Here is a 56,768-nt window from a genome sequence, read left to right on the forward strand (position 1 = left end):
TGGACGCCCTCGGCGGCTGACCCGGGTCAGTCCGCGTGGAAACGGGCCGGCGCCTCGGTCGGGTTGCCGCCCGTGGGCAGTTTCTGGCCCGGGCAGGTCTCCAGCACCTTCTCCATGGCGGACTTCTCGGCGGCGGTCACCCACAGCCCGTACTTCTTCTTCACCGCGACCTGTCCGGCGACGTAGGTGCACCGGTAGGACTTGTTGGGCGGGAGCCAGGTCGCCGCGTCGCCGTCGCCCTTGGAGCGGTTGGTGCTCGCGTCGACGGCTATCAGGTTGAGCGGGTCGTTGGCGAGGGCTATGCGCTTGCGGGCGTCCCAGTACTTGGCGCCCTTCTGCCAGGCGTCGGAGAGCGCGACGATGTGGTCGATGTCTACGAGGCTGCGGCCGCGCCGGTAGGTCACCTCTTTGCCGGAGTAGGGGTCCGACGGGAGCAGGCCGTACGACACCTTGCAGCTGCCGCTGGTGAACCTGACCTCCTTGAGGTCCCGTTTGAGGATGTCGTCGCGGGTGTCGCAGTCGTTGGAGTCGGTGTCCGCCCAGGCGGTGCCGAAGCGCTCACGGGCGTAACCGGTCTTCGGCGCCCGCCCCTTCACGGTCAGCGACTCGGCGGCCTGGAGCGCGGCCCCTCCGGCGCCGGTCTCCTGCGGTCCGCTCGAGCCCGTCCGCGTCTCCGCCTTGCACCCGGCAACGGCACACACCAGCACGACGGCGACCGCGGCCCCGCCCCTCAGACGCATCACGATGCGCCCCTCCCCTTGCTCCTCCGGTCGGCCCCCGCAGGGTGCGCCTTCCCTGGTACGGCGCCGCGCACACCGTAGCCGCAGGGCGCGCGGGGGCACTCATGAGGTCCAGACCACCGGGGACTCCGGTGGGCATACCACGCATATGGGTCGTATCGTCGTTGCTGAGTCACCTCCCAAAGGAGCTCTGTATGGGCATCTTCGACAGGTTCAAGAGCAACCGTCAGCTGCAGGACAAGGCCAAGGACATGTCCGACGCCGCCGAACGGAAGGCCAACGAGAGGACCGGCAACAAGTACGAGAGCCAGGTCGACGACGCGCAGCAGCGGATCGAGGGCCAGCTCGGCATGGACCGCGACCGGCCGGACCAGCCGTAGCACTACCGGGCCGTCCGCGAACCACCCTCCCCGCGGACGGCCGGCGCCGCGTCAATCGGACGCGGCGGCAAGCGGGTTGAGCGCCCGCGCACGGGCTGACAGGCTCCCGCCATGGATCTGGGACTTGCGGGGAAGACGGCCTTCATCACCGGGGGAAGCGCCGGTATCGGGCTGGCGATCGGCAGGGCGCTGCGGGAGGAGGGGGCTGAGGTCACCGTCTGCGGACGGGATCCGCAGCGGCTGAAGGAGTCGGGACTGCCCGGCGTCCAGGCGGACGTCGGTGATCCGGAGGCGCTCGCCCGGGCGGTGGACGAGGCGGCCGAGCGGATGGGCGGGCTCGATCTGCTGGTGGCCAACGCCGGCGGGGTGTACGGGGGCGGGCTGCTGGACTCGACGCCCGAGGACTGGCTGCGCACCTACGAGTTGAACGTGCTGCACGCCGCCCACGCCATCCGTAGCGCGGTACCGCACTTCGAGCGGCGCGGCGCCGGCAGCGCGCTGGTCGTCGCGTCGATCACAGGGTGGAAGCCGGGCCCGAAGTCGTCGTACGCCTCCGCGAAGGCGGCGGAGATCCATCTCGCCGCCACGCTCGGCCAGGAACTGGGGCCGCGCAACATCCGGGTGAACGCGCTCAGTCCGGGTTCGGTCATGTTCGAGGGCGGGGGCTGGGCCTGGTTCCGGGACAACCGGCCCGAGCGGTACGAGGCTTTCGCGCGCGAGGACTTCCCGCGCGGCCGGCTGGTGGAGTTGCGGGAGGTGGCCGACGTGGCGTGCTTCCTGCTGTCGGCCCGGGCCGGTGGGATCAACGGCGCCAACATATGCGTGGACGGCGCCCAGGATCACCCGAGCGCCGGCCGGTTCTTTCCGTAGAAGTGCTGCTGGTCCGGGGTTGGTTGGGATCGATGGTTGGTTGGGGTCGCGGTTGCTTGGGGTCCTGGTTGCTTGGGGTCCCGCTTACTTGGGGTCCCGGTCGAACGCCGACGTGGACCAGACGTAGCCGAGGGCCGCGAGGCCGACGCACCAGGCGACCGCGATCCACCCGTTGTTGCCGATGTGCGTGCCGAGGAGGAGTCCGCGCAGGGTCTCGATGGCGGGGGTGAAGGGCTGGTACCGGGCAATGGGCTGGAACCAGCCGGGCATGGAGTGCAACGGGACGAAGGCGCTGGACAGCAGGGGCAGCAGGATCAGCGGCATCGCGTTGTTGCTGGCGGCCTCGGCGTTCGGGCTGACCAGGCCCATGCCGACCGCGATCCAGGTGAGCGCCAGGGCGAAGAGCACGATCAGCCCGAACGCCGCCAGCCACTCCAGGACGCCCGCGCCGGTGGAGCGGAAGCCGATCGCCACGGCGACGGCGCCGACCAGGACCACGCTCATGACCGACTGCAGGACGCTGCCGACGACGTGTCCGACGAGGATCGAGCCGCGGTGGATGGCCATGGTGCGGAAGCGGGCGATGATGCCCTCGCTCATGTCGGTGGACACCGACACCGCGGTGCCGATCACGGTGGAGCCGATCGTCATCAGCAGGATGCCGGGCACGATGTAGGCCAGGTAGGCCGAGCGGCCCGCCCCCGCGCTCATCGCGCCGCCGAAGATGTACACGAACAGCAACAGCAGCATGACCGGAGTGAGCAGCAGGTTCAGGGTGAGCGAGGGGTAGCGCCGGGCGTGCAGGAGGTTGCGGCGCAGCATCGTGGAGGAGTCGCGGACGGCGAGGGAGAGGGAGCTGCTCATCGGGCGGCCTCCGTGGTCTTGTCGGTGCCGGCGTCCGTTCCGGCGCCGCGGGTGTCGGTCAGGGCGAAGAAGACGTCGTCCAGGTCCGGTGTGTGCACGGTCAGTTCGTCCGCCTCGACGTCGGCCGCGTCCAACCAGTCCAGGACGGCTCGCAGTTCGCGCTGGCTGCCGTCGCTGGGGATCTGCAGGGCGAGGGCCTCGTCGTGCCGGGTGGCCTCGCCCAGGGCCGCGGCGGCCGCCCGGTAGGCGGCCGGGTCGTTGAAGCGCAGCCGGATGTGCCCGCCGGGGATGAGCCGCTTCAGTTCCTCCGCAGTGCCCTCGGCGGCGATCCTCCCGTCGTGCAGGACGGCGATGCGGTCGGCGAGTTCGTCGGCCTCGTCGAGGTACTGGGTGGTGAGGAAGACGCTCACCCCGTCGGAGACGAGCTCGCGGATGATCTGCCACATGGTGTGCCGGGAGCGGGGGTCCAGGCCGGTGGTGGGTTCGTCGAGGAAGATGATCCGGGGGCTGCCGACCAGGGTCATGGCGATGTCCAGGCGGCGCTTCATGCCGCCGGAGTAGGTGGAGGCGGGCTTCTTCGCGGCCTCGACCAGGTCGAAGCGCTCCAGCAGGTCGGCGGCCACCCGCCGCCCCTCGCCGCGGGGCAGGTGGTGCAGGTCGGCCATGAGGAGCATGTTCTCCTCGCCGGTGATCAGTCCGTCCACGGCGGAGAACTGTCCCGTCACCCCGATCGCGGCGCGCACCGCCTGCGGGTCAGCGGCCGGGTCGTGGCCGCCGACGCGGATCTCGCCGCCGTCCGCGCCGATCAGCGTGGAGAGGATCTTGACGGCGGTGGTCTTGCCGGCGCCGTTCGGGCCGAGCAGGGAGAAGATCGTCCCCGCGGGTACGGCCAGGTCGACGCCGGCGAGCACGACCTTGTCTCCGTAGGACTTGCGCAGCCCCTTCGCCGCGATGGCCAGGTCGGTCATGAGAAGTGCCCCCTCTTTTTCTGCCGGCTGCGGATTACAGGCTGCGGGCGGTGATGTCGCCGTTGGCGGTGGTGGCGCGGATGTCGAGTCCGGTCGTGCCGTCGTTCATGAGGGCGTTGCTGACGCGGCCCTGGGAGGTGCCGGCGTCCAGGGAGGCGGAGACCCCGCGGGCCGCGGCGACGGAGATGTCGCCGGACCGCGTGCTCAGGACGACCGTGCCGCGGGCGGCCTCGGCGATGCGGATGTCGCCCCGTGCGGTGCTGATCTCGGCCGAGCCGCCGAGGCGGCCGATCTCGACGTCGCCGTCGACGGCGGTGAGGCGGACGCTCGCGGCCTCGTCGAGCTTGATCCGGCGGTAGGCGCCGTCGAAGGCGACGTCGCCGAGGCGGCCGACTCCGCGGAGTTCGGCGCTGCCGGTCCTGGCCTCGACCCGGGAGCCGGCGGGCAGCTGGACGGTCACCTCGACGGATCCGGAGGGGCCGAAGAGCTGGTTCCCGGCCTCCGGGGCCGCGATCCGCAGGACACCGTCGACGTAGGCGACCTCGACCTTCTCCGCCGCCTTCACGTCCCGGCTCCTGGAGGCGTCCACGGGCCGGACCTCGACCGTGGTGTCGGCCCGGTCGGAGGCGATGAACTGGACGCGGCCCGCGGGGAGGTCGAGGACGGCGGAGACGGGGGCGGGGCTGTCGAACTTCTGCATGATGCGCTCCTGTGTGGGTCACTGTTTCTGACACCAGAAACGCTACGTTGCATTCAAAGATACTTCAACGTAGTCATTGCGCACAGGATTCATTTATGCAGCTCAGAGGGCAGAATTCGTTGCACTGGCCGACACCTTAACGCAACAACAACTCCGCCACTCGTTGCAATGAGTGAGCGTTGAACGCTACGACCCCGGAATCGACGCTACGACCCCAGAATCGACGTCAGGAACTCCCCCACCCAGCCGAGCAGTTCGCGCCCGACCAGCGGCTTCCCGCCCACCTTCGCCGTCTTGGGACGCGGTACGAGGACCTGGCGCACCGCCGGCTTGATGACGGACCCGGGGTACAGACGCTTGACGCGCAGCTCCTGCGACTCGCGCAACTCCACCGGCGCGAAGCGGATGTTGTTGCCCTGCAGGACGATCTCGCCGACCTCGCACGCGCGGGCGAGCATGCGCAGCCCGGCCACCAGCAGCAGGTTCTCGACCGGCTCGGGCAACTTGCCGTAGCGGTCGACGAGTTCCTCGCGCACGGACTTGATGTCCTCCTCCGTGTTGGCGGAGGCGATGGCCCGGTAGGCCTGCAGGCGCAGCCGCTCGCCGGGGGCGTAGTCGTGCGGGACGTGGGCGTCGACGGGGAGCTCGATCTTGACCTCCAGCGGCGGCTCCTCCTCCACACCGCCCTCCAGGGAGGCCCGGTAGTCCGCGACCGCCTCGCCGACCATGCGGACGTACAGGTCGAAGCCGACGCCCGCGATGTGGCCGGACTGCTCACCGCCGAGCAGGTTGCCCGCGCCGCGGATCTCCAGGTCCTTCATCGCCACGTACATGCCCGCGCCCATCTCCGTGTGCTGGGCGATGGTCGCCAGGCGCTCGTGGGCGGTCTCCGTCAGCGGCTTCTCCGGCGGGTACAGGAAGTAGGCGTAACCGCGCTCGCGGCCACGGCCGACCCGGCCGCGCAGCTGGTGCAGCTGGGAGAGGCCGAAGTTGTCGCCGCGCTCCACGATCAGGGTGTTCGCGTTGGAGATGTCGATGCCGGACTCGACGATCGTGGTCGACACCAGGACGTCGTACTTCTTCTCCCAGAAGTCGACGACCACCTGCTCCAGCGTCTGCTCGGACATCTGGCCGTGGGCCGTGGCGATCCTCGCCTCGGGGACGATCTCGCGCAGCCGGGAGGCGGCCCGGTCGATCGACTCGACGCGGTTGTGGATGTAGAAGACCTGGCCCTCGCGCAGCAGTTCACGGCGGATGGCGGCGCCGATCTGCTTCTCCTCGTAGGGGCCGACGAAGGTGAGCACCGGGTGGCGCTCCTCCGGCGGGGTGGTGATCGTGGACATCTCGCGGATGCCGGTGACCGCCATCTCCAGGGTGCGCGGGATGGGCGTCGCGGACATGGTGAGCACGTCCACGTTGGCGCGCAGCTTCTTCAGCTGCTCCTTGTGCTCGACGCCGAAGCGCTGCTCCTCGTCCACGATGACCAGGCCCAGGTCCTTGAACTTGGTCTCGGAGGAGAACAGCCGGTGGGTGCCGATGACGACGTCCACCGAGCCCTCCCGCAGGCCCTCCAGCACCGCCTTCGCCTCGGTGTCGGTCTGGAAGCGGCTGAGCGCCCGGACGTTGACCGGGAACTGGGAGTAGCGCTCGCTGAACGTCCCGAAGTGCTGCTGCACCAGCAGGGTCGTCGGGACGAGGACCGCCACCTGCTTGCCGTCCTGGACCGCCTTGAAGGCGGCCCGCACCGCGATCTCGGTCTTGCCGTAGCCCACGTCGCCGCAGACCAGGCGGTCCATCGGGACCGACTTCTCCATGTCCTCCTTGACCTCGGCGATGGTGGTGAGCTGGTCGGGGGTCTCGGCGTAGGGGAAGGCGTCCTCCAGCTCGCGCTGCCAGGGGGTGTCCGAGCCGAAGGCGTGCCCGGGCGCCGCCATCCGCGCGCTGTAGAGCTTGATCAGGTCGGCCGCGATCTCCTTGACCGCCTTCTTGGCACGCGCCTTGGTCTTGGTCCAGTCGGCGCCGCCCAGGCGGTGCAGGGTGGGGGCCTCGCCGCCGACGTACTTGGTGATCTGCTCCAGCTGGTCGGTGGGGATGTAGAGGCGGTCGCCGGGCTGGCCGCGCTTGGCGGGGGCGTACTCGACGACCAGGTACTCGCGGGTGGCGCCCTGCACCGTGCGCTGCACCATCTCGATGTAGCGGCCCACGCCGTGCTGCTCGTGGACGATGTAGTCGCCCGCCTCCAGGGTGAGCGGGTCGATGGTCTTGCGGCGGCGGGCCGGCATCCGGGCGCCGTCCTTGCCGGCCGCCTTCTGCCCCGAGAGGTCGGTCTCGGTCAGGACGGCCAGCTTCAGCGCCGGGTCCACGAAGCCGTAGTCGATCGAGCCGCACGCCACGTGCACGACGGACGGCGCGATCGTGCCGAGCTCGATGTCGAGGCGCGCGGCGATGCCCTCGCCGCCCAGCACCTCGACCGTGCGGGCCGCCGGGCCGTGGCCCTCGGTGACGAACACCGTGCGCCAGCCGTCGGCGAGCCAGCCCTTGGTGTCGGCGAGTGCCTTGGCGGTGTCGCCCCGGTAGGTCTCGGGGGCGTGCATGCCGAGCTTCAGGGTGTCGGCGTCGAGCTCTTCGTCGGCCGCGAAGGGGGAGACCGACCACCACATCATGTCCAGCTCCCGGGCCCGGTCGCGGACGTCCGCGATGGACCACAGGGAGGCCGCGCCGACGTCGATGGGGGCCTCGCCGCCACCCGCGGTAGCCGCCCAGGACGCCTGCAGGAACTCCTGGGAGGTCGCGACCAGATCGGCGGCACGCGTGCGTACCCGCTCCGGATCGCATACGACGGCCATGGCGCCCTTGGGGAGCACGTCCAGGAGCAGCTCCATGTCGTCGACCAGGACGGGGGCCAGGGACTCCATGCCCTCGACCGCGATGCCCTCGGCGATCTTGTTCAGGAGTTCGCCCAGCTCCGGGTGCTCCTCGGCGAGGGCACGCGCGCGTGCGCGGACGTCCTCGGTGAGCAGCAGCTCGCGGCACGGCGGTGCCCACAGACCGTGCTCGGCGACCTCCAGGGACCGCTGGTCGGCGACCTTGAAGTAGCGGATCTCCTCGACGTCGTCGCCCCAGAACTCGACGCGGAGGGGGTGCTCCTCGGTGGGCGGGAAGACGTCGAGGATGCCGCCTCGTACGGCGAACTCGCCGCGCTTCTCGACGAGTTCCACGCGCGCGTACGCGGCGGCGGCGAGGGCTTCCACGACCTCGTTCAGATCGGCGGTCTGCCCGGTCCTGAGCGCGACCGGCTCCAGGTCGCCGAGCCCCTTGACCTGCGGTTGCAGCACGGACCGTACGGGCGCCACGACCACGGAGACCGGTCCGGTCTCGGGGTCGTCGGGGCGGGGGTGGGCGAGCCGGCGCAGGACGGCCAGCCGGCGCCCCACGGTGTCGCTGCGCGGGCTGAGCCGCTCGTGCGGGAGCGTCTCCCAGGACGGGTACTCCGCCACGCCCTCCGGCGGCAGCAGCGAGCGCAGGGCTGCCGCCAGGTCCTCCGCCTCCCGTCCCGTGGCCGTCACCGCCAGCACCGGGCGGCCGGTCTCGCGGGCCAGCGCGGCGACCGCGAAGGGGCGGGCCGCCTGGGGTCCGACCAGGTCGACGTGCATGCGGTTGCCGTCGGCCCCCGCTCTGATCGCTTCGGCGAGGGCGGGGTCCTTGACGACGGCGTCGAGCAGACCGTGCAGGCTCATTCGGGGCGGCTTTCGTCCGGGGCGGGCAACGCGAATCACCCGACACGCGTGGCGGGCCGGGGGTTCCCAGGGTACGTCGCGCTCCGCGGTCGCGCCGGGGGCTGTGGATACCGCAGTCGGCCTGTGGATACGGCTGGGGATACGAAAGACCCGGCGCCGGGACGTCCCCCCAAGGACTCCCCGGCGCCGGGCTCTCCCCCGCAACCCCCGTGTGCGGTGGTCGTACCCCCGGCTCCCCTACTCGGTGGCGATCGCGTTCAGGACGTTCATCCGGCCCGCCCGGAACGCCGGGATCAGGGCGGCGACCAGGCCCACGACCGCGGAGCCGAGGAAGACCGTGATCAGCGTGGACCAGGGGACCTCCAGAACCTTCAGGCCCTCCAGGGCGAGGAGCTTCTGGGCCGTCGCGCCCCAGCCCATGCCGAGGCCCAGGCCGAGCAGCGCCCCGAAGAGGGCGATGACCACGGACTCCATGCGGATCATCCGGCGCATCTGGCGGCGGGAGAGACCGATGGCCCGCATCAGGCCGATCTCCCGCGTCCGCTCGACCACCGAGAGGGCCAGCGTGTTCACCACACCCAGGATCGCGACGATGATCGCCAGCGCCAGCAGCCCGTAGATCATGTTGAGCAGCTGCCCGATCTGGTCCTTCAGCGCCTGCTTGTAGTCGGTCTGGTCGCGCACCTTGTACTGCGGGTAGTCGTGCAGCGCGGACTTCAGCGACTTGTACGCCGTGTCCTGCTGCCCGTCCTTGGCGGTGGCGAAGACCAGCTGGTCCAGCGGCATCTTCTCGGTCGGCACGTACTTGGCGAGCGTCGCGATGGAGGTGTACTTCGAGCCCGCGTCGATCAATCCGTCGTTGCTGGTGATGGCCCGGACCGTCAGGTCGGCGGTGGCACCGTCCTTGAACGCGATGCGGATCTTCGAGCCCAGGTGGACGTCGTGCGCCTTGGCGAACTTCTCGTGGACCGACATCGAGTCGGGCAGGTAGGCGTCCTTGAGGTTCCCGGCGACGGTCTTGACCCGCAGGTCCGTCGCGTACGTCGGGTCGGCCGCCGTGATGTCGGTGTCCTTGAGCGTCCTGCCGTCCGGGGTGGTGTAGTCGGCCTCGGTCGTCTTGTACTCGGTGACCCGCTTCAGGCCCGGCGTCGACTTCACGGCCCTGACCGCCTGCGGAGTGATCATCTGGCCGCCGTCGGACTGGATGATGAAGTCCGTGCCGACGGTCTTGTCGAGCTGGTCCGTCGCCGAGGCGACCATCGAGGAGCCGACCACCGACAGACAGGCGACCAGCGCGAGCCCGATCATCAGGGCGGCGCCCGTGGCGCCCGTACGGCGCGGGTTGCGCAGCGCGTTGCGCTCGGCCATCCGCCCGACCGGCCCGAAGGCCCGCAGCAGCACGGCGCCCAGGACCCGGACGACACCGCCCGCGAGCAGCGGGCCGATCACCACGAACCCGATCAGGGAGAGCACCACGCCCAGGCCCAGCCAGAGCGAGCCGCCGGTCGCCTTGTCGGCGGAGGCGGCCAGGTAGAGGGCGAAGCCGCCGCCGGCGGTCAGCAGCGTGCCCAGCACGGCCCGTACGGCACCGGCCTTGGCGTCGGCGGGGGCGCCGGCGTCGCGCAGCGCGGCCATCGGGGAGACCTTGCCGGCCCGGCGGGCGGGCAGGTAGGCGGCGAGGACGGTGACGACGACACCGAGGACGAGACCGACGACCGGGGTGGTCCAGGCGACCGTGAGGTCCGCGGTGGACAGGTGCATGCCCATCTGGCCCATGATCTTCATCAGGCCGACCGCGAGTCCGACGCCCGCGCCGACGCCGAGGACCGAGCCGGTCACGCCGAGCAGCAGCGCCTCGGCCAGCACCGACCGGTTGACCTGCTTGCGGCTGGAGCCGATGGCCCGCATCAGGCCGATCTCCCGGGTGCGCTGGGCGACCAGCATGGAGAAGGTGTTGATGATCAGGAAGATGCCGACGAGGAAGGCGATCCCGGCGAAGCCGAGCATCGCGTACTTCATGACGTTCATGAAGCTCTCGACGTCCTTCTGGTTGGCGTCGGCGGTCTCCTTGGCGGTCTGCACCTTGTAGTGGGTGCCGAGCGCCGAGACCACGTTCCGCTTCAGCTGGTCGTCGCTCACGCCGGAGGCGGCGGTGACGTTGACGTTGGTGAAGACACCGGTCTTCCCGACGAGCGTCTGCTGGGCGGTCTTGGTGTCCAGGTAGAAGATCGCCGCGCCGGGGTTGGTGACCTGGAAGGAGGCGATGCCGGAGATCCGCGCCTCGTGCGTGCCGACCGCGCTGATCACGGCCAGCGTGTCACCGAGCTCGAGGTGGTGCTTGTCGGCGGTGTCGGCGTCGACCATCACCTGGTCGGAGCCCTTGGGCGCCGAACCGGAGGTGATCTTCATGGTGCGGGCGTCGTTGCCGTTCCAGCTGCCGACGATGGTCGGGGCGCCGCTGGAGGGCGAGAGGTTGTCCTTCTTGGCGTCGACGACGGTCACCGAGGTCGAGAAGACGGTCCCCTCCGCCGCCTTCACCCCTTGCGCCGACTTCACCTCGCCGACCACGGAGGCCGGCATCACGGGCGGCCTGCCGTTGTCGGAGGTGGTCTCACCGCTGTCCGAGGCGCCCTTCGCGCTCACCGTCACATCGGAGGAGGTGGCCGCGAACAGCTTGTCGAAGGTGGTGTTCATGGTGTCGGTGAACACCAGCGTCCCGCAGACGAAGCCCACCGACAGCAGCACGGCGATCGCCGAGAGGGCCATGCGCCCCTTGTGCGCGAAGAAGTTGCGCATCGAGGTCTTCATGACGGTCATGACGTACGCCCCCGGGCGTCGAAGTCCTTCATGCGGTCCAGGACGGCCTCCGCGGTGGGCTTGTACATCTCGTCGACGATCCGGCCGTCGGCGAGGTACAGCACGCGGTCCGAGTAGGAGGCGGCGACCGGGTCGTGCGTGACGATGACGATGGTCTGCCCGAGCTCGTCCACGGACTGCCGCAGGAAGCCCAGCACTTCGGCACCCGCGCGCGAGTCGAGGTTTCCGGTGGGCTCGTCACCGAAGATGATCTCGGGCCGGGCGGCCAGCGCGCGGGCCACGGCGACGCGCTGCTGCTGTCCGCCGGAGAGCTGGGTGGGCCGGTGCTTGAGCCGGTCCGCGAGGCCGACGGTGTCCACCACGCGCGCGAGCCACTGCCGGTCCGGCTTGCGGCCCGCGATGTCCATCGGCAGCGTGATGTTCTCGATCGCGTTCAGCGTGGGCAGCAGGTTGAACGCCTGGAAGATGAACCCGATCCGGTCCCGCCGCAGCTGGGTGAGCTTCTTGTCCTTCAGCCCGGTGATCTCGGTCTCGTCCAGGTAGATCTGCCCGCTGGTGACGGTGTCGAGCCCGGCGAGGCAGTGCATCAGGGTGGACTTGCCGGACCCCGAGGGGCCCATGATCGCGGTGAACTGGCCGCGGGCGATGTCCACGTCGACATGGTCGAGGGCGACGACGCGGGTCTCCCCGGCCCCGTACGCCTTGACGACCTGCCGCGCCCGCGCGGCGACGGCCGTCCGTCCTCCAGTGCCCCCGTGCCTGGGAATGGTCACGGCCGAAGTCATGGTAAGTCTCCTATGTCGGGCAGCCGATGACACCGGGCTGCCTGCGGATGAGCTGTGCGAATCGGTACGTCGATGAGTCTGGCGTCGAAGAGGGGTCCCGCGCGCTGGTGCTCGGCACCCTCTTGTACGGGGGTAAACCCCACCCCCGCCGGTTCGGTGAACCGCCCCCCGGCCGCTCCCCAGCGGCGTAAAGCCAGGTTAAGGACCGGCCCGGGCCCCTCTCGTCCTCCAGGGGGACGAACCCTCCCCCAGCCGTAGTACGGAGGTGACCCCTAGGGGCCGTCCACCGACAGGTGGAGTCGATCTCGGGGTTCGCTCCACCCACCGGCCCACTCAGGCTCCACCCTCCCGCCGCGTCAGGGTCAAGTGGGAAGCTGTCGGACGGCGGATAGATGCAAGGGGAAAGGAATCACGTGGACCAGGGCGGCACAGAGACACGTGCCGGTGTGGCGCCCGGCCGGCCGGCGGACACGCACAGACGCGGAGCGGTCGTCGCCGCGCTCATGCTCGCGATGGCGCTCGCGGCGCTCGACGCCACCATCGTCTCCACCGCCGTCCCCCAGATCGTGGGCGACCTCGGCGGATTCTCGTACTTCTCCTGGCTCTTCTCCGGCTACCTGCTCGCGGTCACGGTCACGCTCCCGGTGTACGGCAAGCTGTCCGACACCTTCGGCCGCAAACCGGTGCTCGTCGCGGGCGCCGCGGTGTTCCTGCTCGGCTCGCTGCTGTGCGCCGCGGCCTGGAACATGGGCGCGCTGATCGCCTTCCGCATCGTCCAGGGGCTGGGCGGCGGCGCGTTGCAGGGCACGGTGCAGACGCTCGCGGCCGACCTGTACCCGCTGGAGGAACGGCCCAGGATCCAGTCGAAGTTGTCCACGGTCTGGGCGGTGTCGGCGGTGGCCGGCCCCGGAATCGGCGGCCTGCTCGCCGCGTACGCCGGCTGGCGCTGGATCTTCCTGGTCAACCTCCCCATAGGGGCGGTGGCGTTGTGGCTGGTCGTCCGCCATCTGCGCGAGCCGCGCCGGGAGTTGGAGCGCCGTCCGCGCATCGACTGGGCGGGCGCGCTGGCGGTGTTCGCGTGCGGGGGCGTGCTGCTGACGGCGCTGGTGCAGGGCGGGGTGGCCTGGCCGTGGCTGTCGGGGCCCTCGGTGGCGCTGTTCGGTACGGGACTCGCGCTCGCCGGTGCCGTGGTCGTGATCGAACGCCGGGCGGCAGAGCCGGTCATCCCCGGGTGGGTGTGGCGGCGGCGGACGATCGCGGCCGTCAACCTCGCCCTGGGCGCGCTGGGGTTGCTGATGGTGGCGCCGAGCGTGTTCCTGCCGACGTACGCGCAGTCGGTGCTGGGTCTCGCGCCCGTGGCGGCGGGCTTCGTGCTCTCGGTCTGGACGCTGACCTGGCCGGTGTCGGCGGCGCTGAGCCAGCACGTGTACCGGCGGATCGGCTTCCGCAACACGGCGATGCTGGGCATCGGCACGGCGGCGCTGATCCTGTTCGCGTTCCCGTTCCTGCCGTACCCCGGATCGGCCTGGCAACCGACGCTGCTGATGTTGCTGTTGGGCGCGGCGCTGGGGCTGTTCCAACTCCCGCTGATCGTGGGCGTGCAGTCGACGGTGGGCTGGGCGGAACGGGGCACCACGACCGCCTCGGTGCTCTTCTGCCGCCAGACCGGCCAGACGATCGGCGCCTCCGTCTTCGGCGCGGTCGCCAACGGGGTGATCGCCTCCCGCCTGGGCGGCGCCGGCGACCTGGACTCGGTGACCCGGGGCCTGGACTCGGGCACCGTACCGGAGGCGACGCGCCGGGCGATCGCGGACGCGGTGCACGCGGTGTACATCGGCGCGGGCTGCGCGGCCGCAGCGGCCTTCCTCGTCCTGCTGTTCCTGGCCCCACGACGCTTCCCGGTCCTCAAGGAGCAGTGAGAGGACGCGCAGCGCTGCCAAAAATCCGAGTTAACGCGGGTAACGTCACAGGTCAGCGAAGTAAGCGCATACCGACCAGCCAGTTTGTCGAAAGGGCTGTGCGTATCCGAACCGTCGAGTAACGTGCGGGACTCCGCCGCCCCCCACCTCCCTTGCGGTCCGCACCGGACCCGAGCCACGCAAGGAGTACCGGGATGTCCTACGACCCGTCCCCGTCGTACCCGTACCGACCCGCACAACAACCCCAGCAGTACCGGCAGTACGACTCGTCGCCGGCCTACGAGGCCACGTACCCCTGGCAGCCGCCCATCGCGGACCCGCCCGAGCCGCCCCGGCGCCGCCCGCCGCATCCCCCGCTCGGGCACCACAGCGACCTCCGGATCCTGCGCAGCGCCTACCGCTGGCAGCGCCGTACCGCAGCCCTGACCGCGCTCGGCTACTTCACCCTGTTCCTCGTCCTGTCCGCCTTCGCGCCGTCGGTCATGGCCGGCGACGTCACCGACGGGCTGCCGACCGGACTGCTGCTCGCGCTGATCCAGATCCCCGTCACCTGGCTGGCCATCGCGCTGTACGAGCACACCGCGCGCCGTTACGTCGACCCGATCGCCGACCGCATCCGCAAGCAGTCCGCGGTGGACGCCAAGCGGGAGGCGGCCCGATGACCGACGGCTTCAGCGGCAACGCCCAGGCCATGTCCCTCGTCGCCTTCTCCGCGATCGCCACCATCACCCTGCTGCTGTGCGTGATGACCGGCCCCGACCGCGACGACCTCGACGAGTTCTACACCGGCTACGGCTCCCTCTCGCCCATGCGCAACGGCCTCGCCATCGCCGGCGACTACATCTCCGCCGCGAGCGTCCTCGGCACCGGCGGGGTCATCGCCCTGTGCGGTTACGACGGCATCGTGCTCGCCCTCAGCACCGCCCTGTCGCTGATGCTGCTGATGTTCCTGCTGGCCGAACCCCTGCGCAACGCGGGCCGGTTCACCATGGGCGACGCGCTGGCGCGACGGATGCCGGGGCGCGCGGTGCGCATCACGGCGTGCGCGGTGACCATCGCCGCGCTGCTGCCGCTGATGCTGGTCCAGCTCGCCGGCACGGGACAGCTGCTGGCCTTCATCCTCGGCTTCTCCGGCGACTCCCTGAAGACCGGATGCATCATCGGCCTGGGCGCCCTGATGATCAGCTACGCCGCCATCGGCGGGATGAAGGGCACCGCCCTGATCCAGATCCTGAAGATCGTGATGCTGCTCGGGTCGGGCGCGGTCGCGGCCGTACTGATCCTGCGGCGCTTCGACTGGGACCCCGGGGCCCTGTTCCACGCGGCCGCATCGCAGAGCGGGGTCGGCACCGCCTTCCTCCGCTCGGGCGTGGAGTTCGCCGGCAGCCCCAACCCCCGCCTGGACATGATCAGTTCGGAACTGACGGTCGTCATCGGCGGCGCCTGCCTGCCACACGTCACGATGCGCATGTACACCGCCTCCAGCGCCCGGCAGGTGCGCCGCTCGATGTCCTGGGCGGTGTCGATGGTGGTCCTCTTCGTCCTCATCATGACGGTCGTCGGCTTCGGCGCGACGGCGCTGATCGGGCGGGCGGTCATCGCCCAGGCCGACCCGCGCGGCAACACGGCCTATCTGCTGGGCTCCCGCGCGGCGTTCGGCCCCGAGGTGTCCACCGCGGAGACCTTCCTCTTCACGACGATCACGACGGCGATCTTCCTCACCCTGCTCGCCTCCGTCGCCGGCATGATCCTCGCCTGCGCCAACTCCCTCGCCCACGACGTCTTCGCCGCCCGGGTACAGGAGATGTCGGCCCGCCGCGAGATGGGGCTCGCCCGGGTCTCCGCCCTCGCGGTCGGCGTTCCCGCGATCCTGCTGGCCACGCTGGTCCAGCACCACAGCCTGCAGCCCCTGGTGACCCTCTCCTTCTGTCTGGGTGCCTCCGCCATCGCGCCCGCCCTGGTCTACAGCCTCTTCTGGCGCCGCTACACCCGGGCCGGCCTGCTGTGCACCCTGATCGGCGGCAGCCTGGCCGTCCTGCTCCTGATGCCGGGCACCAACCTGGTCTCGGGCTCCCCCGTGGCCGCCTTCCCCGACGCCGACTTCAACTGGTTCCCGTTCACCACGACGGGCCTGGTGACGATCCCCCTGGGCTTCCTGTTCGGCTGGCTGGGCACGGTGCTCTCGGGACGGCGGGCGTCGGAGGAACAGCGGCATCAGTACGAGGCGGTGGAGGGGTGGATTCTGGCGGGGGCGGTGCGCAGGGGCGGGTGAGAAGGGCGGTGCGGAGGAGCGGGGGCGAAGTGGCGCGCGGTGCGTGCCGGGCGCCCTCATACGACACCCGGCGCCGGTCCCGCGCGCGTCACTCCCCCGACGCGGAACCCGTCAACGCCGTGAGGCTGCTGCGTACGTAGTCCATCTGCGCCTGCACGTCCTCCCACCGCTCCGCGTGCTCGCGCAGCAGCCGTTCGGTGTCCCGGGTGATCTGCTCCTCACCGGCCCGCGCCTCCGCGAGGATCTCCGCGGCCCGTACCCGCGCCTCCTCCTGACACCGCATCGCGGCCTCCTCGGCCTCACGGAACTCCCGTTCCGCCTCGGCCAGCGCTTCTTCCGCCCGCGCCACCCGTTCGGCCTCCCGGGCATCGACCGCGGCCACCCGTTCGGCCTCGGCCCGCTCCAGCTCGGCCAACCGCTCGGCGAACTCCTCGGCCTGATCGGCGAGCATCCCGGAGGTGCGCTCGCGCGCTTCCCGAAGCACCGCCAAGGCCTCACCCCGTCCCTCCTTCACCGCGCGCCGGGCGGAGATCCGGATCTCGTCGGCCTCGGCCTGCGCCACGAGCAACCGCTGCCGGGCGCGTTCCTCGGCCTCGGCGCGTACGGCGTCGGCGCGCGCCTGTGCCGCGTCGCGCACGCCGTCCGCGCGCGCCTGCGCCGTCTCCACGAGGCGCTGCGCTTCCTGCCGCGCGCGCTCCCGCACGGCGGCGGCCTCCTCCTCCACGAACTGGAACAGCCGCCGCGCGCCCTCGCCGAGCGTCTCGTACGTCTGCGGCGAGAGGTGCGCCACGGTCTCCCGCAGGTCCTGCGCCTCCTCCTCCATCTCCCTGGCGAGCACGGTGAGCCGGGCGGCCCGCTCCCACGCGGCGTCCCGGTCACCGGAGAGGGCGGCGGTGTACGCGTCGACCTGGTCGGGACGGTAACCGCGCCCCCGTACGGCCCCGAAGCCGTGGGCCGAGACCGATGCGCTGCTCATCCTGGAACCCCTCTCCGCCGAACGGACGCGAAATGATGATTTCGCGCACATCTTGATGTATCGGACGTAAGTGTTCATAACCCGACACTCCGCACAGGGGTCGCGGTCAGAACGCACACAAAAGGGCCGGGCCCGGTCACAGTGACCGGGCCCGGCCCGAGGGGTCCCTTGCTCCCCGAGGGGTCCCTTGCCCCCCTGAGGGGTCTCTTGCGTCAGGGGGACGTCGGCGTCACAGCAAGCCGTCCCACATCTGCTCGAGCAGCACCGACCACCAGCTCTCCGGCGACCCGAGCGCCGCCGGGTCGAGGGAGGCCAGCTGGGCCTGGAAGTCGACGGTCCAGCGGCCCGCCTGCTCCTGGTTGAGACCGAACCGCAGCCGCCACATCCGGCCGAGCAGCGCCAGGCAGCGCTGGAACTCGGGCAGCCCCGTGTTCACGAACTGCGGCGGCACCGGAGCACCGCCGGGCCCGGCCTCCACGGGGACGGCCACGATGTTCGCCGTGCCGTACTGCACGCACAGCGCCTTGCCGAAGTCGCTGCCCATCACGAGGTAGGAGGCCGCGTCCGGCGCCGGCTGCACACCGCGCTCCTGCGCCAGTTCGGCGAGCGTCGGCACCGGCCGGCCCGGCTGGGCCTGCGCCCAGAAGAACGGGCCCATGTCCAGCGGAAGTCCCGCCGTCACCAGCGACTGCGCCACGATCGGCGGCACGCCCTGCCGGGAGACCGCGGCCTGCTCGAACCGGAAAATGCCCGGCCCGAACGCCGCCGCGAGCTCCTGCGCCACGGCCTCCGGCGGAACCGGCGGCGCCGCCTGCACCGGCGGCAACGGCGCGCGCACCGGCGCGGGGCGCGCCGGCCCGTCCGCCACCTGGTGCAACTCCCCCTGATGCGCGAGCAGTTGCCGCATGCCCTGCTGCCGGCTCGCGTGATCGGCGCCGTAGGGCGCGATGCTGGTGATCCGCGCCTGCGGCCACTGCTCCCGGATCATCCGCGCGCAGTACGCACCCGGCAGCTCGCAGGACTCCAACTCCGTGTGCAGTTCCAGCACCTGGTCCGGCGGCACGTTCATCCCGCGCAGCTCGTGGAAGATCTGCCACTCCGGGTGCGGCGTCCCCGGCGCGGACCGCCGGATCACCTGCTGCTCGGAGCCGTCCTGCGCCCGGTACCGAAGAACGGCCTGATACCCGGGACCGACCGTCGGCTGCCCGGCGGGCTGCTGCGGATACCCGTACCCCGACGGCTGCCCCAGCACCGGCATCCCACCGGGCCCCGGCGGCATGGGCGGCTGAGGCGCTCCCGGGCCCAAGGGAGCCCCGGGAGCCACACCGGGGGCGCCCGGAGTACCGAGCGCGCCAGGGGGTTGCGGCGGTGGAGGCACACCGGGACCACCAACGCGCGGTGCACCGGGACCACCGACCGGCGGAGCACCGGGACCACCCACCGGAGGAGCGCCGGGACCACCGACCGGCGGCGCGGCCAACACGGTCTCGGCGTGGTGAACGGCCCCGGGCGCGCCCCCTGCAGAACCGTGCGCGCCGGGGGCGGCGGGGGCGGCGGGGGCGCCAGGAGGTTGAGGAGCGCCCGGCTCACTCGGCATGCCCGGGGCGCCTGGCGGTTGGAATGCGCCGGGCGCGGCGGGTACGCCCGGGGCGCCCGAAGGCTGAGGCGCGCCGAGCGCGCTCGGCATACCCGGGGCGCTCGGGACTCCTGACGCGCCGGGCGCGTTCGGCGTGCCCGGGGCGGCCGGAAACGCCTGCGCGCTGGGTGTGCCCGGGAAGCCTGGGGCGCCCGGAACACCCGGGGCGCCCGGCGATTGCGGCGCGCCCCCGCCCGGGCCCATCCGACCCGGGTCGGCGAGCACCGTGGCGGCGTGGTGGGCGCCGCCCGGCGGAGTACCGCCGGGCGAGTTCGGCGCACCGGGCGGTTGGGGGGCGCCCGGCGGGTTCGGCGCGCCGGGCGGATGCGGTGCGCCCGGGGTCTGCGGTCCGGTAGCCCCCTCAGGGCCGTCAGGACCGAGTGCTGAGACGAGTTGCGTGGGCACGTACCCGCCCGCACCGGGCCCCGGCGGCGGCGGAGATGCGTTGCCCGCCCGCGCCCCCGGTGCCCCCGGGGCGCTCGGCGGGGGCGGCGGAGTCGGCCCCCGACGCGACGGAGGCGCGGCCTTGCTGGTCGCGGCGTCGGCGATGTCCCCGGCGTTCGGCGCAAGCCCCGGTGCACCGGGAGGCTGCGGCATACCGGGCGCTCCACCAGAGCCCTGCGGATACCCGTAGGAGGACGCACCCGGCGGAGGGGGAGGCACGGAACCCGGAGCCGAAGCCCCCGGAGGCGTGCCAGGCACTCCCGCACCGCCCGGTCCCTGCGGATACCCATACGACGACGCACCCGGCGGAGGCGGAGGCATGGCACCCGGCGCGGGCGCTCCCGGCGAAGACGCACCCGGCGCCCCCGCACCACCCGCCCCCTGCGGGTAGCCGTACGCCGATCCACCCGGCCCGAGCGGAGGCGGCGGCGTACCCGGCGCACCAGCACCCGCGGGCGCCACCGGCGCACGACCTGGCCCGCCCGGCGCTCCATGCGTACCGGGCGCCCCCGGCACTCCGGACACGCCCGGCGCACTCTGTCCCGCGGGCGCCCCGGGCACACTTCCCGCGCCCGGCGCCCCCCGGTCGTCCAGCGCCGGCGCCACCGCCGTGGGCGGAATCTGGCTGCCGCCCGCGATCAGTGCCGTCTCGGCGTCGGGCAGGGTCGACGGCGCCGACGGAGGCGCGTCCTCGATGTCGCTCAGCGGCGGCGCGAAGACGGTCGCCGGCAACGGCACGGAACGGTCCTCGCCCGCATCCGCGTTGGTGTCGGTCCCGGCCCAAGGAGTCGCCCCGGCGGGCACGTTCGGCGCACCGGCACCTCCGGGCGCCCCCGAACCGACCCGAGCGCCGGGCGAGTTCAAGTCCCCGGAAGCCCCGACAGGCACCCCCGGCTGCGTCTCGGGAAGCGCCCCGCCCCCCGACGTACCAGAACCAGACGAGCCAACCCCACGCCCATCCCCACCGGCACCGGCACCACCCGGAGCCGCAGCCGCAGCCGCCCCCTCACCCCGCCGCTCCCCGATCCCCAGCTTGTCCGCCGCCTCCTGCAGCCACTCCGGAGGGCTGAGCAGGAACGACGTCTGGTTCAGGTCGACGCGGGCGGAGGAGGCGGCCGACGGCGCCGGTTCGTCCGCGGGGTCCGGGCGGCCGTACTCCTCCTCGTAGCGGCGGATGACCTCACCCACCGGCAGCGAGGGCCACAGCGTGGCCTCACCGCTGTCCCGGGCGATCACCAGCCGCTGCGCACCGCCGTCCGACCGCGGACCCTCCGCACGGTCCTCCGCCCACACCACGAAACCGAGCTCGAACTCCCGTACCCGCACCTCGCGGTGCTGGTACGACGGCACGTCACCGTTGATCCACTCCTCGGCGCGCTCCTGCGCCTGCGCGAACGTCACCATCGCCGGCTCACTCCCCCACCACGGGAACGGACCGCGCGAAACCGCCGTCCACCATCAGATTCGCCACCGTTTCCAACTCCGGCGGGGATCCCGCCAGTCGGGACAGGAACACGTCGAAGTCCTCACCGCACGGCAGCAGCAGACGCTCCACCCGCTCCGCGGGCGACCACGACGGATCGACGTCCCGCACGTCGTCGTACGCGCAGAACCACACAGAACCGATGCGCTCGCCCTTCACCTTCACCGCGAGCAACCCGCCCTGCACGAACCCGACGCCCAGATAGTCCTTGGTCAGATGGTCGCGCAGGCACTTGTTGACGTACACGAGGTCATTGACCGCCGCCTCGTCGCGCACCGTGAAGAACGGCTGGTCGATCAGCAGACCGAGCCCCGCGTCGAGCGCGGTGCCCACCGGCGCGCAGCCGCCCGCCGCCTTCAGGAACGAACGGTACGCACCCGGCAACCGGTACCCGAGGTCCTCCTCGACCCCCTGCACCTGCGCCTCCGTCACCGCCACCCCCGACTTCGGCAGCCCGAAATGCGCGGGACGCGTCTCCTGCAACGGCCGCGTGCCCCGCTTGTCCTGGTCCACCTCCGACGTCGCGATCCCCCCGTGGTGCCGCAGCAGCGCCTTCACCTCGACCGGGATCAGCTCCAGCCGCCGGCTGCCCGCCACGTGATGCCACGTCCAGCCGTGCGGCGTCGCCACCGGCACCACCGTGTCCCACAGGTCATGACCCGAGGCCGCCAGCGCCGCGTTCGCCGACACGTAGTCCGTCAGCCGCAGCTCGTCGACCCCGAAACCCTCCGGCGCCTCCGCGATCTCCGCGGCCGCACGCGCGTAGGGAGAGAAATCGGGGTAACCGCGCTCGTCGACCCGTACCCCTCTCGGGTGACGGGCCGCGCGGACCGGGTCCGGGAAATGCACGACCTGCCCGGCATAGGCCGCGTTCGGCGGCACGGCTTGTCCCCCAGCCTGGCGGCTGGGCGGCGCCCCCAGCCCGAGCCGACCTGTCGTCATGGCGGTTGCCCCCTGCGGCACTCTGGTACGAACCGCGGCGGCCGGCACCCGCCGCCCACCACGCCCCGTATCGACTGTCTCGTCCGTCCCGACTCACGTCGTGACCACACCGCGCCCGCCACCACACGCCCTCACGCATGCCGGCAAGCGCCACCCGCACGAAAGCGGTGCCGACAGCCTATGCGGTACGACCGCACCGGTCACCGGGCCCCGGTCAGCCGCCCTCCGCTTCCGTGACCAGCCGTCACCCCGCCCTCACGGACCGCCCAAACCCGGGCGTGTCGCACCGCCCCAGCTACCGCACCAGCAACGGAGTTTGGCAGTCTGTCTCCTCCGGGGGGATGCACGGAGGGGATGACGATCATGAACGCGACGCAGACGGGACCACACACGGGTACGTCCACCACGCCGCACCGCGGCCTGTCCGGCGACCCCCGCATCGGCTGGAGCGCCACCACCAACGCCTCCGCCCCCGCCCTCCTGCACCGCCGCGACGGCATACTCCCCACCGTCGCCGCCGCCCTCTCCGTCCGCGGCGCCACCCTCACCGGCACCGCAGCCCGCGGCGACCAGCCGCCGCCCCTGCACCCCCTCGTGCAGGACTTCCTCGACACCCTCACCAGCGCCCAGCGCGACCGCTTCACCGGCCGCTGCGCCGAGACCATCCTCATCTCCCGCCACATAGCAGCCGCGGACGCCGCCCGCAGCAAGCGCGCCGCCCGCAAGCCCATGACCAACGGCGAAGCGCGCAAAGCCCTCAAGCAGGCCAAACTCACCACCCGCCGCATCCGCGAGGACGGCGACCCCCTGCACGGCAGCTTCGCGGCACCCTGCCGAGCCTGCACCGCGCTCAGCGCCCACTTCGGCGTCCGCGTCGTCGACCCGGCAGCGGCAGGCGACTGAATCCCCCGACCAACCCGTACGACAACACGGCCCCCAGGGCCGGCCGGTGACGCCGGCGAACTCGACGATCGAAGGGCAGATGCACCCCGACCGCACCTCCAGCACGCGCTTCCCCGTACCCGTCGACGCCGCCCTGCGCGCCGCCGGCTGGCAACCCGGACGCTGGGACATAAAGCAGGCCGAGATCTGGGCCGACGCCCTGCGCGAACACACCTCGCCCGCCGGCCACCGGCACGCCGTCTTCCCCGCCGCCGTCGAGGCCTGGGCCGAGTTCGGCGGCCTGCACATCACCCCCACCGGCCCCGGCCGCCAGATCGCCCCCACCGCGATCCACCTCGACCCCCTGCACGGCCTCCACATGGCCCGCACCCTCGCCGACCTCGGCCGCGCCCTCGACCGCGAGGTCAGCCCCCTCGGCGCCGAGACCGACTCCGCCGCCCTCCTCGCCATCGACACCGAAGGCCGCGTCTACGCCCTCGACCACACCGGCGACTGGTACCTCGGCCCGGACATCGACTCGGCCCTCGCCGCCCTCGTCGCGGGCATCGAACCCGTACGGCTCACCGCGGGCTGACCGACGCGGGGTCTACGCCGCCGGAATCACCGCCGACACCCGGAAACCCCCCGCGTCCGTCGGCCCCGAGACGAACACACCGCCCAGCCCGGTGACCCGCTCCTTCATCCCCACCAGCCCGTTCCCCCCGGAGGGCAACCGCGCCGACGACGCCGACGCGAGCTCCGGCGGCGGCTCGTTCTCCACCTGCATCGCGATCTCCGACACCCGGTGCGCCACCCGCACATACGTCTTCGCACCCGCCGCGTGCTTGTGGACGTTCGTCAACGCCTCCTGCACCACGCGGTACGCCGTCTGCTCGATCTCCGCCGCGTACGAGCGCACATCCCCCTCGACCGACAGAGCCACCACCATCCCGGCCGCCGCCGACTGCCCGACCAGCTCCTCCAGCTCCGACAGCCACGGCCCGTCGCCCTCGTCGACCACCCTCGACGCGGCCACCGCGGCAGCCATCCCGACAGCGGCCAGCGGAACCGGCTGCTGGGCCCGCCGCGAACCCTCCCCGCTCCTGAGCACCCCGAGCATCTCCCGCAACTCGGTCAGCGCCTGCCGCCCCATGTCCCCCACCAGCGCGGCGTTCTTCACGGCCTTCTCCGGGTCCTTGCGGGCCACGGCCTGAAGCGCCGCCGCGTGCACCACCATCAGACTCACCCGGTGCGCGACCACGTCGTGCATCTCCCGCGCGATCCGCGTCCGCTCCTCGCCACGCGCCCACTCCGCACGCTCCTCGGCCCGCTCCGCCAGCAGCTGCAACTCGCGCTCCAGGCTGTCCGCCCGCTCCCGCAGACTCTCCATCAGCCGGCGCCGGGCCCCGACATACAGCCCCAGCAGCAGCGGCGGCGCGGTCATCCCGATCGCCGTCGTGATCGACGCGAACGGCACGAACCAGTCACCCAGGTCCAGACCGCCGTGCGCCATGTCCTGCCGCACCCGCACGAACATCACGATCAGCATGCCCACCAGCGACATGCCGGCCAGCGAGGCGATGATGCGGCGAGGCAACTCCGACGCGGCGAGCGTGTACAGGCCGACGACGCCCATCAGATAGCCCATCTGGGCGGGCGTGATGGCGATCGAGACAAGGACGACGGCTATCGGCCACTGCCGGCGCACGAGCAACGCGGAACCGGCCAGCACGCCGAACACGATCCCCGCGGCCGGCGGGATCCCCGCGTCCCGCGCGAACCGGATCCCTTCGAACGCGCACTCCACCGCGGACGCGACAGCCAGCCCGGCATCCAACGCGGCACTGCGCCACCTGGTCCACCACCACGGCCCTCCCCGGACCGTGGCATGGTCTTCCCCCGTCGTGGTCATGCCTCCAGCCTACGGTCGTTCGTGGCCGGTTTTCCGTCGAGTTTCCATGACTGGCCTACACCACACTCCATGAACGATCAGCCAGACCTGCCGAAGCCGGAGCGCCGGGATCCCTCGGAGGAGTACTGCGGAGTGCCGACCTGTACCGTCGCATGGAAGGTGCCTGGTACGGCATAGTAGGAGGCGCCGCCCGACGGACTGACTGAATGTCCGTTCGGTGAGGTTTGTTCCCCTGTGGTGTAATTGGCAGCACTGTGGCTTTTGGTGCCATATGTCCGGGTTCGAGTCCTGGCGGGGGAGCCAAGCCCGGTTCGGGTCCTGACCGCTGAACGCACGGTCAGGACCCGCTCTCATGTCCCCCATGAAACGCCCCGGTATCCTGCGGATGTCCCCACCATTCCAGAAGCCGAAGGGCAACCCCGTGAGCGCCATTCGCCCGGCAGCCGTCGTCGTTCTCGCAGCGGGTGAGGGCACCCGTATGAAGTCGGCCACACCGAAGGTCCTGCACGAGATCTGTGGCCGCAGCCTGGTGGGCCATGTCCTCGCCGCCGCCCGCGAGTTGGAACCCGAGAACCTGGTCGTCGTGGTCGGGCACGCGAGGGAGAAGGTCGTGGCGCACCTCGCCGAGACCGATCCGGCCGCCCGCACCGCCGTGCAGGAGGAGCAGAACGGCACCGGGCACGCCGTACGGATCGCCCTGGAGGGGCTCGGCGGGGCGGTCGAGGGGACCGTCGTCGTCGTGTGCGGTGACACCCCGCTGCTGACCGGCGAGACGCTGACGCGGCTGGCCGCCACCCATGCCTCCGACGGCAACGCCGTCACCGTGCTGACCGCCGAGGTCCCGGACGCCACCGGCTACGGGCGGATCATCCGGGACGAGGCCACCGGCGCCGTCACCGGGATCGTCGAGCACAAGGACGCCACGGACGTCCAGCGTGGCATCCGGGAGATCAACTCCGGGGTGTTCGCCTTCGACGGGCAGCTGCTCGCCGAGGCGCTGAAGAAGGTGCGGACGGACAACAGCCAGGGTGAGGAGTACCTGACGGACGTGCTCGGGATCCTGCGTGAGGCGGGGCACCGGGTCGGGGCCTCGGTGGCCGGCGACCACCGGGAGATCGCCGGGATCAACAACCGGGTGCAGCTGAGCGAGGCGCGGCGGATCCTCAACGACCGTCTGCTGACGCGGGCGATGCTGGACGGGGTCACGGTGATCGACCCGGCGACGACCTGGGTGGACGTCACGGTGACGTTCGAGCGGGACGCCGTCGTGCGTCCGGGTACGCAGCTGCACGGCTCCACGCACATCGGCGAGGGCGCGGAGGTCGGGCCCAACTGCCGGCTGACGGACACGAGGGTCGGCGCCGGTGCCCGGGTCGACAACGCGGTGGCCGACAGCGCGGAGGTGGGGCCGGAGGCGAAGGTGGGTCCGTACGCCTATCTGCGTCCGGGCACGCGTCTCGGTGCGAAGGGCAAGATCGGTACGTACGTGGAGACGAAGAACTCCTCGATCGGTGAGGGGACGAAGATCCCGCATCTGTCGTACGTGGGGGACGCGACGATCGGTGAGTACACGAACATCGGTGCCGCCAGCGTGTTCGTCAACTACGACGGACAGGAGAAGCACCACACCACGGTGGGGTCGCACTGCCGTACCGGCTCCGACAATATGTTTGTGGCTCCTGTCACGGTCGGGGACGGTGCGTACACCGCTGCCGGGTCCGTGATCACCAAGGACGTTCCGCCCGGTTCGCTGGCCGTGGCCCGTGGTCAGCAGCGGAATATCGAGGGCTGGGTGGCGCGCAAGCGTCCGGGGAGCGCGGCGGCGAGGGCGGCGGAGGCGGCCGCTCGCCGGGAGGAAGGCGAAGGCTGACCGGAAACGGTCGGGTCAGACACGGCGTACCGTGATAAGTGCACATCCGCACCCCACCTGCTGAGACACCTCTGAGGAGACAGTGCTGTGACCGGGATCAAGACGACCGGCGAGAAGAAGATGATGTTCTTCTCCGGCCGCGCCCACCCCGAGCTTGCCGAGGAGGTCGCCCAGCAGCTGGGTGTCGGGGTCGTCCCGACGAAGGCCTTCGACTTCGCCAATGGCGAGATCTACGTCCGTTACCAGGAGTCGGCACGTGGTGCGGACTGCTTCCTGATCCAGAGCCACACGGCTCCGATCAACAAGTGGATCATGGAGCAGTTGATCATGATCGACGCGTTGAAGCGGGCTTCGGCGCGGTCGATCACGGTGATCGTGCCGTTCTACGGCTATGCGCGGCAGGACAAGAAGCACCGTGGCCGTGAGCCGATCTCGGCGCGGCTGATCGCGGATCTGATGAAGACGGCGGGTGCGGACCGGATTCTGACGGTCGATCTGCACACGGACCAGATCCAGGGCTTCTTCGACGGTCCGGTGGACCATCTCTTCGCGCTTCCGCTGCTGGCGGACTACGTGGGCGCGAAGGTCGAGAGGGACAAGCTGACGGTGGTGTCCCCGGACGCCGGCCGGGTGCGGGTGGCGGACCGTTGGTGCGACCGGCTGGGCGCGCCGCTGGCGATCGTGCACAAGCGCCGGGACAAGGACGTGGCGAACCAGGTCACCGTGCACGAGGTGGTCGGTGAGGTGGAGGGCCGCGTGTGTGTGCTGGTGGACGACATGATCGACACCGGTGGGACGATCTGCGCCGCGGCGGACGCGTTGTTCGCGCACGGCGCGGAGGACGTCATCGTGACGGCGACGCACGGGGTGCTGTCGGGTCCGGCGGCGGACCGGCTGAAGAACTCCAAGGTGAGTGAGTTCGTGTTCACGAACACGCTGCCGACGCCGAGCGAGCTGGAGCTGGACAAGATCACGGTGCTGTCGATCGCGCCGACGATCGCGAGCGCGGTGCGTGAGGTGTTCGAGGACGGTTCGGTGACGAGCCTGTTCGACGAGCAGTAGGCCCGTCTTCCTCGGTCCCGTCTCCCTCCGGGCCCGTCTCCCCCGGGAGTGATCGATTTTTCTGCGGCCTCCCTCGCCGAGTAGACTGCCCCAGTTGCTCGGCGAGGGAGGCCGTTCCCGTTTCTTTTCGGGGTTCGGCTGTCCGTTATCGACGCGCTCTTCGTAGCAGGCCGTTCGTGGCCGGGTGACCCCGTCCGTTTCTACCTCTACGAGGAGTGATCATGTCCGAGGTGAAGCTCGTCGCCCAGACGCGCACCGAGTTCGGCAAGGGTGCCGCCCGTCGTATCCGTCGTGACAGCAAGGTTCCCGGTGTGCTGTACGGCCACGGCGTGGACCCGCTGCACCTGACGCTTCCGGGCCACGACCTGCTGCTGGCGCTGCGTACGCCGAACGTCCTGATCTCGCTGGACATCGAGGGCCGGACCGAGCTGGCGATCCCGAAGGCCGTGCAGCGCGACGCGATCAAGGGCTTCCTGGAGCACGTCGACCTGCTGCTGGTCAAGCGCGGCGAGAAGGTCACGGTCGAGGTCCCGGTCCACACCGAGGGCGAGCTGGCCCCGGGCGCCTACCTGCTGGAGCACGTGCTGAACGCGCTGCCGGTCGAGGCCGAGGCCACCCACATCCCCGAGTCCGTCAGCGTCTCGATCGAGGGCCTGGAGGCCGGTGCCTCCATCCTCGCCAAGGACATCACGCTGCCCAACGGCACCACGCTGGCCGTCGAGGAGGACGCGGTCGTGCTGCAGGTCCTGGCCGCGCAGGCGGAGGAGTCGGCGGGCGAGGAGTCCGAGGGCGACGAGGCCGTCGCCGAGGCCTGAGCCTGACGCTCACTTTTCTGTCAGCCGCTGTTCCCTCGGGGGGCAGCGGCTGGCGTGTATCGAGGAGACATGGACGTGACGACCGACGCCAATGGCCCCTGGCTGATCGTGGGCCTCGGGAACCCCGGGCCCGAGTACGCCATGAACCGGCACAACGTGGGGTTCATGGTGGCCGATCTGCTGGCCGAGCGGATCGGGGGGAGGTTCAAGCGGGCCGGGAAGGCTCAGGCGCAGGTCGTGGAGGGGCGGATCGGTCCGGTGGGTCCGGCGAACCGGCGGGTGATCCTCGCCAAGCCGATGTCGTACATGAACCTCTCGGGTGGGCCGGTGAACGCCCTGAAGGACTTCTACAAGGTGCCGGTTGCCAACATCGTGGCCGTGCACGACGAACTGGACATCGACTACGGGACCCTGCGGGTGAAGCTGGGCGGCGGGGACAACGGGCACAACGGGCTGAAGTCGATGACGAAGGCGTTCGGTGCGGACTATCACCGGGTGCGGTTCGGGATCGGCCGGCCGCCGGGGCGGATGCAGGTCGCGGACTTCGTGCTGAAGGACTTCTCCTCGGCGGAGCGCAAGGAGCTGGACTACTTCGTGGACAGGGCGGCGGACGCGGTGGAGTGTCTGGTGGTGGAGGGGCTGGAGCGGGCCCAGAGTTCGTACAACTCCTGAGCAGGAAGCGGCGCGGCTCCTGGGACGGAGCGGCGCAACTCCTGGGCACAGAGCGCGCGACTCCTGGGCACGGAACCGTACAACTCCTGACATGTCCCCCAACGGGTTTGACTGATCGTCGGAGCATGGCCAATGATCCCCGCCATGCCCCCAGCCACCGCCACCCGTCAGGCCTCCGTCACCGCCCTGCGGTTCGGGCGGCTGGCGGCGATGGGCACGGTCGCCGTGCTGATCCTGATCGCCGGGGTGTGGGCGTCGTGGCGGACCGCTCCGTACGTGATGCTGACCAAGGGGCGGGAGCACGGCACGGTCGCGGTGACGACGTGCGGTGAGGACACCTGCACCGGTCCGTACACGCCGGCCGCGCAAGGGGCGCCGGTCCGGCGGCATGTGGTCATCGACAGGTCGGTCGCGGTGAAGAAGGGCCACAGCTACGCGGTCGTCGTGCTGCCAGGGAGCGACGAGGTGGTGCGCTCGGGGCCGGGCGGGGTTCTGTACGCGTGGGTCCCGCTGGGCGGGGCGCTGTTGCTGGCGTCGGTGGTCGTGGCGGGCGGGCTGCGGCGGACGCGGGCGGCGTGGCTGCTGGCGGTGTCGGGGATCGCGCTGCTGACGGCCGCGTTCATGACGGTTTGACGTCCTTCGCCGCCCTCAGCATTTGTGGAGGACCTGAGTGTTGCCTGTTCGTGATTGACCTTCGGTCAGTCGGGGCTGGATGCTGAGCCGCCCCCTCCACATCTTCCCGTCCGCAACTCGAAGATGGACTTGCCCCATGCGTACCCTCACCCGCGCCGGCGCGCTCTGTGCCGTCGCAGCGGCCGCGCTGTTCGCCGCCCCGGTCGCCGCCCACGCCACCCCTGTTGCCGCAGCCCCTGGCGACAACGGCACCGTGAAGATCCACGACGCCAGGACCGGAGAGGAGCTCAAGCGCAACGAGCCGCACGTCTGCACCTTCTACCTGGACGCGTTCGGCTTCGACGGCGTCCAGAAGGTCGACTGGCACATCGAGGCCTGGGCCCCGACCGCGGCCTCCAAGGGCGCGACGGTGAAGACCGGCGACATCACCCTGGACGCCCAGGGTCACGGCCGTACGGAGAACCTGTCGCTGCCCGACGGCCACTACAAGCTGTTCTGGAACTTCGACGGCGAGAAGGGTGCCGCGAAGCACAAGGTGTTCTGGACGGACTGCGAGGACGAGGGTGCGGGCGGCTCGACCCCCACCTCGACCTCGACCCCGTCGTCCTCGGCTTCCGCGTCTGCCTCTGCGTCCCCGTCGGACGGCGCTTCCGCCGCGCCGAGCCCGTCCGCCTCCGAGGCCGGGTCCGTCTCCGCGTCCTCCTCGCCGTCCGCGCAGGGCGGCAGTGACTCGGGCGACCTCGCCGAGACCGGCAACGGCGTCCCGGTCGGTCTGCTCTCCGGTGCCGCCGCGGCGCTGGTGGCGGGCGGCGGTTACCTGGTGGTCCGGCGGCGCCGGGCCTGACGTACCACAACAGAGACGGTGCCCCCGAGTGGACGACTCGGGGGCACCGTCGTGTCCGCGGGAGGTCAGCCGGTGTTGCGCAGACCGGCCGCCACGCCGTTGACCGTGAGGAGCAGGGCGCGGGAGAGCAGCGGGTCGGGGTCCTGGCCCGCGGCGGCCGCGTCGCGCTGGCGCTTGAGCAGGGTCACCTGGAGGTAGGAGATGGGGTCCAGGTAGGCGTCGCGGATGGCGAAGGTCTGCTTCAGCACCGGGGTGGCGTCGAGGAGTTCGCTCTCGCCGGTGATGCGCAGGACCTCGCGGACGGTGAGTTCGTGCTCGGCCTTGATGGTGTCGAAGACGTGCTTGAGCTCGTCGGGGACGAGGGTGTCGACGTAGTGGGCGGCGATCCGCAGGTCGGTCTTGGCGAGCGTCATCTCGACGTTGGAGATGAAGTTGCGGAAGAAGTGCCACTGTTCGTGCATCTCGTCGAGCACTCCCTCCCCTCCCAATGTCGCCGTGAGGCCGGCCTCGCGCAGCGCCTTCAGGCCGGAGCCGACGCCGAACCAGCCGGGGACGATCTGCCGGGACTGGGTCCAGCCGAAGACCCAGGGGATGGCGCGCAGTCCGTCGAGGGAGACGCCGGAGCCGGGACGGCGGGAGGGCCGTGAGCCGAGGTGCAGGTCGGCGAGCTGGTCCACCGGCGTCGACGCGAGGAAGTACGTCGGCAGGTCGGGGTCCTCGACGAGCGCGCGGTAGGCGGCGTGGGCGGCGTCGGAGATGACGTCCATGGCGGCGTCCCAGCGGGCGAGGGCCTCGCCGGACTGGCGGGGTGCGGTGTGCAGGGCGGAGGCCTGCAGCGTGGCCGCGACCGTCAGTTCCAGGTTCTCCCTGGCCAGGGACGGGATGAGGTACTTGTCGGAGATGACCTCGCCCTGCTCGGTCACCTTGATCTCGCCCTCGAGGGTGCCCCAGGGCTGGGCGAGGATCGCGTCGTGCGAGGGGCCGCCGCCGCGGCCGACGGTGCCGCCGCGGCCGTGGAAGAGCCTGAGCCGTACGCCGTAGCGGTGGGCGACGTCGCGCAGTCGGCGCTGGGCACGGTGGATCTCCCACTGGGAGGTGGTGATGCCGCCGAACTTGGAGGAGTCGGAGTAGCCGAGCATGACCTCCTGGACGTCGCCCCTGAGCGCGACCAGGCGCCGGTAGGACGGGTCGGCGAGCATGTCCTCCAGGATGGTGTCGGCGGCCTTGAGTTCGTCGGTGGTCTCCAGCAGCGGCACGATGCCGATCTTCGCCCAGCCGGCGTGCAGGTCGATCAGGCCGGCCTCGCGGGCGAGGACGGCGGCGGCGAAGACGTCGTCGGCGCCCTGGCACATGGAGATGATGTACGACTCGATGACCTCGGGTCCGAAGACGGCCAGGGCCCGCTTGACGGTCTCGAACACGCCGAGGGTCTTGGCGCCGGCCTCGTCGACGGGCGCCGGGGTGGGCGCGAGGGGGCGGCGGGAGCGCAGTTCCTTGGCGAGGAGCTTCGCGCGGTACTCGCGGGGCATGTCGGCGTAGCGCCAGGACTCCTCGCCGAGCCGGTCGAAGAGCTGGCCGAGCGCGTGGTGGTGGGCGTCGGCGTGCTCGCGGACGTCCATGGTGGCCAGCTGCAGTCCGAACGCGGCCAGTGTGCGGATCGTGCGGTCCATGCGGCCGTCGGCGAAGAGGCCGCCGCGGTGTTCGCGCAGCGAGGTCTGGATGAGGGTGAGGTCGGCGAGCAGCTGGGAGGTGCCGAGGTAGTCGCGGCCCTCCTCGTGCGGGGTGCCCTTGGCGAGGCGCTGCTTGGTGTTCTCCAGCTTCTGCCGGATGCAGGTGGCCTTGAGGCGGTAGGGCTCCTCGGCGTTGAGGCGCTTGTAGCGGGGGCTGATCTCGGGGAGGCGGTCGAGGTCGGCCTGGAGGGACTGCAGCAGTTCGTCGGTGGCGCCGGTGTAGCGGATGGAGTTGGAGAGGAAGCCTCTGAGCTCGTCGATCATCTCCAGGGCGTCGTTGATGCCGTGCTCGTGCTGGAGGATGAGGACGTCCCAGGTGACCTGGGGGGTGACGTTGGGGTTGCCGTCGCGGTCGCCGCCGATCCAGGTGCCGAAGGTCAGCGGGCGGGTGTCGTCGGGGATCTTGACGCCGACGCGCTCCAGTTCGGCGCTGAGGTCCTCCAGGACGTCGCCGACGGCGCCGGCGTGCAGTTCATCGAGGTAGTAGATGGCGTTGCGGGCCTCGTCGGCGGGCTCGGGGCGGACGACGCGCAGTTCGTCGGTCTGCCAGACGAGGTCGATGTTCTCGGCCAGCCGGATGTCGTAGCGGCGGCGGTCCGACTCGATGACCGGGGTCTCCAGGAGCGCGGCGATGCGCCGCAGCTTGTTGAGGACCGACCGGCGCGCGGCCTCGGTCGGGTGGGCGGTGAAGACCGGGCGGACGTTGAGGTTGGCGACGGTCTGGCGCAGGTGCTCGGGGTCGGCGTCCTTGAGCCGGTCGGCGGTGCGGGCGAGCAGTCCGCCCTCGGCGGCGCGCCGGGCGCGCAGTTCGCGGCCGCGGTGCACCTGTTCGGTGACGTTGGCCAGGTGGAAGTAGGTGGAGAAGGCGCGCACGAGCTTGGCGGCGGTCTCCAGTTCGGTACCGCGCAGCAGCTCGGCGGCGGCCTCTCCGTCCTCGCGGGTGAGGCGGCGTACCTTCTCGACGAGTTCCAGCAGCTCGGGGCCCTCCTGGCGGACGAGGGTCTCGCCCAGGAGGTCGCCCAGCCGGCGGATGTCGGCACGCAGTTCGCTGCTGGTCGTCGGGTTGAGGTCGTCGGCACTGCTCACAGGTGCGGCTCCTTGCAGTGTTGAAGCTCTTCCGGGAGGGAACCCGGCGCAGGGGCCGCGCGGCGGGCGCCGCATACGGCCCATGCATCCGGGAAGGAATCAGAGCGGACCGCGCTGTCCGACCGACTCCAAGGATAGGTGTCCATGCGGACGCGCAGACTGTCGGGCTCTTGCCGCCGGGCAGCGCACTGCCATACTTACGATGCCGTAGGTTACGGAACCGTAGGGACCGTTGTAACGGTACCCGGGCACGGTTGCGGTAGCCGTCCGGTATCTGTCTCAACCCTCGAACCCCACAGGGGACGCCCATGACCACAAGTTCCGATGTGATCGACGACGCCCCGAAGGCGAACGACACCCCACTCGCCTCGGCCACCCTGGGTGGCGAGAAGAAGCACTCGGTCGAGCAGATCGCTCTGCTGCTCTTCATCGTCGTCCCGTTCCTGGCGCTCGTAGCCGCGGTTCCGCTGGCCTGGGGGTGGGGCGTGAGCTGGCTCGACCTCGGGCTGATGGTCTTCTTCTACTACCTGGGCTGCCACGGCATCACGATCGGTTTCCACCGCTACTTCACCCATGGCTCGTTCAAGGCCAAGCGGCCGCTGCGGATCGCGCTGGCGATCGCCGGCTCGATGGCCGTCGAGGGCCCGATCGTGCGGTGGGTGGCGGACCACCGCAAGCATCACAAGTTCTCGGACGCGGAGGGCGACCCGCACTCTCCGTGGCGTTTCGGCGAGACGCTCCCGGCCCTGATGAAGGGGCTGTGGTGGGCGCACATCGGGTGGATGTTCGACGAGGAGCAGACACCGCAGGACAAGTACGCGCCCGATCTGATCAAGGATCCGGCGATCCGTACGATCTCCCGGCAGTTCATCTACTGGACGATCCTGTCGCTGGCCCTGCCCGCCGTGATCGGCGGTCTGGTGACGATGTCGTGGTGGGGCGCGTTCACCGGCTTCTTCTGGGGGTCACTCGTCCGGGTGGCTCTGCTGCACCACGTGACCTGGTCGATCAACTCGATCTGCCACGCGGTCGGCAAGCGGCCCTTCAAGTCGCGGGACCGCTCGGGCAACGTGTGGTGGCTGGCCGTGCTCTCCTGCGGTGAGTCCTGGCACAACCTGCACCACGCCGACCCGACCTCGGCACGGCACGGTGTGGAGCGCTGGCAGGTGGACTCCTCGGCCCGGATCATCCGCTGGTTCGAGGCGTTCGGCTGGGCGTACGACGTGCGCTGGCCGTCACGCTCGCGTATCGATTCGCGCCGGAAGACCGGGGAAGAGGGCTCCGAGCGCCGGAAGGAGACCGCCGAGGCGGCATGATTGACGCCGTGGCGACCGACTCCAGCAGCACCGAAGGCAACGACAAACCCCGGCGTGCGCGGCGCACTCGGATGACCGGCGCCGAGCGCCGTCAGCAGCTGCTGGAGATCGGCCGCACTCTCTTCGCCGCGAAGGGCTTCGAGGGCACCTCGGTGGAGGAGATCGCGGCGAAGGCCGGGGTGTCCAAGCCGGTGGTGTACGAGCACTTCGGCGGCAAGGAGGGCCTGTACGCGGTGGTGGTGGACCGCGAGATGCGGCGGCTGCTGGACATGGTCACCAGTTCGCTGACGGCCGGTCATCCGCGTGAGCTGTGCGAGCAGGCCGCCTTCGCGCTCCTCGACTACATCGAGGAGTACACGGACGGCTTCCGCATCCTGGTCCGTGACTCCCCCATCCCCCAGTCGACCGGCACCTTCGCGTCCCTGATCTCGGACATCGCCACGCAGGTCGAGGACATCCTGGGCCGGGAGTTCAAGAGCCGCGGCTTCGACCCCAAGCTCGCCCCCCTGTACGCGCAGGCCCTGGTCGGCATGGTCGCGCTGACCGGTCAGTGGTGGCTGGACGTACGCCGTCCGAAGAAGGCGGAGGTCGCGGCCCACCTGGTGAACCTGGCGTGGCACGGGCTGGACGGGCTGGAGCAGAAGCCGCGGCTCATAGGACACCGCAAGAGCTGAGCGCTCCTGTCGCGTGTGTCAGTGCGTGTCAGTGCTTGAAGGCGTCCTTGGCCTTCTCCTTGGCCTGGCGGGCGTCGCCCTTGGACTGCTCCAGACGGCCCTCGGCCTCCATGCTCTCGTTGCCGACGGCCCGGCCGATCGTCTCCTTGACCTTGCCCTTGGCCTGTTCGGTCTTGCCCTTGGCCTTCTGCTCGCCTGCCATGTAAATCACTCCCAGTGACGAGGGATTGCATTCCTCGCGACACCGGGTAACCCTCACGGGGCGGTGCAAACCCCCTCCAGCGGTTGAAGGAACTCCAGCCGGTTGCCCACCGGGTCCTCGGAGTAGAAGCGCCGGTGTCCCGGCAGCTCGCCGTCCCACACCACCCGCGCCCCGCCCGCCTCGAGCCGTGCGGCGTACGCCTCGATGTCCGTGACCCGCAGCCCGGGATGCGCCTTCCTCGCCGGCCTGAAGTCCGCCTCGATCCCGAGGTGCAGCTGGACGGCCCCGGCCCGGAACCAGCATCCTCCCCGCGCCGCGAGCACCGGCGGCTTGGGGATCTCGGTCATGCCGAGGACGTCGGCGTAGTAGGCGCGCAGCAGGTCCTCGCAGCCGGCCGGGGCGGCGAGCTGGACATGGTCGACGGCGGCGAGCATCAGGCCCCCTTGCGGGCCACGGCGAAGATACGGCGGAAGGGGAACGGCGTGCCGTGGGCGGTCGCCGGATACGCCTGACGCAGGGCCGCCCGGTACTCGGCGAGGAACGCGTCCCGGGCGGCCGGGTCGTCGGCGAGGGCGGTCAGCACCGGCCGCAGCCCGGTCCCCTTCACCCAGTCGAGGACGGGGTCCTCGCCGGTCAGCAGATGGACGTACGTCGTCTCCCACACGTCGGCCTCGCAGCCGAGGGAGGTCAGCTTCTCCAGGTAGGTCCGCGGGGCGAGGACGGCGTCGTCGTGGCGGAGGACGTCGGCGAGGCGGTCCTTGAAGCGGGGGGACTGGGCGAGTTCGCGCATCAGCCGGTGGCTGGGTGCGGAGAAGTTGCCGGGGACCTGGAAGGCGAGGGTGCCGCCGGGCCTGAGCCCCGCGATCCAGTCACCGAACCGCTCGACGTGCCCGGGCACCCACTGCAGGGTGGCGTTGCTGACGATCAGGTCGTACGGCTGCGGGGGCGCCCAGGTGCGGACGTCGGCGTACGAGAAGTCCAGGCGCCCCCCGCCGGGCGTGGGCCCCTCGTGCTCGGTGAGGGCGCGGTCGAGCATGTCGGGCGAGTTGTCGTAACCGGTGATGTGCGCGGTGGGCCAGCGGTCGGCGAGCAGGGCGGTGACGTTGCCGGGGCCGCAGCCGAGGTCGGCGACGGCGGGCGCGGCGCTCGGCAGGTCGGGGACGCGGGCGAGGAGGTCGACGAAGGGGCGGGCGCGGTGGCCGGCGTGACGGAGGTACTGGGCCGGATCCCAGGCGGGAGTGCTCATGGCATCCACCTTCCCCGGCAGATTCTCTTGATGTCAAGAGACTTCACATCAAGAGACTTCACATCGACACAACCACTACACTGATCGTCATGGAGGACGAGGTCGATCGGCTGGTCGCGGCGTGGCGTCGGGAGCGCCCGGACCTCGACGTGGAACCGCTCGAGGTGCTCAGCCGGGTGAGCAGACTGGCCCGGCACCTGGACCGGGCCCGTCGGCTGGCCTTCGCCGAGCACGCCCTGGAGCCCTGGGAGTTCGACGTGCTGACCGCGCTGCGGCGCGCGGGCGCCCCCTACCAGCTCTCCCCCGGCCAGCTGCTGACCCAGACCCTGGTCACCTCGGGCACCATGACCAACCGCATCGACCGGCTCGCGAAGAAGGGCCTGGTGGAGCGGCTGCCCGACCCCAGCGACCGGCGCGGAGTGCTGGTGCGCCTCACGGACGAGGGCCGGGACCGCGCGGACCAGGCCCTCGCCGGACTGCTCGACCAGGAGCGGGCGATCCTCGCCGAGCTCTCCCGCGCCCAGCGCGGTGAACTCGCGGGACTGCTACGCCAGCTGACCGCCCCGTTCGACAACATCCCCGGCTAGGTCCACGGGCCCGACGCCGGCCCGGCGGGCGAGGGCGACGGCGGCCAGGGTGCTGTGCACGCCGAGCTTGCCCAGGACGTTCTGCATATGGGTGCGGACGGTGTGCGGGGAGAGGAACAGCCGCTCGGCGACCGCCTTGCGGCCCAGGCCCGCGACCATGCAGCGCAGCACCTCGCGCTCCCTCGGGGTGAGGGACTCCACCAGCCGCTCGCTCTCGGTGCGGTGCTTGCGGGCGGCCGTCAGCTCCCTGAGGACACCGGTGAGCAGGGCGGGCGGCAGATGCGTCTCGTCGCGCAGGACGCCCCGGATGACGTTGAGCAGCCTGGACAGCGAGCAGTCCTTGGCCACCCAGCCGGAGGCACCGGCCTGCAGGGCGAGCGCGGCGCGCCGCGGATCGTCCTTCTCTGCGAGCACGACGATCCGTACGCCCGGCTGCGCGGTGCGCACCCCGGCGACCAGCGAGATGCCGTCGACCAGTCCGTCCTCGTCGTTGTCGTGGACGGGCACGGCGGGCCGTACGCCGGGCAGGTTGCCGCCCAGGTCGGAGTCGACGAGCAGGACGTCGAAACGGCGGCCCTCGGCGGCCGCGCGCTCCAGGCTGCGCAACGCGGCGGGACCGCTGCCGGCGGCGGAGACGTCGACGTCGGGCTCGGCCGCCAGGGCTGCGGCGAGCGACTCGGCGAAGATGCGATGGTCGTCGACGACCAGGACTCGGATGCGAACCACGAAACCCCCTTCCCCAAGCTCCTTGAAGAGCAGGGGACCCCTTTGTCGGGAGACGGTACGGGCGCGGGTACGACGCCCGAAGCGCGATGGCCCGCCGCGGCCGCCGCCGTGCGGAACTGCTACCCCCACTTCGGGCGTCGAACCCGACTGTCTCGCCCCCTGATCGGCACCGGCCCCCACCGGTGCTGTTCATCAGGGTACGGCCGGGGGCCGGGAGGGGAAGGTAATTTGCAGAACTGGCTGTCCGGCACGTTTATCGTGAGCCGCATGTTTCGTCTTGAGACAGAAGTCGACAAGGCCCGGCGCGATCTTCTCCGAATCCGGCTGCGCGACACCAACACGGCGGCCTCCCCCGTGCTGGGCGCCCTGCGCGGAACCCCAGGTGAACGCGAACTTCCGCTCCACGTCTGGGCGTTGGACGACACGGGTGACCTGGCGGGCGGACTCGTCGGCCACACGTGGACGACGTGGCTGCACGTGACCTATCTGTGGGTGGACGAACGCCACCGCGGCATGGGTCTGGGTTCGCAACTGCTCGCGACGGCGGAGGCTCTGGCGCGGGACGAACGCGGGTGCGCATCCGCCCGGCTGGAGACGTGGGACTTCCAGGCGCCGGACTTCTACCGCAAGCAGGGGTACGACGTGGTGTGCGTGATCCCCGACTATCCGCCGGGGATCACGGAGTACACCTTGACGAAGCGGCTCAGCTGACCCTGCGGGCACCTGCCGACGGTACGGCCTCGAACACCCGGGGTGCCGTGTAACCGCCGGAGGCGAAGGCCTCCTCGACCGCCTTGGTGATCGTGTCCACGTCGGCGGCCTCCGCCAGGACGATCGCCGAGCCGCCGAAGCCGCCGCCGGTCATCCGGGCGCCGAGCGCGCCGGCGGCCAGGGCGGTGTCGACGACCAGGTCCAGCTCCGGGCAGGAGATGCGGAAGTCGTCGCGCAGGGAGGCGTGCCCCGCGACCAGGACCGGGCCGATGGCGCGGGTCTCGCCCGAGCGCAGCAGGGCCACGGTCTGTTCCACCCGCTCGTCCTCCGTGACGACGTGGCGGACCAGGCGGACCGCCTCCTCGTCGTCACCGAGCCGCGCGAGGGCCTCGTCGAGGCCGGCGTAGGGGATGTCGCGCAGGGCGTCGACGCCGAGCAGGGCCGCGCCCCGCTCGCAGCCGGCCCGGCGCTTGCCGTACTCGCCCTCGCTGTGGGCGTGCTTGACCTGGGTGTCGACCACCAGCAGACGCATGCCCTCGGCGGCCAGGTCGAAGGGGATCTGCTGCTGGGAGAGGTCCCGGGTGTCGAGGAAGAGGGCGTGGCCCTCCTCGCAGCACGCGGACGCCGTCTGGTCCATGATGCCGGTCGGGGCGCCGACGTAGACGTTCTCCGCGCGCTGGCACAGCCGGGCCAGCTGCCAGCGCTGCAGCCCCAGTTCGTACAGGTCGTTGAGGGCGAGCGCGATCACGACCTCCAGCGCCGCCGACGAGGACAGGCCGGCCCCCGAGGGGACCGTGGAGGCGAGGTGGACGTCGGCGCCGGTCACGGCGTGGCCGGCCTCGCGCAGGGCCCAGACCACGCCCGCCGGGTACGCCGTCCAGTTCCGGTCCGTCTCGGGGGCCAGGTCGTCCAGGCGCAGCTCCGCGACGCCGCCCTCGACGTCCTCGGAGTGCAGGCGCAGGACGCCGTCCGTGCGCCGGGAGACGGCCGCCGTCGCCACGTGCGGCAGCGCGAAGGGCATCACGAAGCCGTCGTTGTAGTCGGTGTGCTCACCGATGAGGTTGACGCGTCCCGGCGCCGACCAGACACCCTCCGGCTCGGCCCCGTACAGCGCGGCGAAGCCTTCCCGGACCTGCTGTGCACCCACTACTGCTCCCTTGCGATGTGCTGAGCGAACTCCCAGGCGTCCGCGACGATGCCCGCGAGGTCCGCGCGGGACGGGTTCCAGCCGAGCTTCTCGCGGGCCGTGGCGGCCGAGGCCACCAGGACCGCCGGGTCGCCGCCCCGGCGCGGGGCCACGACCTCGGGGATCGGGTGCCCGGTGACCCGGCGGACGGTCTCGATCACCTCGCGGACCGAGAAGCCCTCGCCGTTGCCGAGGTTGCAGATCAGGTGCTCGCCGGGGGTGGCGGCCCCGAGGGCGAGCAGATGGGCCTCGGCGAGGTCCGCGACGTGGATGTAGTCGCGCACGCAGGTGCCGTCGGGCGTCGGGTAGTCGTCGCCGTAGACGGAGATGGCCTCGCGCCGGCCCTGGGCGACCTGGAGCACGAGCGGGATCAGGTGGGACTCGGGGTCGTGGCGCTCGCCGCAGGTGCCGTAGGCGCCGGCCACGTTGAAGTAGCGCAGGGAGACCGCGGCCAGGCCGTGGGCGTTCGCCTCGCCGGTGATCATGTGGTCGACGGCGAGCTTGGTGGCGCCGTAGGGGTTGGTCGGCTTGGTGGGCGCGGTCTCGACGATCGGGACCTGCTCGGGCTCGCCGTAGGTGGCCGCGGTGGAGGAGAAGACGAGCTTGCGCACGCCCGCGTCGCGCATCGCGCCGAGCAGCGCCATGGTGCCGCCGACGTTGTTGTCCCAGTACTTCTCGGGCTTCACGACCGACTCGCCGACCTGGGAGGAGGCGGCGAAGTGCAGGACCGCTTCGAAGGAGGAGTCCAGCCACTTCGCGGCGTCACGGATGTCGCCCTCGACGAACGCGGCCCCGGCGGGCACGCCCTCGCGGAAACCGGTCGTCAGGTTGTCGAGGACGACGACCTCGTGTCCGGCCTCCAGCAGGTGCTGGGCCACGACACTGCCGACGTAACCCGCGCCACCCGTCACCAGGTACTTCATCAACTCGCTACCTCTCGCAGTCGCTCGGCCGCGGCCTCCGGCCGGATGTCGTTGATGAACACACTCATGCCGGACTCGGAACCCGCGAGGAACTTCAGCTTGCCGGAGGTTCGGCGGATGGTGAAAAGCTCGAGGTGGAGCGCGAAGTCGTCCCGGTTGACGCCCTCGAACTCCTCCAGCGCGCCGAACGGCGCCTGGTGCCAGGCCGCGATGTACGGCGTCGGCGACTCGCTCTCACCGAAAATCCGGTCGAAGCGCCTCAAGAGTTCCAGATACACCTTGGGGAACTCTGTGCGCGCGTCCTCGTCGAGTCCGAGCAGGTCGGGCACCCGGCGCTTGGGGTAGAGGTGGACCTCGTAGGGCCAGTGCGCCGCGTAAGGCACGAAGGCCACCCAGTGTTCACCCTCGAGGACGACGCGCTCGTCGGCGAGTTCACGCTCGAGAACATGATCGAAGAGGTTCTCCCCGCCCGTCGCCTCCTTGTGCTGGGCGAGTTGGCCCAGCATCAGCGCGGTGCGAGGGGTGGTGAAGGGGTACGCGTAGATCTGGCCGTGCGGATGTCCGAGTGTCACACCGATCTCCGCACCCCGGTTCTCGAAGCAGAACACCTGCTCCACGGAGGGGAGATGCGACAGCTCGGAGGTGCGGTCGGTCCACGCCTCCAGGACCAGGGCGGCCTGTTCCTCGGTGAGGTCCGCGAAGGAGGCGTTGTGGTCGGAGGTGAAGCAGACGACCTCACAGCGCCCGGAGTCGCCGGCCAGGGAGGGGAAACGGTTCTCGAAGACCACGACGTCGTACGAGGAGTCCGGGATCTCGCTCAGCCTGCCGTCCTTGGACGGACACAGGGGGCACTCGTCGGCCGGGGGGTGGTAGGTGCGTCCCTGCCGGTGCGAGGCGATGGCAACGCTGTCGCCGAGCAGCGGGTCACGGCGGATCTCGGAGGTGGTGTGGGTCCGCTCCAGCGGTCGCTTGTCCACCGCGTCGCGGACGTTGTCGTCGCGCAGGTCGTAGTAGATCAACTCGCGACCGTCGGCCAGGCGGGTCGAGGTCTTCTTCACTGCGACTCCCTATTCGAGCCACTCAATCTTCAAACAGAACCAAACACATCGAAACACAAGGCACCACCTGCGTCAACGTCACAATCAAACAAAGGACATCAGCAAAAGTGTTGAATAACCAGGTGCACATCCCCCCATACCTGGCAGCCGAGCTCCGCCTCCCCACGAACGGGCTCGACTACACGATCCTCGCCATCTACTTCGCCGTCGTCCTCGGGATCGGCTTCGCCGCCCGCAGATCGGTGAAGACCAGCCTGGACTTCTTCCTCTCCGGTCGCTCCCTGCCCGCCTGGATCACCGGACTCGCCTTCATCTCCGCCAACCTCGCCGCCACCGAGATCCTCGGCATGGCGGCCAACAGCGCGCAGTACGGCGCGTACACCGTGCACTGGTACTGGATCGGCGCCATTCCCGCCATGGTCTTCCTCGGCCTGGTGATGATGCCCTTCTACTACGGCAGCAAGGTCCGCTCGGTTCCCGAGATGCTGCTGCTGCGCTTCGACAAGGGCGCACACCTGCTCAGTTCGATCCTGTTCGCCTTCGCCGCCATTCTGATCGCCGGTGTGAACCTGTACGCGCTCGCGATCGTCGTGGAGGCGCTGCTGGGCTGGCCGCAGTGGGTGGCGATCGTGGTGGCGGGCGCCTTCGTGCTGGCGTACATCACCCTCGGCGGTCTCTCCTCGGCCATCTACAACGAGGTGCTGCAGTTCTTCGTGATCCTCGCGGCCCTCATCCCGATCGTGGTGCTGGGCCTGAAGAAGGTCGGCGGCTGGGGCGGCCTGACCGACAAGCTGACCGCGACCCACGGCGCGAACTTCACCACCGCCTGGGGCGGCACCGGGATCGGCAGCTCCAACCCGCTGGGCGCCAACTGGCTGACCATCGTGCTCGGCCTCGGCTTCGTGCTGTCCTTCGGCTACTGGACCACCAACTTCGCCGAGGTGCAGCGCGCCCTGTCCGCCAAGAACCTCTCCGCCGGCCAGCGCACCCCGCTGATCGCCGCGTACCCGAAGATCTTCATCGTCTTCCTCGTGATGATCCCCGGCCTGGTCGCCGCCGCGCTGATCCCCGGCTTCGGCACCGCCAAGTCCGGCTACCAGTACAACGACGCCATCCCCTACCTGATGTCGCAGCTGCTGCCCAACGGCGTCCTCGGCATCGCGGTGACCGGTCTGCTGGCCGCCTTCATGGCCGGCATGGCGGCCAACGTGTCCTCCTTCAACACGGTGTTCACCAACGACATCTGGGGCCGGTACGTGGTACGGGGCCGCGAGGACGAGTACTACGTCCGCTTCGGCCGCCTGATCACGGTGATCGGCGTCTGCGCCTCCGTCGGCACGGCGTTCCTGGCCTCGTCGTTCTCCAACATCATGAGCTACCTGCAGACGCTGTTCTCCTTCTTCAACGTGCCGATGTTCGTCGTCTTCATCGTCGGCATGTTCTGGAAGCGCGCGTCCACGAAGTCCGGCTTCTGGGGGCTGCTCGCCGGCACCGTGGCCGCGATGGTGAACTACTTCGTGATCTACAAGAAGGGCATCATCGACATCCCCTCCGACCAGGGCGCCAACTTCGTCTCCGCGATCGTCGGCTTCGTCGCCGGCGCGGTGGTGATGGTCGTCGTGTCCCTGTTCACCAAGCCCAAGCCCGCCGAGGAGCTCCAGGGCCTGGTCTACGGCACCACCTCCCCCGGCATGACCGAGCCGCCAGCCCCCGGCGACGAGGCCTGGTACCGCAGGCCCGCCCTGCTGGGCTGGGGCGCGATCGTCATCGCGGCCGCCTGCTACATCCCGTTCTCGTTCTGACCGCGGGAGGATTGAGAGACCATGTCCGAGTTTTCCAGCCCCTCCGACCGCCCCGAGCGCCACGCGTACTCCGAGCAGGACGTCCAGCGCGAGGTCACCGAGCTGCAGCAGAAGTCGGCGACCGCCGCCCGCATCTTCGACCTGCGGCGCATCATCGGTGGCCTGTTCGTCGTCTACGGCGTCATCGTCACCATCGCCGGCATCGCCGACGACCAGTCCGCCATAGACAAGGCACAGGGCGTCAACATCAACCTGTGGACCGGGATCGGGATGCTGCTGCTGGGCATCTTCTTCCTGGCCTGGCTGAAGCTGCGCCCGACCCCGCCGACGGTCCCCGAGGTCACGCCCGAGGACCTGCCGGACAAGCCCGCCGCATGACGAGCACGGGGTCGGAGGCTACAGCGCCTCCGGCCCCGTCCCGCTCTCCGTCGGTGCCGCGTGCTGCGGCAGGGGTCCCGCCCGGTCCAGCAGGCCCGTGCGCGCGGCCAGGGCCGCCGCCTCCAGGCGGGAGCCGACGCCCAGTTTCATCAGGACCCGCTGGACATGGGTGCGCGCGGTGGACGGGGCGATGCCCATGCCGGCCGCGATCAGCCGGGTGTCCTCGCCGTCGGCGACCCGGACCAGGACCTCGACCTCCCTCGGGGTGAGCATCTGCAGCAGCCGCTGGCCCTCGTCGTCGGGCTGCGCGGCGGGATTGAGCAGCTCGCTGAACGCGCCCTGGAGCAGCTGGGGCGCGACCGCCGCCTCACCGGCCCGGGCCTTCATGATGGCCCGCTCGACCCCCTCGATGCGCTCGTCGTGGCGTACGTAGCCGGAGGCGCCCGCGGCGAAGGCCGCCGCGATGCCACGGGGGCTGGGCACCGGGCCCAGCACCAGGACCGCCACCTGCGGGCGCTCCCGTTTGATCCGCACCACCGGGTCGAAGATGCCCGGCTCGGCCGGTGTCGCCGTCCCCAGCAGACACACCTCCGGCGCACGGGTGATCACCAGCTCCGCCGCGCCGGCGGCGGGCGCCGCGGCGGCGAGCACCCGGTGCCCTCGCAGCTTCAGCGCCGAGGCCAGCGCCTCGGCGAGCAGTCGGTGGTCGTCGACCACCATGAGCCGCACTCCCATCGAGCAACCCCCCAGTCCCCCCAATGGATCTCCATGGATGCCCCACTATGGATGCCCACTGGTCCGCGCGGCCAGGAGCCCCCTCCCGGCTCCCCCGCTCTTCATGCCCCCGGAAGCTACACGCTTGTTCGACGTTGCGCTCCCCCTACCGGTGAGAAGTGCCCCGGATAGACGGAATATCTTGCATATCGTCGGGATCGCGGTGTTCAGCCTCCGGTACCGAACGCGAGCGCCAGATACTGCCTGCCACTCGTACCCGACGCCTTGTCCGCGAAGACACCGGACATGTACAGGTGGCCCTGGGAGTACAGGATCTCCGAGTAGTCCGGCGACATGCTCGTCTCCGCGTCCCGCACCGCCTGCGTGGACGGGTTCTCCAGCAGCTTCGTCTCCTTGAACGTGCCCCCGTCGATGCTGACGACCTGACCGCCCTTGTCGTACGGCGGGCGCTTGTAGGCGATCACGTTGTCGCCGTCCATGCGCAGCGGGGTGATGGTGTAGCCGTCGCCGGCGTCGGCGCGCTGGCCGGTCTGCTTGCCGGTGGTGAGGTCGAAGACGACGATCTCGTTGGTCCGGCTGTACTCGCCGGTGCCGTCGTGCTCCTCGGTGGGGATGTACAGCTTGCCGCCGCCGACCGCGAGACCCGTGCAGTACTCGATCTTCGAGATGCCGTCGCAGCGGGCCGCGTACTGCTTGCCCGGTGCGGAGATCCTCGTGATGAGCTTGCCGGTCCTGTCGTCGATGGAGAAGAAGTCCGAGATGCCGCTGCCGTCGCCCGCGCTGTCGCCGACGTCGGCCGCCACGACCAGGGGGTTCGTCGACACGATCGCCGCGTACTCGATGCCCTGGCTCATCTTGTACTCGGAGATCACCTTCCCGCTCTTGGGGTCGATGGTCTGGATGTGCAGCTGCCGCTGGCCGTACGAGCCACACTTGCGGACCGCGACCAGCTTCTTGCCGCCGCCGTACCCGGCGTCGTAGCAGGTGTCGGTGGCCTTCGGGGCCCACAGGGACGTGCCGCTGCCGATGTCGAAGGCGGCGCCGCCGCTGGTGCCGCCCGCGGCGACCGTCGTCCCGCTGACCGTGACGTTGTCGAAGTTGATCGGCTGGTCACCGGCGTCGACCGTCTTCGTCCACAGCTTCCTGCCCGCGTCGAGGTCGATCGCCGCGACCTGGCTGCAGCCCGCCGTGCTGCTCTTGGGCGGCATCCTGGGCTGGAAGACGACGGCGGCCCTGTCGTCGTCCGTCGTGAACCTGCTCGTCGTGCAGACCGGGCCGGGCAGCTTGATCGTCCACAGCTTGGTGCCCTTGTCGCGGTCGTAGCCGTTGATCTCGGCGACGCCGCTCTTGACGTACGCCTTGTCGGTCAGCCACGAGCCGGAGACGACGGTGGTGTCGTCGACCTTGGGCATAGGGATCTGGTACAGCACGTGCGAGGTGGTGTCGGCGGGCACCTTCTCGTCGCCCTTGGTGGAGGTGCCGCCGGTGTCGCTCTTGCCGTCGCTCCCGCCGGTAGCGCCGCCGGTGGAGTTCGCGGTGTCGTCCTTCTTGCCGTCGTTCTTGCCGGAATGGGCGTACCAGATGCCACCGGTGACGATCAGCGCGATGGCGACGACCGCGGAGACGATGATGGCCACCTGCGCGTTGATCTTCCGCCCGCCGCCCGGCTGCCCGGACTGCGCCTGCAGGGGCACCGTCTGCTGCGGATAGCCGTAACCGGGCTGCTGGGCATAGGGGTTGGGCTGCTGACCGTACGGCGGGGCGGGCTGGGCGTAGGGGTTCGGCTGCTGGCCCGGGTAGCCGTACGGCTGCTGCGGGGGCTGTCCCTGGGGCGGCTGCCCGTACGGGGGCTGGGGGGCCTGCGGGTAGCCGTAGCCGGGCGGCTGCGCGGGCGGGGTGTGCGGGGGCTGCGGGGCCTGGGGGTGGCCCTGGCCCGGCTGGGCGGGCGGCTGCGGCGCCTGTTGCGGGGCGCCGAAACCGGGCTGCTGCGGGGGCTCGTTGGGCGGTGGGGGCGGCGGCTGGGTCATGGTGGGTACCTCGTGAGCGGCGGTGGGGACGACGGACGGCAGTGGCCGGGACGGGGAAGCGCTACTTGCCGAAGGCGAGCATCAGCTTCTCCTTCGCGTCGTCGTTGCCGGTCAGCCGGGTGGTCGAGAGATAGAAGCGACCGTCGACCCAGTCGAAGTCCTTGGAGAAGAAGCCGTTCTCGATCTGGGCCGTGGACGCCGGGTTCTGCAGCAGCTTCACCGGCTTGTGGTCCGAACCTGCGGTCGGGATCGACACGACCTCGCCGCCCGCGTCGTACGACGGCTGCACATACGCCAGCAGCCTGCCGCCCTCGACCTTCATCGGCAGCATCGACTCGTCCGCCGGGGACTTCACCCGCCACTTCGCCTTGCCGGTGGCGAGGTTGATCGCGACGACCTCGTTCGCCCCGCCGCTCGCCTCCGTCGGCAGATACAGCGTGGTCGCGTCGGAGGCGACACCCTTGCAGCCCTGCAGATCACGGGAGAGGATCGCCCAGCCGCACTGCGGCGCGAAGTCCTCGTCGAAGCCGACCTGCGAGCGGAAGGTGCCGTTCGCGTTGAAGGCGGAGATGTTCCACGCCTTCTTGTCCTCGTTCGTGCTGTACACGACGAGCGGGTCGACGGAGTACATCCGCGCGACCGTCCAGCCCTTGTCGAACTTCCGCGTCCACCGGACCTTTCCGGTCCTCGGGTCGAGCTCCTGCATCTCGTCGTGCTCGTCGGACCCGCCGGCGCCGCAGGAGGCGACGGAGATCAGCCTGCCGCCGCCCGCGAAGGCGGTCGGGAAGCAGGCGCTGCCGTACTTGGTCTTGTCGAACAGCTTCTTGCCGCTGTCGATGTCGAACGCGACGCCGGACTGCGAGCGGCCCACCATCACCGTCCGGCCGGTGACGGACATGCTGATGCTGATGCTGCTGTCGAACAGCGCGCCGTCGGCGAGCGTTGTGCTCCAGCCCTTGGCGCCGGTGTTCAGATCCAACTGCTGGAGCTTGTTGCACTTGGCGCGGTCGCTGGTGCCGCTCTCGTAGGCGACCACGATCTTGTCGTCCGCCGACTTCTCGGGGGTGACCGCGCAGATCTTCTGCGGGAAACCGACGGTCCCCCAGGCCGGCGTGCCGTCACCGACCTTGAAGGCGAACACCTGCTTGTACGCGGCCTTCACCGCGGCCTTGCCGGTGATCCACATGCCGGGCGCGTCGGCGCCCGCGCCGGGCGCGTCCGGTGCCGACTTGTACCAGAGGACCTTCGCCTCACCGGCCTGGCGGCCCTCGTTGAGGTTCTCCGGGTCGGCGCCGCCGTCGCCGCTGCCGTCGCCCTGGTCGACCGGGGTGTCGGAGGCGGACGGCTTGGGATCGTCGCTCTTGTGCGCGACCGGCTTCTTGTCGTCCGAGCCGCCGCTGGTCACCGCGTAGACGGTGCCGCCGATGACGGCCAGCGCGGCGACGGCCGCCACGATCACGACGCCGGTCCTGCCCTTGAAGCGGCCCCCGGAGCCCGGGGGCGCGGTGCCGGGGGCACCCGGGTACTGGGGCTGAGGCGGGTAGCCGTAACCGGGCTGCTGTCCGTACGGCCCGGGCTGCTGCGGCTGCCCGTACGGGCCGGGCTGTCCGTAGGGACCGGGCTGCGCGTACGGGCCCGGCTGGGCATAGGGGCCCGACTGCTGGGCGTACGGGCCCTGTTGCTGGGGTGGCTGCGGGGGCCGCGGTGTCTGGGGGTGGCCGTAACCGGGCTGGGGCGGACTCTGGGGTGGCGGTGGCGTCTGCGGCGGACCCTGCGGAGGCGGTGGCGCTCCGAAGGCGCCCTGCGGGGGCTGAGGCTGCTGCTGCGGTTGGTGCGGCGGCTGGTCCTGCGGTGCTCCGAAGCCGCCCTGCGGCGGCTGACTGGGCGGCTGAGCCATCAGCGCCTCTCCCCCGTTCGATCACTGATTTCCGGCCACGCCCTGACGTACGCGGTGACCCGGCGTCGTGCTCAGAAAACTCTCAGGCGGCCCTTTCTATCACCCGCCACCGACAACGCACGGGGCCGGTTCATCCCCTGTTCCCAAGGGACGACCGGCCCGTGATACCCCTGTTACGCGCGGAGGGCCTGGGGGCGTATCCCCCCAGAAAAGCACAGCACTCAGCCTTCACGCGTCGTCGGCGAGTTCCAGCCAGCGCAGCTCCAGCTCCTCGCGCTGACCTCCCAACTCCCGTAGCTCGGCGTCCAGTTCGGCAACCTTCGCGAAGTCGGTGGCGTTCTCGGCGATCTGGGCGTGCAGCTTGGTCTCCCGCTCGGAGATCTTGTCCAACTGCCGCTCGATCTTCTGCAGTTCCTTCTTGGCGGCGCGCTGGTCGGCGGCGCTCCGCTCGGGCGCCGGCTTCTCCGCGGCGGGCGTCGCGGCCGCCGCGACAGCCTCCTCCATCCGCCGCCGGCGCTCCAGGTACTCGTCGATGCCGCGCGGCAGCATCCGCAGGGTGGCGTCGCCGAGGAGGGCGAACACACGGTCCGTGGTGCGCTCGACGAAGAACCGGTCGTGGGAGATGACGATCATCGAGCCGGGCCAGCCGTCGAGGAGGTCCTCGAGCTGGGTGAGGGTCTCGATGTCGAGGTCGTTGGTGGGCTCGTCGAGGAAGAGGACGTTGGGCTCGTCCATCAGCAGCCGCAGCAGCTGCAGCCGTCGGCGCTCACCGCCGGAGAGGTCGCCGACCGGCGTCCACTGCTTCTCCTTGTTGAAGCCGAACGTCTCGCACAGCTGACCGGCGGTCATCTCCCGGCCCTTGCCGAGGTCGACGCGCTCGCGCACCTGCTGGACGGCTTCCAGGACTCGGGTGTTCGGGTTCAGCTCCGCGACCTCCTGGGAGAGGTAGGCGAGCTTGACGGTCCTGCCGACGGTGACGCGGCCACCGGCGGGCTGCGTCTCGCCCTCGCTGCGGGCCGCGTCCGCCATCGCCCGCAGCAGGGAGGTCTTGCCGGCGCCGTTGACACCGACCAGGCCGATGCGGTCGCCGGGGCCGAGCTGCCAGGTCACGTGCTTCAGCAACACCTTGGGGCCGGCCTGCACGGTGACGTCCTCGAGGTCGAAGACCGTCTTGCCGAGCCGCGAGGACGCGAACTTCATCAGCTCGCTGCTGTCCCGGGGCGGCGGCACGTCCTTGATGAGCTCGTTGGCGGCCTCGACGCGGAAGCGCGGCTTGGACGTCCGCGCGGGCGCCCCGCGGCGCAGCCAGGCCAGCTCCTTGCGGACCAGGTTCTGCCGCTTGGCCTCCTCGGTGGCGGCGATGCGCTCGCGCTCGGCACGCGCGAAGACGTAGTCCGAGTAGCCGCCCTCGTACTCGTAGACGTCGCCCTTCTGCACGTCCCACATGCGCGTGCAGACCTGGTCGAGGAACCAGCGGTCGTGCGTGACGCAGACCAGCGCGGAGCGGCGCTCGCGCAGATGCTTCGCCAGCCAGGCGATGCCCTCGACGTCCAGGTGGTTGGTGGGCTCGTCGAGGACGACCAGGTCCTGCTCCTCGATGAGCAGCTTGGCCAGCGCGATACGGCGCCGCTCGCCGCCGGACAGGGGCGCGATGACGGTGTCGAGCCCCTGCGGGAACCCGGGGAGGTCGAGGCCGCCGAACAGCCCGGTGAGCACGTCCCGGACCTTGGCGTTGCCCGCCCACTCGTGGTCGGCCATGTCCCGGATGACCTCGTGCCGCACGGTGGCGGTGGGGTCCAGGGAGTCGTGCTGCGTGAGCACGCCCAGGCGCAGCCCGCCGGAATGCGTCACGCGCCCGGTGTCGGCCTCCTCCAGCTTGGCCAGCATCCGGATCAGCGTCGTCTTGCCGTCACCGTTGCGGCCGACCACCCCGATCCGGTCGCCTTCGGAGACGCCGAGGGAGACGCCGTCGAGGAGGGCACGAGTGCCGTACACCTTGCTGACGTTCTCGACATTGACCAGATTGACGGCCATTTCTCTCCTGCCCAGGGGGATCGATCAGCCTCCCAGCCTAGTGCGCGCCGATCGGTGACCGATCCCGAGCGGGGTGGCCTGTGGAAAACCTCGGGGCTGTGGCGAACCTCGGGGTGTGGAAAACCCCCCTGGGTTACCGGGACGCGGCCGTGCGGACTTCGTCCAGGAGGTCGTACATCGTCCGGCCGGGGCAGTCGGTCTGGAGCCAGTCGCGGTGGCCGCTGACCGTGGTGACGTCATTGGTGACGCCGTTGACCGGGTTGGTGTAGGTGATCCTCGCCTGCGGGTCGAGGCCCTTGAAGCGGGCGATCACCTTGATCAGCCGGGTCAGCGAGGCCTTGGCGGCGTCCGTGGGGCCTTGGTCGACGAGGGTGCCGATGAGGGCGATGCCGAGGTTGCCGGAGTTGAAGCCCGCGGTGTGGAAGGCGGTGACGACGTCGCCGTCGGGGTCGAAGGCCGGGATGCCGTCGTCGCCGGAGTAACGGCCCTCGTAGACGTTGCCGGCCTCGTCGATCAGGAAGTGGTAGCCGATGTCGCCCCAGTCCAGGGTGACCGCGTGGTACTCGTAGATCGCGCGGACGGTCGCCGCCGGGTCCGGGTCGTCGTTCGGGGTGTCCGTGTGGTGCACCGTGATCGACTGCAACGCGTAGTACTTCTCCGGCGAGTTGACCTGGCCGTCCTTGTACCGCTTGGACTCGTCGGCGCCCCAGGCCGGCCGCGACAGATACCGCACGCCACGCACGCGCGTGGGCTCGCTCGGCACCTCGACGCTGCGGTCCGGGCCGCGCAGGGTGTCGATCGCCAGCGAGCGCACCTGGGTCGTCCCGTCCGGCGCCTCGACGTCGTACGTCTTGGCGTTGCCGGCCGCCACCAGGGCCGTACCGCCGCCGTCCACGGTCGCGCAGCCGCCGCCGAGCGTCCGGAAGGAGGCGTCACCCGGGAAGCGGATGCCCGCGCCGTCGGCCCCGCTCCAGCGGACGCCGACGTAGGTGGCGGCGAAGGTCGTGGTGGCCGTACCGGGGCCGGTCGCGGCGGCGGTACGGGTGGCCGGGAACGTCTCCGGCTCGGTCGCGGATCCCGCGTTCCCGGAGTCGGTGGTACCAGCGGCGCCGGAGTCGGTGGCCGCGAACACCACCGGCGTCAGCGCGGCCCCGCCGGCCACGGCCGTGGCACCGGCGATGACACCACGACGGGAGAGGGAACGCTTCCTGCGGTGCGAGGAGGTGGGCGGCGCAGGGGGCGTGGAGGGCGTGAAGGGCACAGGGGGCGTGGGGGGCTGCGGCACGAACTCGGTCCTTCGGTCGACCAGGCGCTTGAAGTATCAACGGACCCTAGCCGCCCCATCCGTCACCCACGTACCGCGGTCGCAGTACATCCCTGTGGAGATCGGGCGAAGATCGCCGGTCGGGTACGCCGTGGTCGTCGCAGCCCGACCACGGCGGCGCGGACTGCCGTCAGCCCTTGACCACGGTCGCTCCCGGCGCCGGGCCCGTGGCCGCGCGGACCGTGGCGCAGGTGCCCGAACTCCGCAGTGCCTCCGCCACCTTGGCCGCCGACTCGGGGTCGCGGGCGAGGAACGCGGTCGTCGGGCCCGAGCCGGAGACCAGCGCGGCAAGCGCGCCTGCCGTGCGGCCCGCCGCGAGGGTGTCGGCGAGTTCGGGGAAGAGGGAGATCGCCGCGGGCTGAAGGTCGTTGGAGACGGCGGCGGCGAGCGCGTCCGGGTCGCCCTTGGCGAGGGCGTCGAGCAGCGGCTGCGAGGCCACCGGCTCCGGGATGTCGCGGCCCTCCGCCAGGCGGTCGAACTCCCGGAACACGGCCGGCGTCGACAGCCCCCTCCCGGCCATCGCGAACACCCAGTGGAAGCTCCCGCCGACCTCCAGCGCCGTCAGCCGCTCACCCCGCCCGGTACCCAGCGCCGCCCCGCCCACCAGGCTGAACGGCACGTCGCTGCCCAACTCGGCGCAGATGGAGAGCAGTTCGGCACGCGAGGCACCGGTCCGCCACAACGCGTCGCAGGCCAGCAGCGCGCCGGCGCCGTCCGCGCTGCCGCCCGCCATGCCGCCGGCGACCGGGATGTCCTTGGCGATGTGGATGTGCACGGCCGGCTCGATGCCGCGCCGCTCCGCCAGCGCGAGGGCCGCCCGGGCCGCCAGGTTCGTACGGTCCAGGGGCACCTGGTCGGCGTCCGGCCCCTCGCAGGTGACCCGCAGTTCCTCGGCGGGCGTCACGGTCACCTCGTCGTAGAGCCCGACCGCCAGGAAGACATTGGCCAGGTCGTGGAATCCGTCGGCGCGCGCGGCACCCACCGCGAGCTGGACGTTGACCTTGGCGGGAACGCGAACGGTGACGCTCACTGGAGACCGGACTCCTCGGTGTCGGCGCTGTCGGCGGGGCGGGCTTGCCGGTTCTCCGCGATGCGTGCGAACTCCTCGACCGTGAGGGATTCTCCGCGTGCCTGCGGGGACACACCGGCGGCGACCAGGGCCGCCTCCGCCGCCGCGGCCGAACCGGCCCACCCGGCGAGCGCCGCGCGCAGCGTCTTGCGCCGCTGGGCGAACGCCGCGTCCACGACGGCGAAGACCTCCCTCTTCGAGGCCGTGGTCTTCACCGGCTCGGTCCTGCGCCTCAGCGCCACCAGCCCGCTGTCGACGTTCGGCGCGGGCCAGAACACATTCCGCCCGATCGCACCGGCCCGCTTGACCTCGGCGTACCAGTTGGCCTTCACGGACGGGACGCCGTACACCTTCGACCCGGGCGCGGCGGCGAGCCGGTCGGCGACCTCCGACTGCACCATGACGAGGGTGCGCTCGATGCCCGGGAAGGTGTCGAGCATGTGCAGCAGCACGGGAACGGCGACGTTGTACGGCAGGTTCGCGACCAGCGCGGTCGGGGCGGGGCCCGGCAGTTCGGTCACGTGCATCGCGTCGGAGTGCACCAGCGCGAATCGTCCGGCGCGCTCCGGCATGCGCGCCGCGATGGTCGCGGGCAGCGCGGACGCCAGTACGTCGTCGATCTCGACGGCGGTGACACGGTCGGCGACCTCCAGCAGCGCGAGGGTGAGCGAGCCGAGCCCGGGACCGACCTCCACCACCACGTCGTCCGGCCGGACCTCCGCGGTGCGCACGATACGGCGCACGGTGTTCGCGTCGATCACGAAGTTCTGCCCGCGCTGCTTGGTGGGGCGCACCCCGAGGGCGGCCGCGAGTTCACGGACGTCGGCGGGCCCGAGGAGGGCGTCTGAGGAGGGAGTACTGCTCACGGCGACAAGAGTACGGGGAGCGACCGCGGCCTTCGCGCCCCCGTGGCCGCGGGCAGGCCCTCACCCGTGCAGCCGCGCCCCGCAGTGCGGCCATGGGGTGGCCCCCCGGCGCACATACAGTTTCTTCGCCCGGAACGTCTGCTCCGCCGCCGGCGCGTCCTGCGGCCGCCCGCTCCCCCCGAGGCTGTGCCAGGTCCGGGCGTCGAACTGGTACAGCCCTCCGTACGTTCCCGACGGATCCACCGCGTTCGGGCGCCCGCCCGACTCACAGGCGGCGAGCCCGTGCCAGTTCAGCCCGTCGGCCCCGGAGACGGAGGCCGGCAACGGCTTCGTGCCCACCTTCACGATCTGCTTCCGCGGCCGCCGCACCACCTCGGAGCCGTCCTTGCGGGGTTTCTGCCTGACCCCGTTGACCGTCCGCAGCGAGTACGTGATCCGCCGCAGCCCCGGCTGCCCCACCTGCTCGACGACCTGCGTGCCCTTGAACAGCGAGGGGTCGTCCTTGCGCTCCGTACGGAACGGGATCGTCTCCTCCCGCACCTCCCGGCTGCCGGTCACCCGCAGCACGGTCACCGTCTGCCCGTCGCGCGGGAAGCTGTCCCCCGGCACGGACGTGGTGTCCTCGCCGTGCAGTCTGACACCGGCCTGCTCGATGACCTCGCGCACGGTCGCCGCGTTCGTCCGCACCATCCGCGCACGCCCGTCGGCCATGACGGTCACCGCGCGCTCGGTGCGCACGTCGAGCGCGAGCCCGGCGCGTCCGATGGGCTGGGAGCGCGCGGTGGACAGGTACGCCCCCTCCGCGCGCACCCCCAGTTGGGCGAGCGCCTCCTCGACCGTGTGCGCCGTCGTCCACACCTCGTGCCGCTGCCCGTCGATCGTGATCCGGACCGGGCGCCCGTAGTGCACGGCGACCTCGTCGCCGCTGGCGAGCGCCGTGCCGGGGGCGGGCGCCACCACGTCGTGCGCCCCCACCTCGACGCCCTCCTCCGCGAGCAGTTCGTCCACGTCGTCGGCGAAGGTGTGGAGGGTGCGCGGCTTGCCGTCGACGCTCAGCTCGATCGCCTTGTCCTTGGCGACGAAGGCGGTGGTACCGCCGGCGAGGAAGACGACGACCAGCGCCTGCGGCAGCAGACGGCGGACGGTCCCGTCCGAGCGCTCCGCGGAGCGCGCCCTGCGCCGACGCTCACCCCGACCCCCCGAGCCTTCCCTCTCCTCCTGGCGCTGGAGCGCCGGGAGGGTGGCGTCGTGGGCGCCGTAGGCCTCGTGCGTCCCGTGGGCCCTGTGGGCCCCCTGCGCCTCGTGCGCGGGACGGTAGGTGTCCGGGTACGGCACCGGCGCCGTGTACACCCCGTACGCCAGCGTCTCGGCGGCGTGCAGGTCCGTGTGGGGCTCCGTGGGAAGTGGCTCGTACGTCTGGTGCTGCGAGTTGCTCATGCCGACACGCTCCAGGGGCCGGAGGGGTCCGGAAAAGGGCCCCCAGAACCTAGCGGAGGGACCGTCACTCTCCAAAGCGGCGCGGCTACCCAGAGTTGTGTTCGGGTGGGTCGGGTGCGGGTCAGTACCCGAAGGCGCGTGCGGTGTTGGCGGCGAGTGCCGACGCCAGCGCGTCCTCGTCGACGCCGCGCACGGCGGCCATCGCACGCACCGTGACCGGAATGAGGTACGGCGCGTTGGGCCGTCCGCGGTACGGCGCCGGCGTCAGGAAGGGCGCGTCCGTCTCCACCAGGAGCAGCTCGGCCGGGGCCACCGCGACCGCGTCCCGCAGGTTCTGGGCGTTCTTGAAGGTGACGTTGCCGGCGAAGGACATGAAGTACCCGGCGCTCGCGCACACCTCGGCCATCTCGGCGTCGCCGGAGTAGCAGTGGAAGACGGTGCGCTCGGGGGCGCCCTCCTCCTTCAGCACGCGCAGCACGTCCGCATGGGCGTCGCGGTCGTGGATGACGAGCGCCTTGCCGTGCCGCTTGGCGATCTCGATGTGGGCGCGGAAGGAGTGCTCCTGCGCCTCCTTGCCCTCGGGCCCGGTGCGGAAGTAGTCGAGGCCGGTCTCGCCGACGCCCTTGACCTGGGGGAGCGCAGCCAGGCGGTCGATCTCGGCGAGCGCCTCGTCGAGCGCCCGCGCGCCTCCCGCCTCGCGCGCGCCCTGCCGGGACCAGCCGTCGGGGTCCCCGTGCACGATGCGCGGCGCCTCGTTGGGATGCAGGGCGACCGTCGCGTGGACGGCGTCGTACGCCGCCGCGGTCTCGGCGGCCCACCGCGAGCCGCGGATGTCGCAGCCGACCTGCACGACCGTCGTCACGCCCACCGCGGCGGCCTTGGCAAGTCCCTCCTCCACCGTGCCGGACTGCATGTCGAGGTGGGTGTGGGAGTCGGCGACGGGCACCCGGAGGGGCTCCGGGAGCGGCGGCGCCGCGTTCTTGTCGCCGCGGGAGGTGGAGCCGCGCGAGGTGGAGCCGCGGGAGGTGGAGGAAGGCATGCCCCGATCCTACGAAAGGGGGCATGCCCGCCCGGCTCGGGGAGCGGTCAGCCCGCCTTGCGGTGGAAGGGGTGCAGGAGGTCCGACAGGTGCCAGTGGTGGTCGCGCTGCCCGGCCTCCGCGCCCTCCGCGCCCTCGGCCGCCGTCTCGGGCGCCGTCTCGGGAGCCTCGACCGGCCCGGCCTGCGGCGCGCGGTGCTGATGGCGGTGCGCCGCCTCGTGCACCGACGAGACCTGGCCCGGCCGCATGATCCGTACCACGTGGCCGTCGCAGTTGAGGCAGGTCGGCTTGGACAGCGGAGAGGGCACGACCTGTCCGCCCGCCACATACATCACGAACTCGTGGCCCTCGGCGTCCGTGTGGTGCTCTATCTCGTACGACTGCTCCCAGCCGTGCCCGCAGCGCATGCAGGCGAAGGAATACGACTCGTGCACGACTGCGCTCGCCGCGCCACGGAGGCCGGTCTGCCCCGCGATCTCACTCATGCCAGCT

General features: G+C 71.1%; 49 protein-coding genes and 1 tRNA gene (1 of these 50 only partly in view). 21 read left to right on the plus strand and 29 right to left on the minus strand.

Going from position 1 to position 56,768, the window contains the following annotated elements:
• On the plus strand, positions 1-20 hold the final stretch of the coding sequence (locus tag ACWCQ1_RS28125) for a hypothetical protein (RefSeq protein ID WP_358592750.1). The gene continues 811 nt to the left of window position 1, outside the view; the window shows 20 of its 831 coding nt (coding positions 812-831); its start codon lies off the left edge, out of view; the stop codon is at positions 18-20.
• Positions 21-26: 6 nt separating this feature from the next.
• Here the strand turns inward: ACWCQ1_RS28125 and ACWCQ1_RS28130 are convergent, their stop codons facing one another.
• Entirely contained in the window at positions 27-740 is a 714-nt protein-coding gene (locus ACWCQ1_RS28130; RefSeq protein WP_207929873.1) for an HNH endonuclease family protein, read from the minus strand.
• A 194-nt stretch (positions 741-934) separates the two neighbouring features.
• Between ACWCQ1_RS28130 and ACWCQ1_RS28135 the strand changes: the two genes are divergently transcribed.
• Both ACWCQ1_RS28135 and ACWCQ1_RS28140 read left to right on the plus strand, forming a co-directional pair.
• Positions 935-1,120, plus strand: coding sequence for an antitoxin (locus tag ACWCQ1_RS28135; RefSeq protein ID WP_133045916.1), 186 nt, complete (start codon positions 935-937; stop codon positions 1,118-1,120).
• Positions 1,121-1,231: 111 nt separating this feature from the next.
• Positions 1,232-1,990: an SDR family NAD(P)-dependent oxidoreductase gene (locus tag ACWCQ1_RS28140; protein ID WP_358592748.1), complete on the plus strand. Its 759-nt coding sequence runs from the start codon at positions 1,232-1,234 to the stop codon at positions 1,988-1,990.
• A gap of 84 nt (positions 1,991-2,074) precedes the next feature.
• Here the strand turns inward: ACWCQ1_RS28140 and ACWCQ1_RS28145 are convergent, their stop codons facing one another.
• The 6 genes from ACWCQ1_RS28145 to ACWCQ1_RS28170 form a co-directional block, all read right to left on the minus strand.
• Entirely contained in the window at positions 2,075-2,854 is a 780-nt protein-coding gene (locus tag ACWCQ1_RS28145; protein ID WP_133045914.1) for an ABC transporter permease, read from the minus strand.
• On the minus strand, positions 2,851-3,822 hold the full coding sequence (locus ACWCQ1_RS28150) for an ATP-binding cassette domain-containing protein (RefSeq protein WP_358592745.1): 972 nt from the start codon (positions 3,820-3,822) through the stop codon (positions 2,851-2,853). The genes ACWCQ1_RS28145 and ACWCQ1_RS28150 overlap by 4 nt, the downstream gene beginning before the upstream one ends.
• Before the next feature lie 34 nt (positions 3,823-3,856).
• Positions 3,857-4,522 (minus strand): DUF4097 family beta strand repeat-containing protein, encoded by a 666-nt coding sequence (locus tag ACWCQ1_RS28155; RefSeq protein WP_451027639.1) that lies wholly within the window; start codon positions 4,520-4,522, stop codon positions 3,857-3,859.
• 206 nt (positions 4,523-4,728) lie between these two features.
• The gene (gene mfd / locus ACWCQ1_RS28160) at positions 4,729-8,259 is read right to left on the minus strand and encodes a transcription-repair coupling factor (RefSeq protein ID WP_358592742.1); all 3,531 of its coding nucleotides are present in this window, start codon (positions 8,257-8,259) and stop codon (positions 4,729-4,731) included.
• Between the two features lie 237 nt (positions 8,260-8,496).
• The gene (locus ACWCQ1_RS28165) at positions 8,497-11,076 is read right to left on the minus strand and encodes an ABC transporter permease (protein WP_451027640.1); all 2,580 of its coding nucleotides are present in this window, start codon (positions 11,074-11,076) and stop codon (positions 8,497-8,499) included.
• A complete protein-coding gene (locus tag ACWCQ1_RS28170; RefSeq protein WP_133045909.1) occupies positions 11,073-11,861 on the minus strand; it encodes an ABC transporter ATP-binding protein in 789 nt (262 codons plus the stop codon). Before ACWCQ1_RS28170 ends, ACWCQ1_RS28165 begins: the two co-directional genes overlap by 4 nt.
• Positions 11,862-12,253: 392 nt before the next feature.
• Here ACWCQ1_RS28170 and ACWCQ1_RS28175 point away from each other — a divergent pair, with 392 nt between their 5' ends.
• From ACWCQ1_RS28175 to ACWCQ1_RS28185, 3 genes are all read left to right on the plus strand, one after another.
• Complete coding sequence (locus ACWCQ1_RS28175) at positions 12,254-13,780, plus strand: MFS transporter (RefSeq protein WP_451027641.1); 1,527 nt, start codon at positions 12,254-12,256, stop codon at positions 13,778-13,780.
• Positions 13,781-13,974: 194 nt separating this feature from the next.
• Positions 13,975-14,442, plus strand: coding sequence for a DUF485 domain-containing protein (locus tag ACWCQ1_RS28180; protein WP_133045908.1), 468 nt, complete (start codon positions 13,975-13,977; stop codon positions 14,440-14,442).
• Complete coding sequence (locus tag ACWCQ1_RS28185; RefSeq protein ID WP_358592737.1) at positions 14,439-16,052, plus strand: sodium/solute symporter; 1,614 nt, start codon at positions 14,439-14,441, stop codon at positions 16,050-16,052. The genes ACWCQ1_RS28180 and ACWCQ1_RS28185 overlap by 4 nt, the downstream gene beginning before the upstream one ends.
• An 88-nt stretch (positions 16,053-16,140) precedes the next feature.
• Here ACWCQ1_RS28185 and ACWCQ1_RS28190 read toward each other — a convergent pair whose 3' ends face one another.
• The 3 genes from ACWCQ1_RS28190 to ACWCQ1_RS28200 all read right to left on the minus strand — a co-directional run bounded on the left by ACWCQ1_RS28190 (position 16,141) and on the right by ACWCQ1_RS28200 (position 21,533).
• A complete protein-coding gene (locus tag ACWCQ1_RS28190) occupies positions 16,141-17,028 on the minus strand; it encodes a coiled-coil domain-containing protein (protein ID WP_358592735.1) in 888 nt (295 codons plus the stop codon).
• Between the two features lie 229 nt (positions 17,029-17,257).
• Positions 17,258-20,512 carry an SUKH-4 family immunity protein gene (locus ACWCQ1_RS28195; RefSeq protein ID WP_451027642.1) on the minus strand — a complete coding sequence of 1,085 codons (3,255 nt, stop codon included), beginning with the start codon at positions 20,510-20,512 and terminating at the stop codon, positions 17,258-17,260.
• 7 nt (positions 20,513-20,519) lie between these two features.
• Positions 20,520-21,533, minus strand: a complete 1,014-nt coding sequence (locus tag ACWCQ1_RS28200) for an SMI1/KNR4 family protein (protein WP_358592915.1) — start codon at positions 21,531-21,533, stop codon at positions 20,520-20,522.
• A 354-nt stretch (positions 21,534-21,887) separates the two neighbouring features.
• On the opposite strand from ACWCQ1_RS28200, the gene ACWCQ1_RS28205 reads away from it, so the two are divergent.
• The gene (locus ACWCQ1_RS28205) at positions 21,888-22,436 is read left to right on the plus strand and encodes a YwqJ-related putative deaminase (protein WP_133045904.1); all 549 of its coding nucleotides are present in this window, start codon (positions 21,888-21,890) and stop codon (positions 22,434-22,436) included.
• 79 nt (positions 22,437-22,515) lie between these two features.
• Entirely contained in the window at positions 22,516-23,010 is a 495-nt protein-coding gene (locus ACWCQ1_RS28210) for an SUKH-3 domain-containing protein (RefSeq protein WP_133046019.1), read from the plus strand.
• Between the two features lie 12 nt (positions 23,011-23,022).
• Here ACWCQ1_RS28210 and ACWCQ1_RS28215 read toward each other — a convergent pair whose 3' ends face one another.
• Positions 23,023-24,327, minus strand: coding sequence for a sensor histidine kinase (locus ACWCQ1_RS28215; protein WP_358592731.1), 1,305 nt, complete (start codon positions 24,325-24,327; stop codon positions 23,023-23,025).
• A gap of 228 nt (positions 24,328-24,555) precedes the next feature.
• On the opposite strand from ACWCQ1_RS28215, the gene ACWCQ1_RS28220 reads away from it, so the two are divergent.
• The 7 genes from ACWCQ1_RS28220 to ACWCQ1_RS28250 all read left to right on the plus strand — a co-directional run bounded on the left by ACWCQ1_RS28220 (position 24,556) and on the right by ACWCQ1_RS28250 (position 30,223).
• A tRNA-Gln gene (locus tag ACWCQ1_RS28220) sits at positions 24,556-24,630 on the plus strand.
• Positions 24,631-24,748: 118 nt separating this feature from the next.
• Positions 24,749-26,197, plus strand: a complete 1,449-nt coding sequence (gene glmU, locus ACWCQ1_RS28225; RefSeq protein WP_133046018.1) for a bifunctional UDP-N-acetylglucosamine diphosphorylase/glucosamine-1-phosphate N-acetyltransferase GlmU — start codon at positions 24,749-24,751, stop codon at positions 26,195-26,197.
• An 87-nt stretch (positions 26,198-26,284) separates the two neighbouring features.
• Positions 26,285-27,259: a ribose-phosphate diphosphokinase gene (locus tag ACWCQ1_RS28230; protein ID WP_133045902.1), complete on the plus strand. Its 975-nt coding sequence runs from the start codon at positions 26,285-26,287 to the stop codon at positions 27,257-27,259.
• 221 nt (positions 27,260-27,480) lie between these two features.
• Complete coding sequence (locus ACWCQ1_RS28235) at positions 27,481-28,074, plus strand: 50S ribosomal protein L25/general stress protein Ctc (protein WP_133045901.1); 594 nt, start codon at positions 27,481-27,483, stop codon at positions 28,072-28,074.
• 69 nt (positions 28,075-28,143) lie between these two features.
• Positions 28,144-28,746 (plus strand): aminoacyl-tRNA hydrolase, encoded by a 603-nt coding sequence (gene pth / locus ACWCQ1_RS28240; protein ID WP_133045900.1) that lies wholly within the window; start codon positions 28,144-28,146, stop codon positions 28,744-28,746.
• Positions 28,747-28,878: 132 nt separating this feature from the next.
• Entirely contained in the window at positions 28,879-29,379 is a 501-nt protein-coding gene (locus ACWCQ1_RS28245; protein WP_451027643.1) for a hypothetical protein, read from the plus strand.
• A 136-nt stretch (positions 29,380-29,515) separates the two neighbouring features.
• Positions 29,516-30,223 (plus strand): LPXTG cell wall anchor domain-containing protein, encoded by a 708-nt coding sequence (locus tag ACWCQ1_RS28250; protein WP_358592725.1) that lies wholly within the window; start codon positions 29,516-29,518, stop codon positions 30,221-30,223.
• A gap of 65 nt (positions 30,224-30,288) precedes the next feature.
• Here ACWCQ1_RS28250 and ppc read toward each other — a convergent pair whose 3' ends face one another.
• Positions 30,289-33,039 (minus strand): phosphoenolpyruvate carboxylase, encoded by a 2,751-nt coding sequence (gene ppc, locus ACWCQ1_RS28255; protein ID WP_451027644.1) that lies wholly within the window; start codon positions 33,037-33,039, stop codon positions 30,289-30,291.
• Between the two features lie 308 nt (positions 33,040-33,347).
• On the opposite strand from ppc, the gene ACWCQ1_RS28260 reads away from it, so the two are divergent.
• Positions 33,348-34,355, plus strand: coding sequence for an acyl-CoA desaturase (locus tag ACWCQ1_RS28260; RefSeq protein ID WP_133045896.1), 1,008 nt, complete (start codon positions 33,348-33,350; stop codon positions 34,353-34,355).
• Entirely contained in the window at positions 34,352-35,029 is a 678-nt protein-coding gene (locus tag ACWCQ1_RS28265; RefSeq protein WP_133045895.1) for a TetR family transcriptional regulator, read from the plus strand. The genes ACWCQ1_RS28260 and ACWCQ1_RS28265 overlap by 4 nt, the downstream gene beginning before the upstream one ends.
• 28 nt (positions 35,030-35,057) lie before the next feature.
• On the opposite strand, the gene ACWCQ1_RS28270 is transcribed toward ACWCQ1_RS28265, so the two are convergent.
• From ACWCQ1_RS28270 to ACWCQ1_RS28280, 3 genes are read right to left on the minus strand one after another with little or no spacing between them, the layout of a single operon-like run.
• Positions 35,058-35,231 carry a CsbD family protein gene (locus ACWCQ1_RS28270; protein ID WP_133045894.1) on the minus strand — a complete coding sequence of 58 codons (174 nt, stop codon included), beginning with the start codon at positions 35,229-35,231 and terminating at the stop codon, positions 35,058-35,060.
• 53 nt (positions 35,232-35,284) lie between these two features.
• Positions 35,285-35,665, minus strand: a complete 381-nt coding sequence (locus ACWCQ1_RS28275) for a VOC family protein (RefSeq protein WP_358592721.1) — start codon at positions 35,663-35,665, stop codon at positions 35,285-35,287.
• On the minus strand, positions 35,665-36,477 hold the full coding sequence (locus tag ACWCQ1_RS28280) for a trans-aconitate 2-methyltransferase (RefSeq protein WP_358592718.1): 813 nt from the start codon (positions 36,475-36,477) through the stop codon (positions 35,665-35,667). Before ACWCQ1_RS28280 ends, ACWCQ1_RS28275 begins: the two co-directional genes overlap by 1 nt.
• An 89-nt stretch (positions 36,478-36,566) precedes the next feature.
• On the opposite strand from ACWCQ1_RS28280, the gene tamR reads away from it, so the two are divergent.
• Complete coding sequence (gene tamR / locus ACWCQ1_RS28285) at positions 36,567-37,064, plus strand: MarR family transcriptional regulator TamR (protein WP_208781221.1); 498 nt, start codon at positions 36,567-36,569, stop codon at positions 37,062-37,064.
• Here tamR and ACWCQ1_RS28290 read toward each other — a convergent pair.
• Complete coding sequence (locus tag ACWCQ1_RS28290) at positions 37,023-37,790, minus strand: LuxR C-terminal-related transcriptional regulator (RefSeq protein ID WP_133045890.1); 768 nt, start codon at positions 37,788-37,790, stop codon at positions 37,023-37,025. The two genes, tamR and ACWCQ1_RS28290, sit on opposite strands and share 42 nt — an antisense overlap.
• A 255-nt stretch (positions 37,791-38,045) precedes the next feature.
• Here ACWCQ1_RS28290 and ACWCQ1_RS28295 point away from each other — a divergent pair, with 255 nt between their 5' ends.
• The gene (locus ACWCQ1_RS28295) at positions 38,046-38,501 is read left to right on the plus strand and encodes a GNAT family N-acetyltransferase (RefSeq protein ID WP_358592912.1); all 456 of its coding nucleotides are present in this window, start codon (positions 38,046-38,048) and stop codon (positions 38,499-38,501) included.
• Here the strand turns inward: ACWCQ1_RS28295 and galK are convergent.
• From galK to galT, 3 genes are read right to left on the minus strand one after another with little or no spacing between them, the layout of a single operon-like run.
• Positions 38,494-39,648 (minus strand): galactokinase, encoded by a 1,155-nt coding sequence (galK, locus tag ACWCQ1_RS28300; protein WP_451027645.1) that lies wholly within the window; start codon positions 39,646-39,648, stop codon positions 38,494-38,496. The genes ACWCQ1_RS28295 and galK overlap by 8 nt on opposite strands.
• Entirely contained in the window at positions 39,648-40,610 is a 963-nt protein-coding gene (galE, locus tag ACWCQ1_RS28305) for a UDP-glucose 4-epimerase GalE (RefSeq protein ID WP_133045888.1), read from the minus strand. Before galE ends, galK begins: the two co-directional genes overlap by 1 nt.
• The gene (gene galT, locus ACWCQ1_RS28310) at positions 40,610-41,668 is read right to left on the minus strand and encodes a galactose-1-phosphate uridylyltransferase (protein ID WP_451027646.1); all 1,059 of its coding nucleotides are present in this window, start codon (positions 41,666-41,668) and stop codon (positions 40,610-40,612) included. Before galT ends, galE begins: the two co-directional genes overlap by 1 nt.
• 122 nt (positions 41,669-41,790) lie before the next feature.
• Between galT and ACWCQ1_RS28315 the strand changes: the two genes are divergently transcribed.
• Both ACWCQ1_RS28315 and ACWCQ1_RS28320 read left to right on the plus strand, forming a co-directional pair.
• Positions 41,791-43,470, plus strand: a complete 1,680-nt coding sequence (locus tag ACWCQ1_RS28315) for a sodium:solute symporter family protein (protein WP_207929864.1) — start codon at positions 41,791-41,793, stop codon at positions 43,468-43,470.
• A gap of 21 nt (positions 43,471-43,491) precedes the next feature.
• Positions 43,492-43,848, plus strand: a complete 357-nt coding sequence (locus tag ACWCQ1_RS28320; protein WP_133045886.1) for a hypothetical protein — start codon at positions 43,492-43,494, stop codon at positions 43,846-43,848.
• An 18-nt stretch (positions 43,849-43,866) separates the two neighbouring features.
• Here ACWCQ1_RS28320 and ACWCQ1_RS28325 read toward each other — a convergent pair whose 3' ends face one another.
• The 10 genes from ACWCQ1_RS28325 to ACWCQ1_RS28370 form a co-directional block, all read right to left on the minus strand.
• Complete coding sequence (locus ACWCQ1_RS28325; RefSeq protein WP_208781227.1) at positions 43,867-44,583, minus strand: helix-turn-helix transcriptional regulator; 717 nt, start codon at positions 44,581-44,583, stop codon at positions 43,867-43,869.
• Positions 44,584-44,789: 206 nt separating this feature from the next.
• Entirely contained in the window at positions 44,790-46,610 is a 1,821-nt protein-coding gene (locus ACWCQ1_RS28330) for an outer membrane protein assembly factor BamB family protein (protein WP_358592711.1), read from the minus strand.
• 61 nt (positions 46,611-46,671) lie between these two features.
• Positions 46,672-48,507, minus strand: coding sequence for an outer membrane protein assembly factor BamB family protein (locus ACWCQ1_RS28335; RefSeq protein WP_358592709.1), 1,836 nt, complete (start codon positions 48,505-48,507; stop codon positions 46,672-46,674).
• 228 nt (positions 48,508-48,735) lie between these two features.
• Entirely contained in the window at positions 48,736-50,541 is a 1,806-nt protein-coding gene (locus ACWCQ1_RS28340) for an ABC-F family ATP-binding cassette domain-containing protein (RefSeq protein ID WP_358592708.1), read from the minus strand.
• 133 nt (positions 50,542-50,674) lie between these two features.
• Positions 50,675-51,826, minus strand: coding sequence for a peptidoglycan recognition protein family protein (locus tag ACWCQ1_RS28345; RefSeq protein WP_451027647.1), 1,152 nt, complete (start codon positions 51,824-51,826; stop codon positions 50,675-50,677).
• A 169-nt stretch (positions 51,827-51,995) separates the two neighbouring features.
• Positions 51,996-52,895, minus strand: a complete 900-nt coding sequence (locus tag ACWCQ1_RS28350; RefSeq protein WP_133045881.1) for a 4-(cytidine 5'-diphospho)-2-C-methyl-D-erythritol kinase — start codon at positions 52,893-52,895, stop codon at positions 51,996-51,998.
• Positions 52,892-53,800, minus strand: a complete 909-nt coding sequence (gene rsmA, locus ACWCQ1_RS28355; protein WP_133045880.1) for a 16S rRNA (adenine(1518)-N(6)/adenine(1519)-N(6))-dimethyltransferase RsmA — start codon at positions 53,798-53,800, stop codon at positions 52,892-52,894. The genes ACWCQ1_RS28350 and rsmA overlap by 4 nt, the downstream gene beginning before the upstream one ends.
• A 60-nt stretch (positions 53,801-53,860) precedes the next feature.
• Positions 53,861-55,237 (minus strand): ubiquitin-like domain-containing protein, encoded by a 1,377-nt coding sequence (locus ACWCQ1_RS28360; RefSeq protein WP_451027648.1) that lies wholly within the window; start codon positions 55,235-55,237, stop codon positions 53,861-53,863.
• Between the two features lie 121 nt (positions 55,238-55,358).
• Positions 55,359-56,276, minus strand: coding sequence for a TatD family hydrolase (locus ACWCQ1_RS28365; protein ID WP_451027649.1), 918 nt, complete (start codon positions 56,274-56,276; stop codon positions 55,359-55,361).
• 47 nt (positions 56,277-56,323) lie between these two features.
• Positions 56,324-56,761: a hypothetical protein gene (locus ACWCQ1_RS28370; RefSeq protein ID WP_358592699.1), complete on the minus strand. Its 438-nt coding sequence runs from the start codon at positions 56,759-56,761 to the stop codon at positions 56,324-56,326.
• Between the last annotated feature and the right edge of the window lie 7 nt (positions 56,762-56,768).

This window comes from Streptomyces sp. NPDC002144, from assembly GCF_053593695.1.

Bases quoted from the DNA above. Each gene is read 5' to 3' on its own strand.
- ACWCQ1_RS28130 (WP_207929873.1), bottom strand. From the start codon at position 740: ATGCGTCTGAGGGGCGGGGCCGCGGTCGCCGTCGTGCTGGTGTGTGCC.
- ACWCQ1_RS28135 (WP_133045916.1), top strand. From the start codon at position 935: ATGGGCATCTTCGACAGGTTCAAGAGCAACCGTCAGCTGCAGGACAAG.
- ACWCQ1_RS28140 (WP_358592748.1), top strand. From the start codon at position 1,232: ATGGATCTGGGACTTGCGGGGAAGACGGCCTTCATCACCGGGGGAAGC.
- ACWCQ1_RS28145 (WP_133045914.1), bottom strand. From the start codon at position 2,854: ATGAGCAGCTCCCTCTCCCTCGCCGTCCGCGACTCCTCCACGATGCTG.
- ACWCQ1_RS28150 (WP_358592745.1), bottom strand. From the start codon at position 3,822: ATGACCGACCTGGCCATCGCGGCGAAGGGGCTGCGCAAGTCCTACGGA.
- ACWCQ1_RS28155 (WP_451027639.1), bottom strand. From the start codon at position 4,522: ATGCAGAAGTTCGACAGCCCCGCCCCCGTCTCCGCCGTCCTCGACCTC.
- mfd (WP_358592742.1), bottom strand. From the start codon at position 8,259: ATGAGCCTGCACGGTCTGCTCGACGCCGTCGTCAAGGACCCCGCCCTC.
- ACWCQ1_RS28165 (WP_451027640.1), bottom strand. From the start codon at position 11,076: ATGACCGTCATGAAGACCTCGATGCGCAACTTCTTCGCGCACAAGGGG.
- ACWCQ1_RS28170 (WP_133045909.1), bottom strand. From the start codon at position 11,861: ATGACTTCGGCCGTGACCATTCCCAGGCACGGGGGCACTGGAGGACGG.
- ACWCQ1_RS28175 (WP_451027641.1), top strand. From the start codon at position 12,254: ATGCAAGGGGAAAGGAATCACGTGGACCAGGGCGGCACAGAGACACGT.
- ACWCQ1_RS28180 (WP_133045908.1), top strand. From the start codon at position 13,975: ATGTCCTACGACCCGTCCCCGTCGTACCCGTACCGACCCGCACAACAA.
- ACWCQ1_RS28185 (WP_358592737.1), top strand. From the start codon at position 14,439: ATGACCGACGGCTTCAGCGGCAACGCCCAGGCCATGTCCCTCGTCGCC.
- ACWCQ1_RS28190 (WP_358592735.1), bottom strand. From the start codon at position 17,028: ATGAGCAGCGCATCGGTCTCGGCCCACGGCTTCGGGGCCGTACGGGGG.
- ACWCQ1_RS28195 (WP_451027642.1), bottom strand. From the start codon at position 20,512: ATGGTGACGTTCGCGCAGGCGCAGGAGCGCGCCGAGGAGTGGATCAAC.
- ACWCQ1_RS28200 (WP_358592915.1), bottom strand. From the start codon at position 21,533: ATGACGACAGGTCGGCTCGGGCTGGGGGCGCCGCCCAGCCGCCAGGCT.
- ACWCQ1_RS28205 (WP_133045904.1), top strand. From the start codon at position 21,888: ATGACGATCATGAACGCGACGCAGACGGGACCACACACGGGTACGTCC.
- ACWCQ1_RS28210 (WP_133046019.1), top strand. From the start codon at position 22,516: ATGCACCCCGACCGCACCTCCAGCACGCGCTTCCCCGTACCCGTCGAC.
- ACWCQ1_RS28215 (WP_358592731.1), bottom strand. From the start codon at position 24,327: ATGACCACGACGGGGGAAGACCATGCCACGGTCCGGGGAGGGCCGTGG.
- ACWCQ1_RS28235 (WP_133045901.1), top strand. From the start codon at position 27,481: ATGTCCGAGGTGAAGCTCGTCGCCCAGACGCGCACCGAGTTCGGCAAG.
- pth (WP_133045900.1), top strand. From the start codon at position 28,144: ATGGACGTGACGACCGACGCCAATGGCCCCTGGCTGATCGTGGGCCTC.
- ACWCQ1_RS28245 (WP_451027643.1), top strand. From the start codon at position 28,879: ATGATCCCCGCCATGCCCCCAGCCACCGCCACCCGTCAGGCCTCCGTC.
- ACWCQ1_RS28250 (WP_358592725.1), top strand. From the start codon at position 29,516: ATGCGTACCCTCACCCGCGCCGGCGCGCTCTGTGCCGTCGCAGCGGCC.
- ACWCQ1_RS28260 (WP_133045896.1), top strand. From the start codon at position 33,348: ATGACCACAAGTTCCGATGTGATCGACGACGCCCCGAAGGCGAACGAC.
- ACWCQ1_RS28265 (WP_133045895.1), top strand. From the start codon at position 34,352: ATGATTGACGCCGTGGCGACCGACTCCAGCAGCACCGAAGGCAACGAC.
- ACWCQ1_RS28270 (WP_133045894.1), bottom strand. From the start codon at position 35,231: ATGGCAGGCGAGCAGAAGGCCAAGGGCAAGACCGAACAGGCCAAGGGC.
- ACWCQ1_RS28275 (WP_358592721.1), bottom strand. From the start codon at position 35,665: ATGCTCGCCGCCGTCGACCATGTCCAGCTCGCCGCCCCGGCCGGCTGC.
- ACWCQ1_RS28280 (WP_358592718.1), bottom strand. From the start codon at position 36,477: ATGAGCACTCCCGCCTGGGATCCGGCCCAGTACCTCCGTCACGCCGGC.
- tamR (WP_208781221.1), top strand. From the start codon at position 36,567: ATGGAGGACGAGGTCGATCGGCTGGTCGCGGCGTGGCGTCGGGAGCGC.
- galE (WP_133045888.1), bottom strand. From the start codon at position 40,610: ATGAAGTACCTGGTGACGGGTGGCGCGGGTTACGTCGGCAGTGTCGTG.
- ACWCQ1_RS28320 (WP_133045886.1), top strand. From the start codon at position 43,492: ATGTCCGAGTTTTCCAGCCCCTCCGACCGCCCCGAGCGCCACGCGTAC.
- ACWCQ1_RS28325 (WP_208781227.1), bottom strand. From the start codon at position 44,583: ATGGGAGTGCGGCTCATGGTGGTCGACGACCACCGACTGCTCGCCGAG.
- ACWCQ1_RS28330 (WP_358592711.1), bottom strand. From the start codon at position 46,610: ATGACCCAGCCGCCGCCCCCACCGCCCAACGAGCCCCCGCAGCAGCCC.
- ACWCQ1_RS28335 (WP_358592709.1), bottom strand. From the start codon at position 48,507: ATGGCTCAGCCGCCCAGTCAGCCGCCGCAGGGCGGCTTCGGAGCACCG.
- ACWCQ1_RS28340 (WP_358592708.1), bottom strand. From the start codon at position 50,541: ATGGCCGTCAATCTGGTCAATGTCGAGAACGTCAGCAAGGTGTACGGC.
- ACWCQ1_RS28360 (WP_451027648.1), bottom strand. From the start codon at position 55,237: ATGAGCAACTCGCAGCACCAGACGTACGAGCCACTTCCCACGGAGCCC.
- ACWCQ1_RS28365 (WP_451027649.1), bottom strand. From the start codon at position 56,276: ATGCCTTCCTCCACCTCCCGCGGCTCCACCTCGCGCGGCTCCACCTCC.
- ACWCQ1_RS28370 (WP_358592699.1), bottom strand. From the start codon at position 56,761: ATGAGTGAGATCGCGGGGCAGACCGGCCTCCGTGGCGCGGCGAGCGCA.